We start from the raw sequence: 57,671 nt of genomic DNA on the forward strand, positions 1-57,671 counted from the left end.
TCGTAGCGGAGGGTATCAAAGTTCCAGCGCCCGCGATTGACGGGCAGGTTTGCCGCCCAATAATCTTTAACGCGCGAATAAACAATGTACTGTCCCATTTTCCATTGACTGATGCGATAAGGGCCGCTGGCAAGTGGTGGAGACGACAAGGGGTCGCTGAGCTTGTGATCTTTCCAGTACTTTTCGGGCATAACGGGTAAGGAAAACAGGCTGAGCATATCCTCTTTACCCGGTTTGGCGAGTTCAATTCGCACTGTTAACGGGGCAATTGCCTTTACCGTTGTTCCTTTGTAGACCAGACGAAACTGCGGTACGCCTTCGGTCATAAATTTATGGAAGGTGAATTCGACATCGCGTGCGGTAATGGGTGAACCATCGTGAAAACGGGCCCGCGGATTAATCGCGATTTCTACCCACGAGTAATCATCGGCGTAACGCGCTCTGTCAGCGATGAGCGGGTAGTAGCTGCCGGGTTCGTCATCCGAGGTGGTAAACAGCGTATCGTAGAGCGTTTCGGTGCGTGCTCCAGGGTTGCCGCGCATCGAGTAGCGGTTGAAGTTGTCGAAGGTACCAAGGGCAGAGAGGGTGAGCTGCCCGCCTTTAGGGGCTGCGGGGTTAACATAATCAAAGTGATTAAAATTAAACGCGTACTTGGGGTCGCCCAACACGGCAAAGGCGTAGCTTTCTTTGATGGATTGGGCATGAACGTTAAACCCGATAAGGGCGATAAACAGAAGCAGTACGCGAGGAATCATATCACAGAGGTTTCCTTGTCCTGTCACAACCCGACAGGCTTCTTGCCTGAGAAATAGCGGTTGGGATGGCGAATGAAAATATATAAATCGCCTGGTGCGATCACCACGTTGGCTTATCGGATTGCGCCATCCAACGTACAAAATCATCAAGCAATAATGGGCGGCTGATCCAGTATCCCTGGAAGAAATGAACCCCGCGATCGCGCAGCCATCGGGCTTGCTCAGGCGTTTCTACCCCTTCGGCAACCGTCAGCATATTAAGACGCTTAGACAGTGTCAACACCGCATCCAGTACCGGAGACGTTAGCGTTTCTGTCCCAATAGCGTTGATAAATCCTCGGTCGATTTTCAGATAGTCAACGGTAAAGCGTTCCAGATAAATGAGTGCGCTATGGCCGGTGCCGAAATCATCAATGGCAATTTCGAATCCGGCAGCGTGTAGCCATTCAAATAACTTTGATGCTTCATGCTGATTGAGCATATCGCGTTCGGTGATTTCGAGTACAACCTGGAAATGGTGTGGTGGCAGGGAGGCGTTCAGGCGCTGAATATCGTCTTTAAAGCTCTCACCATGCAGGTGCGTTGGGGCGATGTTGAGCCCGAGCTTTGCGCCTTGCGGTAACACTTTTTTTAATGCGGGGGCATCACGGGCCACCAGTTTGAACAGATGCTGCGTCAGCGGTACGATCATTTGCTGTGATTCAGCGTAGTGAATAAACGCATCTGGCGGGATCTCACCTGTTGTCGGGTGGCGCCAGCGTAACAATACTTCTACGCCTTTTACTTCCAGCGTCTGCATTTCAACGACCGGTTGGTAGACCACATAAAACTGATCGTGCTTGATAGCGTTGAGAATATCCTTTCCCGGGCGTAAACGAACGGCGTAGTTGTAGTACCACAAAAGCAACCCGGTCATGATCCCGGCCATACATCCCAACATGACGGCATACCAGACGTCAGTGTACGTCCACTCTTGCGCATATAGCCGGATCTTCATCGGGATCCCTTTCAGCGTTGTCTGGCGCCAGGTGGTTTCCGGAAGCGCGGAAACGTCCATCAGTTGGGATGAAAATGTCGTGATAGCGGTATCACCAACAATAATTGCAAGACCGTCAAAATCATCTTCTCGGGCGGTATAGAGCAGGTAAGGCGCCAGATTGATATTCAGTGAGGAAAACACGCCACTATTCTTAAATGAAGGATTCCGCTGCCAAATCATGATCGCTGGATTGTCCGGCATCATCGGGGTACCGGACAGTAATTCCACATCGATATTTTGCTTGAGATCCAGCTTCGGAACCAGCGACAGAATAGGCGAGTCCATCGCGCCAGTTGCGGAGGAGCAGAAAGCAATACCATCTTTTACCAATAAAAAAGCGCGTACATTGAGGTTAAACGCTGCGCTGGCGGTCAGCCTGGCGGCAACTTGTTGGCAATTGTATGAGACCAGCGGCTGCAGGGAATCTGTTGTGCTTTTGAGGTCTGAGAGGTAACTGCTGATGTAAGAATCGATATCGGAAAGAAGCGTTTCGTACTTAACATCTCGTTTGTGCCAGGTGGCAACAAACTGCAGGGTGCTGACAAGTACCGCGACGACTACCCCCGTAAAAATACAGGTAAAAAGGACATTTCGACTGGAAGATGAGGGACGTCTGAACATAGTTCCTTATGTTTACCTGGGGTATTTGCTTATTATTAAACTGCTTGATCTGTAAAACTATAACCTGGATTGATTCGTATGGTGAGATTTTTCTTAAACATAGCGCAACGCAAAAAGCACTGCCGAAGCAGTGCTTTTGATAAGTCTCATCAGGATAGCCAAGGGATAGCTGCCAAACGAAATTAACTGCGGCTCAGAACCCGGCGAGCTTCGTTGTAACGTTTTTTCCAGTAAGGCTCGTTCATGCTGGAAATGATAACGCCACTGCTGGTCGAGGCATGTACAAACTGGTTATTGCCGATATAGATACCGACGTGACGGCCGGTGGAACCCGCACGGAACAGAACCAGATCGCCTGTGCGCAGATTAGTGCGCGAAACGGATTTGCCCGTTTCCTGTTGCTCGTAGGTTGAGCGCGGAAGCTCTAAACCAAATTGCTCGCGGAATGTACGCTGTACGAAGCTTGAGCAATCAATGCCTTTTTTAGTGCTGCCGCCAAGGCGGTAACGCACGCCTTTCCAGTCAGCGTATTGATCCATAATACGTGATTTAACATCGATATTACGTACCATACTTTCAAATTCATCCTGAGAGGCTTGCAGTGAAGAGTTATCTCCATTACCCACAGCATGCGTCTCAGAATGCATATTCTTCGCGGTGTTCGATGTGCTACATGCAGAAAGCAGAACCGCAACTGCTATCGCGGGTATCCCCCGCAAGATATATCTCAAAATCGGTTGAGATTTGACCATTTTGTTTGTTTTCCCTTGAAGTCCTTAACGATAAATATCGTTATAAAAAATGCCAAACGTGACGAGACTAATTACCAACGCATGATGAGACAATTCTTTAAGGTCAAATCTGTGGCAGAACGCACAAATTTATTCTTATAGTGAACAATTATCCTGCGAGGCAAAACGAGTCTGAGATTACCCGATCGCTCCGGTCATTGCGAGTGATTTTATGTGATTTCTTATAAGAAAAAGTGATACAGAAAGTGAATAAACTGCATTGGCTAAATTAAGAACAGATAGAGTGAAAAACACGCAATTCATTCATTTTAAACAGGAATAATATGACAGGAGAATGACAGTCAGAAGGATAATTTCCTGGCAGATATCATCAGGAAATCAGAAGCATTCCTGATGATGTTAATTACTTTGCGTTATTTGTTTAAAAATTGTTTATTTTTGCCGGGAAGATAATGAATAAACAGCGTAACCAGGCGGTCGCTTAATGGCGTCATTAACCACCAGGGCAAGCCAATCAATACGACGGTCATTGAACCTACCACGATATCTGTGAGCCAATGTGCGCCGATCATTACGCGTGGAAAGGCAAAAACCACAGTGATAATAAGGCCGATTATTCCTGCGACTTTTCCGAAATAACGTAGCATAAATGCGGAAAAAATAAGCAGCATCATACCGTGATCGCCAGGAAAACTGTCTCTGGATGCATCTTTTGTTGAAATATGCAGCAGCTCGCTGACGCGATTAATATTATCGAACGTGAGGGTGGGGCTGGCGCGCTTAACCGGAATAAGCGCCTGGCCCAGTTGGTTTAATATCACCGCTGTAAGCAGCATCACCAGCCCAATCGCCACAATACGACGACGACCTTCCTGCGTTTCTTTTAACCAAAAACTCAGCATTAATGCGCCCATCGCCAATAATGAACAGCCGTCAAATGCCCGGTTATTGGTGACCGCGACAATCCACAGGAACAGCGGGCTCTCAACCAGCTTATGATTGAAGAAGTGGAAGATGCCCGAATCAAGAGAAAACCAGAGCCCATGCCCGTGTGGAAGGTACCAGGACAAAAATAGCGCCAGACCAGCAATATTAAGCAGGAGTATTAGTGGGTATCGGGTTTTCATCGTCGTTTACCATTGCCATAAAACGGAGGCAACCTTACGCGCCAGCGTCTAAACGAAGCCTCAACAATGCACTCTGTAATGCATTCCAGTCGGTCTCGGTATCGGAGATGAGTTCAATGCGGCTATCTGGAGGGGCGACGTTTTGGGTCTCAATATGCCAGTCCTCACCCTGACGATTGATACGCACCAGCCCCTCTTTAATACGCATCACTCCCTTCACGCGGCCGACAGGGGCGAGACGTGACCATTCCAGCAGGCCGATGGTATCGAACACCGTGTCAGCGTCAAAAATCCAGCCGCAGGCCTGATGCCCCTGACCGCTGTTCAGACTGCGACGCCAGCGTTGCTGCGCAGGCAGGCTTAGTGCTGCCAGCCCTTTTTTATCAGCATGCTGGTGAGTATGTGCCGCACTGGAGGGAAGCTCCGTCAGATTCAGTCGGGGCAAATCCAGTAAGTGTCCGTCGATCTGTCCATGATCGGCATAAACTAACTGGCGGTTACCGCCGTAGTGCTGCCACCAGGTTTGCAGAGCAGTTTCGCTTTCTGTCGTGGCACGATCGGATTTATTGGCAACGATAATATCGGCAGAGGCCAACTGATCGCGGAAATTCTCATTCGCGACGCTTTTTTCATTCAGCAACAGGCGCGGATCAAGGATACAGATCGTTGCGCGCAAGTCGATCCACGGTTCGTAAACCGGCGCGGTGAGTAAATCCAGAATTTGTTTGGGATGCCCGAGACCGGTGGGCTCAATCAGCAGTCGATCCGGTTTTCCCTGACGTAACAGCGTATTGAGACCAACCTGCATGGGCAAACCATTAACGCAGCACATACAGCCGCCGGGGATCTCTTTGAGCATTGCGCCGCTGTCGGCGAGCAGCGCGCCGTCGATACCCACTTCGCCAAACTCATTGACCAGAACGGCCCACTTCTCTGCGGGATCTTTGTTGGCCAATAGATGAAGAATAGATGTGGTTTTGCCACTGCCAAGAAAACCCGTGATGAGATTGGTTTTAGTCACGTTTACTCCAGATTCATAAATTACCGTGATGGCTTTTAACAATCCTGGCGAAAAACGGGGGAAAAGAGAAGCGCAGAGAGGACGAAGACGAACTTCGTCCTGTTTAATGGCAGAAATCGTTAACTTTTTAACGTCTCGATGACCGCCTGATGTGCACCGTATTGGGCGATACGTTGCCAGGCTCTTTCTACGGTATCGACGAAGCGTGGGTTCTGTGCGAGGTCAGTGGCAAAGATTTCGTGCAGTGAAAGCAGCGCGCTGACGCGTTCTGATTCCGTACTCTGTTCGACGATAGTGCGGATTTTGTCACTCATCGGGTCACGAATATCGATAATTTCACCTGAATCATCAATCCCGCTTACGTAGCGCATCCAGCCCGCAATGCCGAGCGCCAGCAGCGGCCACTCGCTTTGGCGTGCTAAATGAACGCGAATCCCGTCCAGCATACGTTGGGGTAATTTTTGGCTGCCATCCATCGCGATTTGCCAGGTTTTATGTTTCAGCGCCGGATTGGCAAAGCGTTCCAGCAGGCTGTCGGCATACTGGTCTAAATCAACGTTGGTGATGCGTAGCGTCGGGGCTTGTTCGCTGAGCATCAGGCGATGAGCCGCTTCGCGAAATGCGCTGTCCTGCATACAGTCGCTGATATGCTGGAATCCCGCCAGATAACCGAGGTAAGCGAGAAACGAATGGCTACCGTTCAGCATCCGCAGTTTCATTTGCTCCCACGGCAAAACGTCATCAACCATCTGTACACCGGCCATTTCCCATTGCGGACGGCCGCTGACAAAATGGTCTTCAATGACCCACTGAATAAACGGCTCGCAGCTGATTGCGCAAGGGTCTGCCACGCCTAATTCGCGGGCAATTTCATCCAGTGATTCTTCAGTCGCTGCCGGGACAATCCGGTCTACCATGGTTCCCGGGAAACTGACGTGCTCTCGAATCCAGTTAGCCAGTTCAGGTGAGCGTTTCTCCGCCATTCCCAGTACGGCGTTTTTTACCACATGACCGTTGTCCGGGATGTTATCACAGGAGAGGACGGTAAACGGTTGCAGCCCACGTTGACGTCGGCGGTGTAGTGCCTCAACAATAATACCCGGTGCAGAATGGGGTTCATGCGGTACTTGCAGATCGTGAATAATGCGCGGGTTAGCGATATCGAGTGACCCCGTGGCAGGATCAATACAGTAGCCTTTTTCCGTAATGGTTAACGAGACAATCGCGACCTGAGGCTCGCAAAATTTTTCGATAATAGCCGCCAGTGAATCCAGCTTTGCATTCAGGCACTCGTTGACGGCCCCGACGATAATCGGCTGGTTGCCGGCCGCACCTTTTTCCAGCACGGTAAATAAATGATCCTGTTCGCGTAGCTGGCTCATCAACCGGTCGCCGCTGAACAGGCTGATCTCACAAATTCCCCAGTCTCCGCCCTGCGAATTTAGCACCCGGTCGGTCAATAACGCCTGATGGGCACGATGAAATGCACCGAAACCAAAATGTACGATCCGCGTTTTTAGCTGTTGGCGATCGTACTGAGGCATCACGACATTTTCCGCAAGAGACGCTGAGGCAATAGTCTTCATTAAATACACCTGATTAACCATTAATTAACAATGGCAGTATAAAGTTATATGACAACAAATTGAATTGGTGTGCCTCATTTATCCGGGTAATGTGAGCTGGATCAATCAATGATGGGTGATGTGTTGATCGTATAGCGGATGCCTGTATGGTAGTCGTCATAAAAGTCGGTTAATTTGGTATAACAACTTGTGAGGTGAAGCAATGGAACAAACCTGGCGTTGGTACGGACCAAACGATCCAGTATCGCTTGATGATGTGCGGCAGGCTGGCGCAACGGGTGTTGTGACCGCCTTGCACCACATTCCAAACGGTGAAGTGTGGCCCGTAGAAGAAATTCAAAAGCGCCAGGCGATTCTGGCCGAAAAAGGGCTGACCTGGTCGGTGGTGGAAAGCATCCCCGTCCACGAAGATATCAAAACACAATCCGGCCAATATCAGACGTGGATTGCAAACTACCAGCAAAGTATTCGTAACCTGGCGACCTGCGGTATTGATACTGTGTGCTACAACTTCATGCCGATCCTCGACTGGACGCGTACCGACCTTGAATATCAGTTACCGGATGGATCCAAAGCACTGCGTTTTGACCAGATTGCGTTCGCGGCTTTTGAATTGCACATTCTGCAACGTCCGGGTGCAGAAGCCGATTACACCGCTGAAGAGCAGCGTCAGGCGTTGGATTACTTCAATGCAATGACCGCTGCCGACATTGAAAAGCTGACCCGCAACATTATCGCTGGCCTGCCTGGTGCCGAAGAGGGATATACGCTGGATCAGTTCCGCGCGCGTCTTGCTGAATATGACGGCATCAGCAAAGACGATCTGCGCAATAATATGGCGGTATTCCTGCGGGCGATTGTGCCTGTTGCTGAGGAAGTTGGCGTACGTCTGGCAGTGCATCCTGACGATCCGCCACGGCCAATCCTCGGTCTGCCACGTATCGTGTCGACCATTGAAGATATGCAATGGCTGAAAGAAACAGTTGATAGTATCAATAACGGTTTCACTATGTGTACCGGTTCGTACGGCGTGCGCGCCGATAACGATCTGGTAAAAATGATTGAGACCTTTGGCGATCGTATTCACTTCACACACTTGCGTTCAACCTGCCGTGAAGAAAACCCGAAAACCTTCCACGAAGGCGCACACTTGCAGGGCGATGTGGATATGGTATCGGTGGTGGCAGCCATTTTGAGTGAAGAGCAACGCCGTAAGAAAGTGGGTGATTTGCGTCCGATCCCAATGCGCCCGGATCATGGGCATCAGATGCTTGATGATCTGCACAAGAAAACGAATCCGGGCTACTCCGCGATTGGTCGCCTGAAAGGGCTGGCAGAAGTTCGCGGCGTGGAGCTGGCGCTGAAAAAAACGCAGTTCCGCGATCTGCTGTAATTCGCTCAACACCAGGCGATAAATTGCCGGATGGCGCTTGTCCCGTCCTCTGGCAATACTCAGGTGCGTTGTTATTGCTGTAATAACGCACACCTTTCCTGTTCCAGTACGTTTAATACCTTTCTGAGGTGCGGCACCTGCAGCCCGCCAAAACCAAAGAACATCACCGCATCGGAATTTTTTTGCCGCCAGGCTGTTTCTGAGCCGTTTTCAATTTCCTGTAATGTATCAAAGCGTACCCCTGCCCGCAGACAGCGCTGACGTAGTTTTGCGATGACGTCAGGCGACCAGTTAAGGCGCAATGAGAGATGTAACCCTGCCGTGGCACCATCGATCTTTCCTTCAGGGAACAGGGTTGATAAGCCATCACGCAGTAATGCGAGGCGTGCTGCGTAGTTGCAGGCTAGCTTGCCGAGATGGGTATAAAACACCTGGTTTTGCATTAACTCGGCTAAAAACTGCTGCAATAACCACTGGCTACCATTGTTGTTCAGCGCTTTCATATTTTGAATGGCGGGCAGCAGTTCATCAGGGCAAACGAGGTAACCGAGACGTGCCCCCGGTCCCAGCGTTTTTGAGAAGGTCCCCATGTAGATAACCCGGTTGTGGTAATCCATGGCTTTCAGTGCCGGAAGGGGATTCTCGCCATACGTAAATACGGCGTCGTAATCGTCTTCAATAATCCAGGCACCCACTCGCTGTGCCCACGTGAGTAATGACTTACGTCGTTCAAGTGACAGAACACTGCCCATGGGATACTGATGAGCGGGTGTCACATAACAAAGCTGGGTTTCAACTTCGGGTAAATTATCGGTGCACAGCCCGTGATTATCCACGGCAATAGACGTAATATCGGCACCATAATAATTAAACAGATGCCATGCGCCAGAATAACAAGGTGATTCGGCGACCACGTGACATTTTTTATTCTGGCTTAGTGCATGATGAATAATGAATATTTGACTGAGCAGTGATAATCCTTCCTGAATTCCATCAGTAATGATGATATTTTGTGCGCTGGTATTAATGCCACGGGATAAATTAAGGTATCTGACAATTTGCTCACGCAATGAAAATAATCCATTTGGTGAATGGTACCGGGTCAGTAACTGCTCTTTAAGTACGCTGGGGGCATTATTCCATTTACGCCAGCTTGACCAGGGAAACGCATTGGGGTCAGGGACGCCCACCCGGCAATAGCACTCACGCCCCATTTCAGCGTAAACATCGGTAGAAACACCGGCGGGCTTAGGCTTTATCGGTGGTGAGCCTTCCACAGATGGCACGTGTGCCGGGGGACTACGCATAGGTGCCGTAAATGTGACCTCATAGCCGATACCCTGCCTGCTCTTAATAAAACCGGCCGCCATCAGTTTTTCATACGCCATCACCACCGTGATTTTGGCCACGTTTAACGTCTGCGCCTGCTCGCGGATAGAGGGCAGTTTATCCCCGCAAAGCAAATCGCCTTGCTGAATTGCCTGAAAGTAGAATTGAAAGATCTGCAATTGTAGCGGGGTGCGACTTTCCCTGTTGAGAGACAGCGTCAGCATGAGGAATTTCCTTGTTTAAACAATAACGGCATATTACACGTTTCAACATATTGCTATTTTGACACTCCTCATAGAGTTAAGGCTGTTCCTATAATCTGAAATCGCTGTCTCTATTTTTGCTTTTTAATATCCCTTAGCGTGACGCTATTAAAAAAATGGAGGCAGGTATGTCGTGGATAAAAAAGAACGCGCTTTGGTGGGCGTTAGGTGGCGCAGTCGTAATGGCCATTGTTATTTGGGGAACATGGCAAGGAGTCCATTACACCAGCACTACGGAGTTTTGTTTATCGTGCCACTCGATGCGCACATCAGGAGATGAGTATAAAACCAGCGTGCATTTTCGTAATGCCTCTGGCGTGCGAGCGGAGTGTAAGGATTGCCACATTCCCCCGGGAGTCGTCCCGACGTTGATGCGTAAAACCGAAGCCCTTAACGATCTCTACCACACCTTTATCTCACCTTCTATTGATACCCCGGAAAAGTTCAATGCTAAACGGGCTGAGCTCGCCCAGCGAGAGTGGGCGCGGATGAGCGCCAACAACTCGGCAGCCTGTAAATCGTGTCACAGCTATGAAGCGATGGATCATGGAAAACAATCCGCCAATGCCGCGGCGCAGATGACGGCGGCAGCGGCGAAGGACAGCAACTGCATTGATTGCCACAAAGGGATCGCGCACCACAAACCGGATATGAGCAGTGGTTTTCGCGATCGCTACAAGCAGCTACAACAGCAGGCAGAGAAACTATCAACTGCGACGACGCTGTTTTCGTTAAGCGAAAAAACACTGACAGCCACGGCAGGGGCACCAGCAGGGAAAGCGCTGTTATTTCCGGCGACCCAGGTCAAGGTGCTGCAAAAAGAGGGGAGCAACGTCCAGTTGGAAGTAACAGGCTGGCGTGAAAGCAAGGGGCGTGGGCGGGTGCTCACCCAGTATATGGGCAAACGCATATTCTCCGCGGTTCTGGATGCTTCACTGCTGGAAAACGTCAAAGTCCTGCAAACCCAGACTGACCCAGGTTCGCATCAGGAATGGCAGCAGGTGAGCGTCACCGCATGGACCTCCGCGCAGGGACTCATCGATAGCATTACTCCGGTGTGGGAGTACTCAGATCAGATGCTGCAATCGACGTGTAGCGCCTGTCACAGCACGCCGCCGGCTACCCGATACACCGCCAATGGTTGGATTGCCGGACTGAAAGCGATGTCGACGTATTATCGACTCAATCCGGTGGAAGAACGTACGTTGTTGAAATACCTCCAGACCCACGCCAGCGATGTGTCTGAACCCAACAAATAATAAGGATAAGATATGGATATTCATGATTTTAATCCGTCCCGTCGTCGTTTTCTGACCGGAATGCTGGCGGTTGGCGCTGCCAGTGCGCTGGCGCCTAATCCACTGATATCAAAAGTATGGGCGGCGGGGGAAAACCCCGAACAATGGATCCAGTCCGGCTCACACTATGGTGCTTTTGAAGCCAAAGTGGTTAACGGCGAGTGGACGGAAACGCGCCCGTTCAAATATGACAAATACCCGTGCGATATGCTCAATGCGGTACGTGAAATCGTCTACAACCCTTCACGGGTTCGCTATCCGATGGTTCGACTGGACTGGTTGCGCAAGCGTGAGAAGTCGGATCGTAGCCAGCGGGGAGATAATCGTTTTGTGCGGGTTAGCTGGGATCAGGCGCTGGACCTGTTTTATGAAGAGCTGGAGCGGGTGCAAAAAACCTACGGTTCATCCGGCGTCTTTACCGGGCTAGCGGATTGGCAAATGGTGGGCAAATACCACAAGGCTGGCGGTGCAATGGACAGAGGGCTCGGCCTGCATGGTAGCTATGTGACGACCGTAGGCGACTATTCAGCGGCTGCAGCGCAGGTGATTTTGCCGCATGTTATTGGCTCGCTTGAAGTCTATGAACAGCAAACCTCGCTGCCGTTAGTTATCGAGAACAGCAATACCATCGTACTGTGGGGCTGCGATCCGATCAAGAATCTACAGATCGAGTTTCTGGTTCCCGATCACGACGCGTTTGGCTACTGGCAGCAGATCAAAGAGGCCGTCGCCCAGGGCAAAATGCGCGTCATCAGCGTTGATCCGGTGCGGAGCAAATCGCAAAATTTTCTGGGGTGTGAACAGCTGGCGTTACGACCACAGACCGATGTTGCGTTACTGCTGGCGCTCGCACATACCCTGTATGAAGAAAAACTGTACGACACGGCATTTATTAACGACTACACCGTCGGCTTCGAGCAGTTTTTACCCTACCTGATGGGAGATACAGACAAGCAGCCGAAAAACGCCGAGTGGGCTGCTGAAATCTGTGGGCTGACCGCGGATCAGATCCGTGATTTTGCCCGGCTGCTGGTGAAAGGCCGGACGCAGTTTATGGGCGGTTGGTGCGTACAGCGTATGCACCACGGCGAACAGTATCCCTGGATGCTGGTGGTGCTGGCCAGTATGGTCGGTCAAATCGGGTTACCGGGCGGCGGTGTGGGGTTTGGCTGGCACTACAACGGCGGAGGGACGGTGACGTCAGCCGGGCCGGTACTTTCTGGTCTGGGGAGCATTAACAATCCGCCAGAGGCGAAGTATAAACCAGATTTTCGCGGCGTATCCGAGCATATTCCTACCTCACGTATTGTTGATTGCCTGCTGGAGCCGGGCAAAAAGATTGCGTTTAACGGTGAGACGTTAATCTACCCTGACATCAAAATGGCGATCTTCAGCGCGGCTAACCCGTTCCACGCCCAGCAGGATCGCAACCGCATGATCGAGGCGTGGAAGAAACTGGAGACCGTGGTGGTGTTAGATCACCAATGGACCGCATCCTGTCGTTTTGCCGATATCGTCCTGCCTGTTACCACACGCTTTGAACGCAACGATATTGAGCAGTTTGGCACCCATTCAAATAAGGGACTGATGGCGCTGCATCAGGTCGTCAAACCGCAATATGAAGCGCGGCATGATTTCGACGTGTTTGCCGGACTCTGTAAACGTTTTAACAAGGAGTCGGTATACCGGGAAAACCGCGATGAAATGCAGTGGGTACAAGCGCTCTATGACGAAGGGGTCAAAACGGGTGCCTCGCTCGGTGTTACGTTGCCAGACTTTGACACGTTCTGGAAAGGTGAAGGGTATGTTGAATATCCCGCGGGACAACCGTGGGTGCGTCATGGCGAATTTCGCGATCAGCCCGATCTTAATCCCCTGGGCACACCATCAGGTCTGATTGAAATTTACAGCAAAACGATTGCCGGTTTTCAGTATGACGATTGCCCCGGGCATCCGGTGTGGATGGAGCCGTTTGAACGTAGCCATCAGGGCAGGAAAGATAAATATCCACTACACCTGCAATCCTGTCACCCGGATAAACGCCTGCACTCCCAGTTGTGCTCAAGTGATGCGTTTCGCAGCACGTATGCGGTAGCGGGAAGAGAACCGCTTTACATCAGCGAGCAAGATGCTGCCGCGCGGGGGTTAAAAGCCGGGGATATTGCGCGGGTCTTTAACGCGCGCGGTCAGGTGCTGGCGGGAGTGGTGATTAGCCCTGATTTTACCCCTGGCGTGATCCGCATTCATGAAGGGGCATGGTATTCCCCACTGGAAGGTGGGAAAGTCGGGACGCTATGTACCTATGGCGATCCTAATGTTCTGAGCGCGGATATTGGTACGTCTCAACTGGCGCAAGGGCCTTCAGCGCATACCGTGCTGGTGGATGTCGAACGCTATCAGCAACATGTTCCACCGGTCACGGGATTTGGTGGGCCGGAGACAGTGAAAGAGGAGGGGGACAATGCTGCATAACCTTATTTTCCAGCAACGCGCCGCGGTCTACCAGTGGTTTTCACAATTGCTGTTTCGTGAGCTGGAGCAGAAACAACTCGCCCGTCTTGAAAGCGAGGATACCCGACAGTGGCTTGCGTCGCTGGCGGGTATCCCCGGGCTTTCGCTGGATGTCAAAAAACTGGAGCGTAGCCTGACGCAGGTTCTGCGTCGTGAAAGCCGACAACTGGAGCTGGCCGCAGATTTTGCAACGTTATTTCTGCTGGCGCCGCCTGGCGGTGTTTCTCCGTATGCGGGACATTATCCGCACACAACAGCGGCCGAAGAACGTCGACAAATGAATGTACTGTTGGTTGAACACGGGCTGGCTGCGCAGGAAAATGAGCCTTCCGATCATATCGCTATACAGCTGGCTTTGATGGCGAGAATGGTGGCCAAAGAGGAAACGCTATCTGCACAATATTACTTTTTGCATCATCACATTATGTGTTGGGCACCCTTGTTCCGTGATAGCTGCCTGCAGCGTGATGAGAAGGGATTTTATGCGCGGGCGGTTAGCGTAATTGTGGGTTTTATACGGGAAGATGAGCAGTATCTGGAATCACTGTTGATAGATGATTTTTATCTCAGTAGTCAACGCTGAAAATGACAAAGGGACAGCTCGTGCTGTCCCTGATCGTCAATGTGTGGCAGCGGTATTAGTCTGCGCGTCCCATATAGCGGCGTTCTTCGATATGAATGCGGATTTTCTCACCCGCACTCAGATACTCAGGAACCTGGATCACCAGACCGGTGCTCAGGGTTGCTGGTTTGTTACGCGCACTCGCTGAAGCACCTTTAATGCCCGGTGAGGTTTCAACGATTTCCAGGTCTACGGTCTGAGGCAGTTCAAGCGCCAGCAGTTGGCCGTCCCAGGTCAGTACCTGCATGTCCGGCATCCCGCCTTCCGGGATGAACAGCAGTTCTTCTTCAATCTGGTCTTTGGTGAAGGTATACGGGGTATAGTCTTCTTTATCCATAAAGACATATTCGTTGCCATCAACGTAGGAGAAATCAACCCCGCGGCGGCTCAGAGTAACGGTATCCACGATATCGTCGCCTTTGAAGCGCTCTTCAACTTTCAGACCGGTACGGACATCAGAGAAACGCATTTTGTACAGCGTAGCTGCACCACGTGCGGACGGTGATTGAATATCGATATCTTTTACAATCAGCAGCTTGCCGTTGTAGTTCAGTACCATACCTTTTTTAATTTCGTTCGCTCTTGGCATCGAAAAAATCCTGTAGTGAGGAGTGTCTAAAATATCGCGTCAAACTACTCGCGCCGGGGCATTCAGGCAAGCGGAATTCACACTTTTGCTGGTGCAAAAAAGGTGGTATACACTTCGCCCTTCTGGTTACCTCGTTGTTGGCTGTGTGTATGTCATCTTGAGGCGCGCCGAATGAATTTGTGTATACTGTTCGCTACCTGAACAATCCGATGGTTATGCTAAAGAGAATACTGTATGGAATGCCGTCCGGATTGTGGCGCATGTTGCACCGCACCTTCTATCTCCAGCCCGATCCCGGGCATGCCTGATGGCAAGCCCGCCAATACGCCGTGCGTTCAGTTAGATGAATCCCTGCGCTGTAAAATTTTTGCGTCTCCGTTGCGCCCAAAAGTGTGTGCCGGTTTGCAACCCAGTGCGGAAATGTGCGGTAAAACGACACACCAGGCTATGCTGTATCTTATTGAGCTGGAAGCGTTGACTGCGCCTTAAACGTCTTTGATGCGCACCAGGCACACAACCGTCGCGACGATCATTACCAGCGCAAACCAGAATACGGCGTGGTAATTCCAGATTTCTGCGGCAATACCCGCCAACGACCCGGCAATAATCCAGCCGACGCGAATGGTATTGGTGTACAACGTTGTGGCCGATCCCGCCTGTCCCGGCATTAAATCCTGAAAATAAAGCATGCCAATCCCGCCGAGGATGCCGATGTAAATCGCGTTCAGCAACTGTAAGCCGAGCAAAACCGCCGGTGAATGTGCCAACAGCATGCCTGCATAAAAAAAGAACCCGGCGATGGCGGCGATTCTCATCAACAGACGTTTGCCCAGACGTTTGGCAAAATATCCCGCAATCAGCATGGTTGGAATTTCCAGTCCTGCTGCGGTGCCCATCATGATACCGGCGAGTTTTTCAGGCAGATGCAGTTCGTTGATGATAAACAGAGGCATATTAATGATATAGAGGCTGTTGGTGCCCCACATTAATGTGCAGATAGCAAAAAGCAGCAGCGTATCACGACGATTACGGCGTGGAGCTTCAACCGCCCCTGTTGCGAGAGGTACGCTTTTGTTCATTGACGGTAAGAAAAACCAGACCATCACGCCGCAGACAATAAATGCCACCGCGGCGCTGAGATACATCACCGTAAAGCTGAACCCCATGGCCAGCGCGTAGGCCAATGGTGGGCCAATCACCCAGGCCAGTGAAACCTGAGCACGTAAAATCGAGCTGAACATGACGGCTTCCCGGCCCGTGCGATCGGCATGTTCACGAGCAAGCGCGAACATTTGCGGGTTGGCGGTGGAGCCAAAGCTACTGAGAAATACGCCGACAAACAGCAAAATAAAATAGTTACGGTTCCAGGCAAACAACACGCAGGCCAGCATACCCAGCACACAGCAAAAAACGATCAGGTTTTTACGATCGCCTTTTTTGTCAGAGCGTCCGGCCAGAAACTGGCTTACCAAAATGCCGATGACGGCGCTACCGGTAAAAAAGAAACCCACCATTCCCGGACGAGCATGGACCTCATCGGTCAGAAAAAGGCTGAGCGTGGGTGTCTGTAATGCCCCGGCGATACCCGTGAGAAAAGCGACAAGCAGGAACGCCGAAGACGTTAAATCAAACGCCTTGGGTGTGGCGGCTACGGGGGTGTTATGCATGTTTAGCTATCAGTGGAGTGAAGAGAGGCGGAGTTTACGCTGCTCGCCAGAAAATAAACAGGGCACTAAATCAAAATCGGTATGGAAAATCAAAATGTCATTTCAGTCTGAGAAGTCCACATGCTGACGATGCTGAAGTTGAGTAGCTGAACACGTTTTTGTGTCAGCTTGTTTCAAAGAAACGCCGAGAAAATGTGCGGTACATCTAAATTCAGCAAGTTAATTGTTAACTTTACTTGCGTGCTGAAGCAGAAAGATCCAGACTCCTTGAAACGTTTCAGCGTCATCTTGCCTTAACTAATGGAGTCGGGTGACGCCTTTTTTCTCATGTTAGCTGAATCGTTTCAATTCAGCAGGAGAGGAGAATCATGTTCCAGTTATCTGTTCAGGATATTCACCCGGGCGAACAGGCCGGGAACAAAGAAGAGGCTATTCGCCAGGTTGCCGCAGCCCTGGTGCAAGCGGGCAACGTTGCGGACGGCTATGTCAATGGCATGCTGGCGCGCGAACAACAAACATCGACGTTTCTCGGCAATGGTATTGCCATTCCTCACGGTACGACAGACACACGCGATCAGGTGCTGAAAACCGGGGTGCAGGTGTTTCAGTTTCCGCAGGGTGTGACGTGGGGCGAAGGTCAGGTTGCGTATGTGGCAATCGGCATTGCAGCCAGCTCAGATGAGCACCTTGGGTTGTTGCGTCAGCTGACCCATGTATTGAGTGATGACTCGGTTGCAGAACAGCTGAAATCTGCCACCACGGCAGAAGAATTACGTGCATTGCTGATGGGCGAAAAGCAGAGCGAACAGCTGAAGCTTGATAACGAAACGCTGTCATTGGACGTCGTCGCCACTTCGCTGGTGACGCTGCAGGCGCTGAACGCCGCGCGTCTGAAAGAAGCCGGTGCAGTAGATGCCACCTTTGTGGCCAGAGCGATTAACGAGCAACCAATGAATCTTGGTCAGGGCATCTGGCTGAATGATTGTGCTGAAGGCAATGTGCGCAGCGCCGTCGCGGTCAGTCGTGCGGCAAGCGCATTTGACGTTCAGGGCGAAGCCGCTGCGCTGCTGGTGACTGTCGCGATGAATGATGACCAGCCCGTTGCAGTGCTGAAGCGTCTTGGCGATCTGTTGCTGAGCAATAAAGCTGACCGTTTGCTGAAGGCAGATGCTGCAACGGTGTTGGCGCTGCTGACCAGCGATGATGCATTAACTGATGATGTACTGAGTGCCGAGTTTGTAGTGCGTAATGAGCATGGTTTACACGCCCGTCCGGGCACCATGCTGGTGAATACGATTAAACAATTTAATAGTGAAATAACCGTGACAAATCTTGATGGAACCGGAAAACCGGCAAATGGACGCAGTTTGATGAAAGTTGTGGCATTGGGCGTGAAAAAAGGACACCACCTGCGCTTTACCGCACAGGGTGAAGATGCTGAACAGGCGCTGAAAGCCATTGGCGATGCCATCGCGGCAGGTCTTGGGGAGGGCGCATAATGAGCAGACGTGTTGCAACTATCACCCTGAACCCGGCTTACGATCTGGTCGGTTTTTGCCCGGAAATTGAACGCGGTGAAGTCAATCTGGTGAAAACGACCGGTCTGCATGCGGCGGGAAAAGGGATTAACGTCGCAAAAGTGCTTAAAGACCTGGGGATTGACGTGACGGTTGGCGGCTTTCTGGGTAAGGACAACCAGGATGGTTTTCAGCAGTTGTTCAGTGAGCTGGGCATCGCTAACCGTTTTCAGGTGGTGCAGGGGCGTACCCGAATTAACGTCAAGCTGACTGAAAAAGATGGTGAAGTTTCTGACTTCAATTTTTCTGGTTTTGAAGTCACACCGGCTGACTGGGAACGCTTTGTGAATGACTCACTGAGCTGGCTGGGTCAGTTCGATATGGTGTGTGTCAGCGGCAGCTTGCCGACCGGCGTGAGCCCTGAAGCATTCACTGACTGGATGACGCGCCTGCGCAGTCAGTGCCCATGCATTATCTTTGATAGTAGTCGTGAAGCGCTGGTCGCTGGCCTGAAGGCAGCTCCGTGGCTGGTGAAACCAAACCGTCGTGAACTGGAAATCTGGGCTGGCCGTAAGCTGCCAGAAATGAAAGATGTTATTGATGCGGCACATGCTCTGCGTGAGCAAGGCATTGCGCACGTGGTGATTTCACTCGGTGCGGAAGGCGCGTTGTGGGTCAACGCTTCGGGTGAATGGATTGCTAAGCCACCGTCAGTTGAGGTGGTCAGCACTGTAGGTGCGGGGGATTCGATGGTTGGCGGTCTGATTTATGGCTTGCTGATGCGTGAATCCAGCGAACATACACTGCGTCTGGCGACGGCAGTTGCCGCCCTGGCGGTAAGCCAAAGCAATGTGGGTATTACCGATCGTCCTCAGTTGGCCGCAATGATGGCGCGTGTCGACTTAAAACCGTTTAACTGACAGCAGGAGAGGCATAATGAAAACGCTGCTGATTATTGACGCTAATCTCGGCCAGGCTCGCGCCTATATGGCGAAAACCCTGCTTGGAGCGGCGGCACAGAAAGCGCATCTGGAGATCATCGACAATCCAAATGATGCAGAACTGGCGATTGTCCTGGGCGATACGCTACCTGTCGACAATTCGCTGAACGGCAAAAAGGTCTGGCTGGGTGACATCGGTCGTGCGGTTGCGCATCCCGAGCTTTTTCTCAGTGAAGCAAAAGGTCATGCGCAGCCATATAGTGCGCCGGTTGTGGCAACGCCAGCAGCAAGCAATGGTCCAAAACGTGTGGTGGCAGTGACAGCCTGTCCGACAGGCGTCGCACATACGTTTATGGCTGCTGAAGCTATTGAAACCGAAGCGAAAAAACGCGGCTGGTGGGTGAAAGTGGAAACCCGTGGCTCAGTAGGAGCAGGTAATGCCATTACGCCGGAAGAGGTTGCCGAGGCTGATCTGGTGATTGTGGCGGCTGATATTGAGGTTGATCTGGCGAAATTTGCTGGAAAACCGATGTATCGCACGTCTACGGGTCTGGCGCTGAAGAAAACGAAGCAGGAACTGGATAAAGCGCTGGATGAAGCGACCCCGTATCAGCCTGCCGGGAAGAATCAGACTGCTGCTACAGAAGGAAAAAAAGAGGGTGCGGGCGCGTATCGTCACCTGTTGACCGGTGTGTCTTACATGCTGCCGATGGTGGTGGCGGGTGGTCTGTGTATTGCGCTGTCATTCGCCTTTGGTATTGAAGCATTCAAAGAGCAGGGTACGCTGGCGGCAGCACTGATGCAGATTGGTGGGGGCTCAGCCTTTGCTCTGATGGTGCCCGTTCTGGCAGGTTATATCGCGTTTTCTATCGCTGACCGTCCTGGTCTGACGCCGGGTCTTATCGGCGGTATGCTGGCAGTGAGTACCGGTTCTGGCTTTATCGGTGGGATTATCGCCGGTTTCCTTGCCGGTTATGTGGCGAAGCTCATCAGCACGAAGCTGAAACTCCCACAGAGTATGGAAGCGCTGAAACCGATTCTGATTATTCCGCTCCTTTCGAGCCTGGTCGTTGGTCTGGCAATGATTTACCTGATTGGTAAACCGGTTGCGGGTATTCTGGAAGGCCTGACTCACTGGCTGCAAACCATGGGGACGGCGAATGCGGTTCTGCTTGGCGCTATTCTTGGCGGCATGATGTGTACCGACATGGGCGGTCCAGTGAACAAAGCGGCCTACGCTTTCGGGGTGGGTCTGCTGAGTACGCAAACTTATGCACCGATGGCAGCCATTATGGCGGCAGGTATGGTGCCACCGTTGGCGCTGGGTCTGGCAACGCTGGTTGCGCGTCGCAAGTTCGACAAAGCACAACAAGAAGGTGGCAAAGCGGCGCTGGTTCTGGGTTTATGCTTTATCACCGAAGGTGCAATTCCGTTCGCGGCACGCGATCCGATGCGTGTTCTGCCATGCTGTATCGTCGGTGGCGCGGTGACGGGAGCAATCTCAATGGCTGTGGGTGCGAAGTTGATGGCGCCACACGGCGGACTGTTTGTACTGTTGATCCCTGGCGCCATTACCCCTGTACTTGGTTACCTGCTGGCGATTGTTGCTGGCACGCTGGTAGCCGGTCTCTCCTATGCGGTGCTGAAGCGCCCGGAAGCAGATGTTGTGGCAAAAGCGGCATGATTTAATGCTGACATCGGGGGCAGAGATTTCTCTGCCCCTTTTTTTATCCATTAACCGCCGCCTGGAGATGTGAAAAACGGTTCAGGCAATCATTGGCGCGATGATAAAACCAAAGGCAACGCCAGCGATGATCCCACCAAGTCCTGGCAACATAAACGGATGGTTTAATACATACTTGCCCACGCGCGTTGTCCCGGTAGTGTCGAACTCCATTGCCGCCAGTGAAGTGGGGTATGTGGGTAGAACAAACACCCCCGTCACTGCCACATAGGACGCCAGAATGGCCCAGGTGGGTACACCAAGCGCGACGGCAAGCGGGATAATCAGCGGCGTGGTGGCTCCCTGCGAATAGAGCAGTGCGCAGGTCCCAAACAGCACCAGTGCCAACAGCATCGGATAAGCCCGTAGAATGTCACCCGCGATATCCTTTATCCCTGTTAAATGGGCGTCAATGAAGGTTGTGCCCAACGTAACAATCCCCAGAATCACCGCCAACGAACTCATCCCTGCCCGAAAAGTGGATGTCAGAACAATCGCATCTGTTGATGTTTTGCATAACACCACCATCAGGCAAGCGGCAGATAACATGCAGATAATAATAATATCCCGCGTATTCATCGGACTACCGACGTCGAATCCCGGACGTAGCTGAGGGCAGGCGGCAAGGATGACGATGACGACCGTTGCCAGCATAAACAAGGCAACGGAAAGCACAGCACCCGGCGTCGTACTACTCTGGCTTTCATATTTACGCACCAGACCTTTTTGCAGGCGTTGCAGATACACTTCATCATCCTGTAGCTCGCATCCCTGGCGTGAAGCGATTAATGCGGCCACCATTGCGGCAACGAATGAGGCGGGCAGGCATACCGCCATGACCTGGATAAAGCTGACGCCGTTTCCTTCCATGATGGTCAACATTGCGGCCATCGCAGCGCTGATCGGCGAGCCGGATATTGCCACCTGCGAGGCGACGACGGATCCTGCTAGCGTGCGTGAGGGGCGGATACCGGACTCTTTTGCTACCTCGGCAATGACCGGTAGGGTAGAAAAAACAATAAATCCGGTCCCCGCCATAATGGTCATCGCCCAGGTAATAATGGGCGCAATGATATTGATATATTTAGGGTTACGCCGCATAAAATTCCCGGCAACGCGTACCAGATAATCCATACCACCTGCGGCCTGTAGTGCTGAGGCAGCCACGACCACCGTCATAATAATGAGAATCACGTCAACGGGCGGCGAACCAATTTGCAACCCAAATCCCAGCGTTAAAATAGCCAGCCCCAGCCCGCCACATAAACCAATACCAATACCGCCGAGGCGGATACCAAAAAATATTGCGCCCAACACTACGATAATTTCCAGCCAAATCATAATGGCCTCCACCTGAGAGTGATTCGTTATTAATATGGGGATTTGCTTGATGCGATAATTAACCTGAATTTCATTTTTGCTGTGCTAAAAGATGATTTTTACCAACGCGTTTCTCGTACCATTTAATACCGGCGCGAACCAACGAACCGGTTGAATCAATATATTTTTCGGGTGACATTTTGACTGCCTCAGCAAGAATGACGGGAACTTCAGTGCATCCCAACACGATGACCTGTGCACCGCGTGAGAAGAGTGCTTCTGCCTGTTCATTCATCAGCGTTTGCGCCCGCTTAACATCACCGGCTTTTAAGCAATAGATACTTTCCATCACCTTTTCCTGACCGGCCGGGTCAGGGCTGACGCAGGTTAAACCAAGAGATTCTATGCCCTTTTGATAGAGACCCATGTACAACGTGGCGTTGGTGGCAAGTAAACCGATACGCGATTTTCCGCAGTTCCTGACCTCGCTGATGGTTGTTTCAACAATGCTGAGCAGCTCTGTGTGACAGCACTCTTTTAATTCTTTAAACCAAAAATGGGCGGTATTACAGGGGATCACAATACACTCCGCGCCAGCATCTTCGAGTTTATGCATATAATCGCGCATTGCCGGGAGTGGGGAATTTCCATGATGCATTAACGCGTCGGTTCGGTCAGGAATGTCAGGAATAGAGGATATAATTAATGGGATATGTTCCTGGTCACGTTGTACTGCGGTAAATGTGACGAATTTATTAAAGAGATCGACGGTTGCAGCTGGTCCCATACCACCCAGTACGCCAATTAAACCTTTCACGATATATACCTCGACTTACCGATAATTGATATTCAGATCTGGATTGTGTCTGCTGATCATGTTTAACAGCAGTGAGACGCGAGGAGAAATGCAATAATGTTGGGTTCAATGCAAAAACTGCATGATTGTGGTTTCTTCTACAATCCCGGTAGTCCTGTATTTAGCCAGAGACCCGACAATCCGGCGTGGGTAAGCGATCGTAACCAGTGGGCAGAGGATCCTGTTAATGTTTAAAACGAAGGCTTTATGCAAAAAACGAATCACCAGGTGTTGATGAGGATTATCATATGCGGAAATATTCAGGCATGATGCTACAGGTTAATTGGCATATTTAAACATCCGTGTGATACGCATGAAAAATATTGAGACAAAATGGTTATATGACTTTCTGACGCTGGAAGCGTGCCGTCATTTTTCCCAGGCGGCTGAGGAACGTAACATCTCCCAACCGGCATTTAGCCGGCGGATCAAAGCGCTCGAATCCGCCGTGGGGGTACAGCTTTTTGATCGCACGACGAGTCCACTGCAACTCACGGAGGAGGGCAAGCTATTCCATTCGCAAACCCGTAGTCTGCTGCAACAGCTGGAATGCAATCTGGATGAGCTAAGTGGGCACAACCTGCTTGGGGTACCCAATATCAAAATAGCGGCGGCACATTCTCTGTCGCTGACGATGTTGCCCAGATTAGTGCACTCAATGGCAGCCTGGGGTGAAGAATTTGTCTGGCACGTCGAAGCTATCGATGTTGTTCAGGCGGTGAATACTCTGCGCGAGGGGAAAAGTGATTTTATTATCTCTTTTCGGGATGAAGACTTAATGCAGTCGCCATTCTGCGGTTTGAAGGTTTTTGAGTCTGAGCTGTATCCCGTCTGTGCAGCTGACGCGCAGGGGGAGGCGTTATTTGATATCTATCAGCCGCAGGTGCCGATTCTGAACTATACCAGTACATCCTACATGGGAAGATTGGTAAACCGTCATCTGGCGGAAGTGGGCGGTATTTCTGCTCGTACACTGTTTATGTCTTCGATGAGTGAGTTATTGAAAAATATGGCACTAGATGGGCATGGTATCGCCTGGCTGCCGGTGTGGACTATCGTAAACGAACTGCGTGACAAGCGGCTGGTTTGTCTGCAGACGCCGGAACTGATGGTGCCTATTCAGGCCTATATTTACCGGATGGATACCCGCTTGAATAAAACGGCTGAGCACTTCTGGCGGATTTTGTACAACCACATGCCGGAGGATCTGGTTTCGCTCAGTTAATACACGCCAGTCTGCCTGGCGCATCTGTAAAGTCTCCGGTTATTCGGAGGTTATTTTTTTAGTTTGCTCAATTTGTGTTCTGCCTCTCATTTTTTCTCTTCCTTGCAAACTGTATCTATAAAAAATTGTGACTCTGTTCATATCTATTTGCTTTAGATCTTGCTGATGGATTTACTTTACAAAAAACCTGGCTAACATGAACATATGTTTGATAGTGAACATGTGCTCTAATAATCTTTGCTGTGGTAAAGATTATTTTTGACGAACTCATTAGTGGTAATTATATTGCCAGGGGACGTGCTATGCGTGAAAAGGAATACATAGTAACCATTGGCTCGGCCAATATGGATGTGGCCGGGTATTCGCATGCTTCTCTAAATTATGCGGACTCGAATCCGGGGAAAATAAAATTTACGCCAGGCGGCGTGGGACGCAATATCGCTCATAATTTGGCGCTGCTGGGGAAAGATTCATGGTTACTGACTGCCGTTGGTAGCGATTTCTATGGACAATCACTGCTGGCGCAAACTAATCAATCTGGTGTTCATGTCGAAAAATGCCTGATTGTTGCTGGAGAAAATACATCAAGTTATTTGTCGCTGCTTGATAATACCGGTGAGATGCTGGTTGCCATTAATGATATGAGTATTACTGACCACATTTCAGCGGCTTTTTTGTCGCAACATCGTGATTTTATTCGTGCAGCAAAAGTCATTGTCGCTGACTGTAATATCAGTGAAGACGCGCTGACATGGGTGTTGGAAAACGCGGGTGAGGTACCGGTGTTTGTTGACCCGGTATCGGCATGGAAGTGCGTTAAAATTCGCGAGCAGCTCGGCAAAATCCACACCTTAAAGCCTAATCGACTTGAAGCTGAAACCCTGAGTGGGATTGCACTTTCCGGGCGAGAAGATGTTGGCAAAGTTGCCACGTGGTTTCATGAGCGCGGCCTAAACCGGCTGGTGCTCAGCATGGGCGGCGACGGCGTTTATTACAGTGATATCTCGGGGAGTAGCGGTTGGTCGCTGCCCATTAAAACTCACGTCATTAATGTCACGGGGGCTGGTGATGCCATGATGGCGGGACTGGCTTCCTGCTGGGTCGACGGTCTGCCCTTTATTGATTCGGTTCGATTTGCGCAGGGGTGCTCATCTATGGCACTGGCCTGTGAATATACCAATAACCCTGATTTGTCTGTTGCGAATGTTAGCTCAATAGTGGAGAACACAGAATGTCTGAATTAACTCTTTCCTCTGAATTATTACAAATATCTCCAGAAGTTCAGGAAGCATTAAACAGTAAAAAACCCATTGTTGCACTTGAGTCAACCATTATTTCCCATGGCATGCCATTTCCACAAAATGCGCAGACAGCGATTGAAGTAGAAGAAACTATTCGCAAACATGGTGCTGTGCCTGCGACTATTGCCATTATCGGCGGAATAATGAAAGTAGGTTTAAGTAAAGATGAAATTGAACTTTTAGGACGTGAAGGGCATAACGTGGCTAAAGTTAGCCGCCGAGATTTACCATTTGTTGTAGCCGCCGGGAAAAATGGCGCGACTACCGTTGCCTCTACCATGATTATTGCCGCTATGGCGGGAATTAAAGTATTTGCAACCGGGGGTATCGGCGGAGTTCACCGTGGGGCTGAGCATACATTTGATATTTCTGCGGATCTACAAGAACTGGCACATACCAATGTCACGGTTATTTGCGCAGGGGCAAAATCTATTCTCGATCTCGGATTAACAACCGAATATTTAGAAACCTTCGGTGTGCCGCTCATTGGTTATCAGACAACATCGCTGCCAGCATTTTTCTGCCGCACCAGTCCGTTTGACGTCAGTATTCGTCTGGACAGCGCAAAAGAGATTGCCCGCGCGATGGCGGTGAAATGGCAAACCGGCCTGAACGGCGGCCTGGTTGTCGCAAATCCCATCCCTGAACAGTTTGCCATGGCAGAGGAAAAAATTAACGCGGCAATCGATCGGGCAGTGAAGGAAGCTGAAGAGCAGGGCGTTGTGGGCAAAGATAGCACGCCGTTCCTTCTGGCACGGGTTGCGGAACTTACCGGAGGCGACAGTCTGAAATCTAACATTCAGTTGGTGTTCAACAACGCCGTACTGGCTTGCGAGATTGCGAAGGAATACCAACGCCTCGCCTGACCAAATTTTCCGGGCAGAAAGCGGTCGCCCGTGAATATCAAACCTACCAAAACCTGGCGTTAGCGCCGGGTTTCCTGGCATGAAGGGATTTCATTATGGATATAATGAGAAGTGTTGTGGGTATGGTGGTATTACTGGCCATCGCGTTTCTGCTGTCAGTAAATAAAAAACGGATTAGCCTGCGTACCGTTGGCGCAGCGTTGGTTTTGCAAATCGCCATTGGCGGTATCATGTTGTATTTCCCGCCGGGGAAATGGCTGGTTGAACAGGCCGCGCTCGGCGTCCACAAGGTGATGTCATATAGTGACGCGGGTAGCGCATTTATCTTTGGCTCCCTCGTTGGGCCAAAAATGGATGTGCTGTTTGACGGGGCCGGGTTTATCTTCGCCTTCCGGGTGCTCCCGGCCATCATTTTTGTGACCGCACTCATCAGTCTGCTCTACTACATTGGCGTGATGGGGTTGTTGATCCGCATCCTCGGCGGTATTTTCCAGAAAGCGTTGAACATCAGTAAGATCGAGTCATTTGTCGCAGTAACCACGATTTTCCTCGGGCAAAACGAGATCCCGGCAATCGTGAAACCGTTTATTGACCGCCTGAATCGCAATGAGCTGTTTACCGCTATTTGTAGCGGAATGGCCTCGATTGCTGGCTCCATGATGATTGGTTACGCCGGAATGGGCGTCCCGATCGACTATTTGCTGGCGGCATCGCTGATGGCAATTCCTGGCGGTATTTTGTTCGCGCGTATGCTGAGTCCGGCAACGGAAGAATCTCGCGTCACCTTTGAAAACCTGTCATTTACTGAAACGCCACCGAAAAGCATCATCGAAGCGGCGGCCAGTGGGGCGATGACCGGGCTGAAGATCGCCGCTGGTGTGGCGACAGTAGTCATGGCATTTGTCGCCATTATCGCGCTGATTAACGGCATTATTGGTGGCGTTGGCGGTTGGTTTGGCTTCGGTCACGCGACCCTGGAAGGCATTTTTGGCTACATTCTGGCTCCGCTGGCGTGGATTATGGGCGTGGACTGGAGCGATGCGACGCTGGCAGGTAGCCTGATCGGGCAGAAGCTGGCGATTAATGAGTTTGTCGCTTATCTCAATTTCTCTCCGTACCTGCAAACGGGTGGGACGTTGGATGTGAAGACTATTGCGATTATTTCGTTTGCGCTGTGTGGTTTTGCAAACTTTGGTTCGATTGGTGTTGTCGTCGGTGCGTTTTCAGCCATTGCGCCACAGCGTGCGCCGGAAATCGCACAGCTTGGGATGAGAGCACTGGCTGCGGCAACGCTGTCAAACCTGATGAGTGCTACAATAGCCGGTTTCTTTATCGGACTGGCATAAAATAAAGTGTGTAGGCCGGATAAGCGTAGCGCTATCCGGCAGACATTCAAGCTGTTTGCAGTAAATACAGTGCGTTATCAGCGGAGAGCGTTGGGTTGTTAATACTGACGCTGGCGCGTGATAATGCTGCACAGGCCATTGCAAACTGCGCGCTTTCGCGGAACTCACTGCCTTCCAGAAAGCTGTATAACAATCCCGCCATAAATGCGTCATCGGCGCCGAAACTGTCTATCACCGTATGCTTCGGCGATGTCAGTAAAAATTGCTCTCCGTCCTTTTCGCTGCAAAAAACGGATTCGTCTTCCAGACACACAAAGATGCGTTTTACTCCCTGCTGATGGAGGTCGTTGACGGCCTGCACGCGATCCGCATCCGACTGGACAGGCTTACCCCATAAAATGCCCAGCTCTTTCTGCGTGGGTTTTAGCGTATGAATACGTGTAAACCAGGTCTTCATTTTTGCCGCTTTGAACTCTGAAACGGTATCAATAAATACCGGAATGTCATCAGCAATAGTAAATACCCACTCGATGGCTTCAGCTGTCAGATTGCAATCCGCCAGCACGACGCCGGAATGGCGGATAAGATCCCGTGAACCGTTCAGCAACTGCGGCGTTAGCTGTTGCAGAATGTGGGTATCATTAATCGCCAGTACGGTCTCTTCCTGCTGATTCGCGATCGACAAATAGGTGGAGGTGTTATGTCCATGCAGACGAATGCAACTGGAAACGTTAACACCAGCCTGACGGGTCTGTTCCAGCAGCGTTTCGCCATAGAAATCGCTGCCAACAGCGGAGATTAAATGTACGTCGCGACCCAGCAGCGCCAGGTTGTGGGCGATGTTACGCCCTACACCGCCTGCTGAGCAATGAATGCTGCCAGGGTTCGAGGCGGCCTGAGGATAATGGATGTCTGCAACACCCCGGATATCCATGTTGATAGCTCCGACAACCACGCAATAATCCTGTTCGGTAAGGATATAACCTTTACCTTTGATCATGCCTTTACGCATTAAATCCATAATATGCGCAGCGACGCGTGAACGGCTGATCTGCAAAATATCGGCGATTTCATTCTGCTGAATCAACGGATTGCGGCGCAGGATCTTAAGGATCTGCTTTTCCCTGTCGTTCATGATTAGGCCACCGCTTTTTCTGTTTGCTGGGCTTTCAGCCAGGCAATCTCTTCTGCCCAGATATCTGGATTAATGGTTTCCAGCACCAGCGGAATGCCGTCAAAACGATTGTCCTGCATAATCCATCGGAATGCGTCGTGGCCAATATTGCCTTCACCTAAGCTGTGGTGACGGTCAACGCGGCTGCCAAACGTGCTCTTGGCGTCGTTCAGGTGCATACCGCGCAGATATTTGAAACCGACAATACGTTCAAATTCCGCAAACGTCTTTTCGCATTCCTCAACGGAACGCAAATCGTAACCGGCCGCGAAGGCGTGGCAGGTATCAATACAGACGCCGACACGGGATTTATCTTCTACGCCGTCGATAATGGCGGCCAGGTGCTCAAACTTAAAGCCAAGGTTGCTGCCCTGTCCGGCGGTATTTTCAATTACCGCCGTAACGCCCTGGGTCTGGGCGAGGGCGATATTGATCGATTCGGCAATGCGCGCCAGACATTCATCTTCCGGGATCTGCATCAAATGGCTGCCCGGGTGAAAGTTCAGCAGGGATAAGCCAAGCTGTTCGCAGCGCTGCATTTCATCGATAAATGCATCACGTGATTTTTCCAGCGCATCGCTGACCGGATGACCGAGGTTTATCAGATAGCTGTCGTGAGGCAGGATTTGCGCGGAAGTATAGTGATACTTCTCGCAGGCGGATTTGAAATCATCAATGATTTCGGTGGTCAGCGGCGCGGCACGCCACTGACGCTGATTCTTGGTGAACAGGGCGAATGCGGTCGCTTCGATTTCTGCGGCTCGAATAGCGGCGTTAGCCAGACCGCCAGCGGCGCTTACGTGCGCTCCAATATATTTCATAAATTAAACCCGCCATACTCAAATGCAAAAGGAGGAAGTATAGCGGGTTAATGGAGGTGAGTCGTGCTCGTTTATGCCATCAGCGCGTGGATGGCAACGTTAATCGCGCCACCGCCCACAATCAGCCAGACAAACAGCACCAGTGCCATCAGCAGAGGTTTTGCACCGGCTTTTTTCAGCGCACTCACGTGAGTGGTTAACCCCAGTGCGGCCATCGCCATTGCCAGCAGCACGGTGTCCAGCGTAACCAGCATGTTCACCACTGACTGCGGCAGCAGGTGGAACGAGTTAAAAATCGCGACCACAATAAACAGGATGGCAAACCACGGAATAGTGATTTTACTTTTCTCTCCACTGGTCGCCGGAGAAAGTTGTTTAACACGTGCTGCCAGGATGATGAGGAACGGAGCCAGCATCATGACGCGCAGCATTTTCGCAATGACGGCTGCGTTTTCAGCTTCCGGGGTGATTGCATGCCCGGCAGCAACAACCTGTGCGACTTCATGCATCGTGGAGCCAATATAAATCCCGTAGGTTTCCGGGCTAAACCAGTGCGCCAGTAGCGGGTACATTGCCGGGTACAGGAAGATAGCAATGGTTCCGAAGATAACCACGGTAGCAACGGCGACCGTGACCTTACTGGCTTCTGCTTTCACCACCGGCTCGGTGGCTAATACCGCGGCGGCACCACAAATGCTGCTCCCCGCGCCAATCAGCCAACTGGTGTGGCGGTCCAGACCAAATACTTTCTGTCCGAGGAAGCAGGCCAGCATAAAGGTGCTGCTGAGCGTCAGGACATCAATGACGATACCGCTGACACCAACGTCGGCTATTTGGGCGAAGGTGAGGCGGAAACCATAGAGGATAATCCCCAGACGCAATAGATGTTGTTTAGCAAACAGCACACCACCGTCACAGCTTTTCCAGATTTGTGGATACACGGTGTTGCCGATAACCATCCCGAATAAGATGGCTAAGGTGAGCGCGCTGAACCCGGCACCTGCAACGGCGGGAATGGATCCACCCCATAAGGCGACCCCAGTGATAACTGCGCTCAGGGCAAGCCCCGGAATAAAATGCCACACTGTACGACGATGATTCTGTAGGGCGAGTTCAGTCATAACCCCTCCTGAACAATTTGAATGATTTCTTGGCAAAAATTGTAAGGTGAAGTGGCTTAAAAATAAAATTGATTATATATTTATAATTAATCTTTATAAGTGGTAAGCACGGGCTACCCGGTGGAAAACGACTATGCATATCACCCTGCGACAACTTGAAGTGTTTGCTGAGGTACTGAAAAGCGGCTCGACGACTCAGGCATCTGTCATGTTGTCATTGTCGCAGTCAGCGGTGAGTGCTGCGCTTACCGATTTAGAGGGGCAACTTGGCGTGCAATTGTTTGACCGCGTCGGCAAGCGGCTGGTCGTCAATGAGCACGGGCGCTTACTCTATCCGCGTGCGTTGGCCTTGCTTGAGCAAACGACAGAAATCGAACAGCTTTTTCGTGAGGATAATGGCGCGATTCGCGTCTATGCCAGTAGCACCATCGGCAACTATATTTTACCTGCCATGATTGCCGGTTACCGGCGGGATTTTCCCGATTTGCCGCTGGAACTCAGCGTGGGCAACAGCCAGGATGTTATCAATGCCGTGCTAGATTTTCGGGTCGACATCGGGCTGATTGAAGGGCCCTGTCACAGTACGGAGATCATCTCTGAACCGTGGCTGGAAGATGAACTGGTGGTATTTGCTGCGCCGTCATCGCCGCTAACCACTGGCTCCGTGACGCTGGAGCAACTTGCGGCTTCGCCCTGGATCCTGCGCGAACGTGGGTCCGGTACTCGCGAGCTGGTGGATTACCTGTTGTTGTCTCATCTACCGAGATTTCAGATGGCAATGGAGTTGGGTAACTCTGAGGCTATTAAACATGCTGTCCGCCATGGTCTCGGGATCAGTTGCTTGTCGCGTCGGGTTATTGCAGAACAACTGCAGGCAGGAACGTTAAGCGAAGTTCCGGTGCCGTTGCCACGTCTGGTTCGCACGCTTTGGCGCGTCCATCATCGGCAAAAACATCTTTCAAACTCGCTGCTACGTTTTTTACGTTATAGCGACCAGGTAGAGCAGGTTGAATAAGACGCTGATGCGTCGCACCTGCAATGAACACCCCATCGTCAACTGAGGGCAATCGTCATACGTTGCCCATTTTCTGCTTTACTTATAATCCGCGGCCAGTCATGAAGGTCTCTTATAACAGCGCATTTGTGCCGGAAGAATGCCATTTCGTCTGCTACAATCGCGCCTCATTTTTTGGATGGATAGCATTTTCACATGGTTTCCGAAACTAAAACCACAGAAGCGCCCACGCTACGCCGTGAACTGAAGGCGCGTCACCTGACGATGATCGCTATTGGTGGTTCCATCGGTACGGGTCTTTTCGTTGCATCTGGTGCAACCATTTCTGCGGCGGGTCCTGGCGGCGCGCTGTTTTCCTATATTCTGATTGGCCTGATGGTGTACTTCCTGATGACCAGTCTTGGTGAGCTGGCTGCCTACATGCCGGTTTCCGGTTCGTTCTCTACCTACGGTCAGAACTATGTAGAAGAAGGCTTTGGCTTCGCGCTCGGCTGGAACTACTGGTACAACTGGGCGGTGACTATCGCCGTGGACCTGGTGGCCGCACAATTGGTAATGAGCTGGTGGTTCCCGGATACGCCTGGTTGGATCTGGAGCGCGCTGTTCCTTGGCGTTATCTTCCTGCTGAACTACATCTCGGTACGTGGATTTGGCGAAGCGGAATATTGGTTCTCACTGATCAAAGTTACCACCGTCATTATCTTCATCGTAGTTGGCGTAATGATGATTTTCGGTATCTTCAAAGGCGCTCAGCCGGTGGGCTGGAGCAACTGGACGACCGGTGATGCACCGTTTGCTGGCGGTTTTGCCGCCATGATTGGTGTGGCGATGATCGTCGGCTTCTCCTTCCAGGGGACCGAGTTGATTGGTATCGCCGCGGGCGAATCTGAAGATCCAGAGAAGAACATTCCACGCGCGGTGCGCCAGGTATTCTGGCGAATCCTGCTGTTCTATGTGTTCGCGATTTTGATTATCAGCCTGATTATCCCGTATACCGATCCGAGCCTGCTGCGCAATGATGTAAAAGACATCAGCGTCAGCCCGTTCACGCTGGTATTCCAGCACGCGGGTCTGCTGTCTGCGGCGGCGGTGATGAACGCCGTTATCCTGACGGCGGTGCTGTCGGCGGGTAACTCCGGGATGTATGCATCAACACGTATGCTCTACACCCTGGCATGTGACGGTAAAGCGCCGCGTATCTTCTCTAAGTTGTCTCGTGGCGGCGTACCGCGTAACGCGCTGTATGCGACGACTGTCGTGGCAGGTCTGTGCTTCCTGACATCCATGTTTGGTAACCAGACTGTGTACCTGTGGCTGTTGAACACCTCCGGGATGACGGGTTTTATCGCCTGGCTGGGAATTGCAATTAGCCACTATCGTTTCCGCCGTGGTTACGTGTTGCAGGGCCATGATATTAAGGATCTGCCGTATCGTTCAGGCTTCTTCCCTCTGGGGCCGATCTTTGCCTTTGTCCTGTGCTTGATAATCACCCTGGGGCAAAACTACGAAGCGTTCCTGAAAGATACCATTGACTGGGGCGGCGTAATGGCAACCTACATTGGTATCCCGCTGTTCCTGATCATCTGGTTTGGCTATAAGCTGACCAAAGGAACCCGTTTCGTTCGTTACAGCGAAATGAAATTCCCGGGTCGCGTGAAGAAATAACAGTATAAAAAAGCAATAAAAAACCCCGGCATGATGAGTGCCGGGGTTTTTTATTGCGTCAGACTTAGAAGTTGTAAGTCAGGCCAACAGTGTAGCGACGACCATCAAGCACGGTGTCATAGGTATCGTAATCAATCTGTTTATCCAGCACGTTATACACGCCAGCAGTAAGCAGTACATCTTTGGTCGCATAGTAACGCATACCGATATCGACCTGCGTATAGGACGGCGTGCCTTGCGCCATGGAAGTACGGCTCAGGTATTCTGATGTTTTGCCACGCAGATTCAGGCGGCTCCAGAAACCGAGATCCTGGGTCGCCTGCCAGTCCAGCGTGGTGTTGAACATATGCTTCGGCATTTTGTTTAACGGCTGACCCGAGAACTGGCCGCTTTTCTGCTCAGATTCAGTGTAGGTATAGTTCGCTGTCCAGTTGATGTCGGAGGTCATCTTCCAACCGAAGGTGGATTCGACGCCGCGCATATTGGCTTTATCAACGTTAACCCGATCGCTGACAAAGTCGTAATGAGTGTTACCAATAGTACAAGCTGGATCGGCGCTGCTGTTACAGCGACGAACTTCGGTGATTTTGTTTTTGAAGTCAGTATTGAACAGCGTGACACCCGCATTGAGGTCGTTGCCGTTATCCCACAGTAAACCGATCTCTTCGCTCAGGCTTTTTTCTGGTTTCAGATCCGGGTTGCCGACAATGATTCCGTTCAGACGACCGCCACCGGTCACTTGTCCCCAACTGGCAGAAGACTGGCGCAGATCCGGTGCACGATAGCCCGCAGAAACACCCCCTTTTAAGGTCCACTGATCGCTCAGGTGCCATACGCCATAGCCGCGCGGCGTCCAGTTGTCACCGTAGTTTTCATCTTTATCCATACGCAGACCGCCGGTCAGCGTGAAAGTATCGGTAACCGCCCATTCATCTTCGGCAAACAATGCCCAACTCCAGCGAGTCAGCTTGTTCAGACCGTCAGCTGCTTGCAGTTGGTTGCCGTTATCGCGCAGTTTTTCATAACGGTATTGCCCGCCAACTGTCAGGGTGTGCGCCCCGAGGAAGACCTGGTTCTGGTTATTGAAGATCGTATTGTAGGATTTCATCTGACGACCAGGGTTTTTGGTCTCTTCCTGCTGAACATAGCTGGTGCTGTTGAAATCGTCGTAATAACCGCTGTGGGTTAATGAATACGTCGTGTGTTCATAACGGTTGTAGCTTTTGCTGTTTGGCTTACAAACACCGTTACGGCAGTTTTCTGCCGCCATCGATTCGCCCGGAGTGCTGTTGCGATCCTGTAGTTCATGCGCGACATCGAAGTCGATGTCATTTTTATCATCCGGGGTGAAGTTGAGGGTGAGTCCGCCGTTGCGCAGGCGTTGTTCATTGTAACCATTGACTATCTTATCTTCTCCGCGATGGGAGAACAGCCCGGTCACTTTTGCGCCGAGTAGCCCGTCGATCAGGGGGCCGGACGCGTATGCATTGGTCTGGTAAAGGTCACCGGAGTCCCGATCTTCCTGGAGGGTGGCATCACCATGCAGGGAGCCGGTCCAGGCTTTAGTATTCGAGACTTTTTTGGTGATCACGTTAATCACGCCGCCCATAGCGTCAGAGCCGTACAGAGACGACATCGGGCCGCGGATCACCTCGATACGCTCGATCGATTCCAGCGGCGGCAGCCAGCCTTGCTCAATACCCGCGTTGTCGCTGTTCGGGCGTGTGCCGCGCGTACTGATGCGTTTACCGTTGACCAGGAACAGCGTGTATTGTGAGGCCATACCGCGGATGCTGATATCACTGCTGCTACCGCCGCCGGTCACAACAACACCTGGGACGTCTTTCAGTGCATCGGTCACATCGCGATAGGCTTTATCTTCGATCTGCTGCTTGGTAATAACCGAAATGGAGGCGGGGGCATCCTGAATTTTTTGCTCAAACCCGGTGGCGGTGACGACCACGGTATCCTGGTCGGCGGCATAGACGAGTGATGGGAGACTCGCGACGCATACTGCGGCGGCTACAGCCTTAACGTGAGGTATAGTCATTTGTATCATTCCATTTAAATGAATCTAACTGCGTGTCATGTGAAAGGCCATGACAATTGTATGTATTTGTCTTTTAAGGACTCTTTTCAGTAAAGAAGCGGGGGGATTGTACAAAAGTATGAATATTTGTAAACACAAATGATAATAGAAATCATTTGTGTTTGATATAAAGAACAAGAAAAAGCTTTTAGGGTCAATGAGATAGCGATGAAATAAAAAAGGAGAAAAAGTGAAGAAAAGATGGAGAAATGAAGAGGGCGGGACCTACCGCATCTTTATGGTAGCGGCGAAACCACCGCTACCATGTCATAACTGGCTTATAGCCGATGGAATTTAGCCAGCAAGGCCAGTGAAAGGGTGGTTAACAGGATTGCGAGCACGGCATACAAATAGACACCAGACCACTCCCAGTTGTTCTTCACTAAGATCACCGGTACACCCGCTAACGCGGCGCCGACATAGCTGAATAATCCCCGGAAACCGGTTATCGATCCCGCCGCATCTTTGTGAGTGACATCCAGACAACCTACGGCAAAAAGCATATGCGGGCCGTACAGGGCGAAACCCATAATGGTGAAGAGAATGGCCGTAATGGTATATGAGGTATCCTGAACCAGTGGGATTAAGGTAATACACACGCACAGCATTAATGCGAATATTAAACCTGTCATCCAGCGGTTACTTTTAAACATAAAGTCAGATAAGTAACCCGCCAGTAACCCACCGGCGAGGCCACCGGCTTCAAACCACGAGATAATGGAATTGGCTTTAATCAGACTCCAGCCATGCATCTGAGAATAGTAAATTTGCGGCCAGTCGTTGAGGATCGTACGGGCAATATAAACGGACATATCACCAACGATAATAATCCACACTAGCGGGTTAATCAGGATATATTTAACGAAAATCTGCCAAAAGGAGAGATTTACCGGGCTGGCTTTCACTTGGGCAAGCTCTGTTGGATCCTTACGCCATTCGCCAACGTTAGGCAAACCTAAGGTCCCGGGACGGTCTTTAATCGTACAGAGCGCAATGATTCCCATCAGCAAGGAGATCGCGCCCGGTACATAAAAACCCATTTTCCAGCTACCGCTCCAGACAATCGCGAAACTTGTCAGCAGTGGGGCGAGACTGCCGCCAATATTATGCGCCGCTTCAACGACCGCCCACCAACGTCCGCGTTCATTCTTGGAAAACCAGGATGCCATGATCTTTGCCATTGGCGGAAAACTGGTGCCCTGGAGGATAGCATTCAGGCTGTACAACACATAAAACGCGGCAACGCTGTCGGAAAAACCAAACAGAATATTAACGATCCCAACGCCAATAAGCACCGGGCCGGTCATGGCTTTCGGATTGATTTTGTCAACCAGCATGCCGCCAACAAACTTCATTGAGCCATACAGGATGTAAAACAGTGAAGACATGATGGCAAAATCTTCTGCGGTCAGAGCGGTATCTGACAACATGGCTGGCATGGCTGCTGAGAAGTTTTTACGTGTTAAATAAAAGACGGCGTAAGAGATAAAGACGGAGGTAATAATCTCTATACGGAATTTTTTGTAAGTATGATCAATCTCTTTTTTTTCTTTTACAACCGGCTTGTCAGCCTGGCTGAAAATAAATGATTTCAAGCTCATATGAGTTTCCCTTCAGGCAGTGCTCGTGAGGTTATAATTCATTTTCGATATAGAACAGAAGCGACTCGAATCCATGAAAATTAATCTGATTAGCGATTAAATCTCTGACCGCTGGTTTTGCTTTCCAGGCAATACCCGTGCCTGCATACATAAGCATGGGGATATCGTTAGCGCCATCACCGCAGGCAATAATGTTCTGCTGAGGGATCTGCAGCGTGTCGGCAAATGTAGCTAGCGTTTTTTGTTTATTTTCTGCGTTCATGATCGGCATGGAAATATTATCCGTCAGCACGTGATTTCTGACTTCTACGGTATTCGAAAATACATAGTCCAGCTGATATTTTTGCTGTAATCGTTGAGTGAAAATATCTAATCCGCCAGAAATGATGGCTGTTTTAAACCCTTTCTGTTTGAGTAATGGCAAAATGGTGGTGATACCTGGCGAGGCAGTCATCCGATCGCATACGCCATTAATTACATCGATATGCGTCCCTTTTAACATACCGATACGACGGGTAAAGCTGCTATTGAAATCCAGTTTTCCTTCCATCGCCTGCTGTGTCAGTTCCCTGATCTGTTCAGTGATGCCCAGCGCCCGAGCGATCTCATCGACACCTTCTTCCTCAATAAAGGTCGAATCCATGTCAAAGGCAATTATACCGTTCGTTGGAGTGATTTGCGGTTTTAGGAAGAAATCAAATTGCTGAATGAGTGATGTCGTCCTCAGCTTCCTATATATGTCATCCGTGAATATCTTATCGGGTAGAGATAATTTCAGATACGGTTTATTAATAGTGGTGGTATATAAGTTTTCCAGTGTGTACTGAAATTGATTAGTGTTTAGAACCGTATCGTACAGCCACGCCTGAAGTTTTTCAGGCTCTTTTGAACTGATAAAATAAATAATTGCCATAATGTCACTCCTGTAAACTGAGGTTATTGTATTAATGAAGAGTGACGATTGAATCCAGCTTTATCACAGATGTGAAGGTTAAAAAAAAGATAAAATAGTATTGTTTTTTATACCAACAAATAAACATAGTCTGAAAGGTATCGTTTTTGATATACAAGTCACGGTCTGTTGCCACTGGCGGTATATTCTGTTGTGACTGACAGGGATGGGTATAAAAATGGAAAGTTGTGTTGATATTTTTAAAGTCGTCATTGGACCTTCCAGTTCAAGAACCGTAGGGCCAATGCGTGCCGCGTTTAACTTCATTTCACAATTAAAGCAGCAGGAGATCTTGCCACTGACGCGAAAAATTGAGGTCGAGTTGTATGGCGCGCTCTCATTAAGCCGCAAGTGCCATAACGTTGATATTGCACTTTATCTGGGGTTGCTAGGCAATCAGCCGGATGAAGTTGATTTACGCCAGCAGATGGAAGCCATTAAACGAGCTGAACAGGACGGCACTTTGGCGCTTTCACCTTCAGTTGCCGTGACGGTCGCTATTAAGTCGAATCAACAACCACATTCCGGCCATCCCTATGCGATGACGTTTCGCGCCAGGGATGATTATTTTACGTTGTATGAAGAAACATGGTTTTCAACTGGCTCAGGACAGGTTTGTAAACCGGGTGAGCCTGCGCTCGCGAAGTCAGCGCGAGTAAACGTATTTCCTTTTGCTTTTCAAAATGCGACTCAGTTGCAGGAACTGTGCCAGCGCAATGGATTATCCGTTGCGGCATTAATGATGAAAAATGAGTTACAGATGCATTCACAGGCGGCTTTGCATGATTATTTTGCGCGGATTTGGGCGGTGATGCAGCAGGCAGTCCAACGTGGTCTGCATACTGAAGGGCTGCTGCCTGGCGCGTATCAAGTACCGCGCCGGGCCTGCTCTTTGCATAAATCACTGGCAACCAGACCCTCTGCTAACGATTTTCTCACCAACATCAACTGGGTGAATGCGTTTGCGATTGCCGTCAGCGAGGAAAACGCCGCCGGGGGACGGGTGGTGACCGCGCCGACCAATGGAGCAAGCGGTATCATTCCAGCGGTTCTCAGTTGGTACGATAAGTTTGTCTGCAAACTGGATAACGCGTCGGTTATCCGCTTTTTCCTCACCGCGGGTGCCATCGCGCTACTGTTCAAGCAAAACGCATCCATTTTAGGTTCTGAGGTCGGGTGTCAGGGAGAGATCGGCGTGGCAAGTTCGATGGCTGCAGCCGGATTAGCAGAGCTGATGGGCGCTTCCGTCGGCCAGGTGTTAAGTGCCGCAGAAATTGCCATGGAGCACCATCTCGGACTGACCTGCGATCCGGTTGGCGGTCAGGTGCAAATTCCTTGTGTCGAACGAAATGCGATTTCGTCAGTAAAAGCGATTAACGCCGCAACGATGGCGATGAGTCGCATCAGTGAACCATGTGTTTCGCTCGATGAGGTGATTGCAGCGATGTATGAAACGGGTAAAGACATGAGTGCGAAGTACCGTGAAACGTATCACGGCTGCCTGGGGAAAATTCAGCCCAAAAAACCGGGAGGGCGGCATGAAATATCACACCATGAATAATGATGAAATCATCTTGTCATTATGCGCTCGCATCAGGGAAACGCGAATTTCTCTGGCGCTCACGCAGCAGCAGCTTGCCGACCGTGCACAGGTGGGGATTGCGACCATTAAACGCATCGAAAAAGGCGGCGGCCTGAATCTGGATACACTTATTTCCCTGTTGCGGGCACTGAGTAAACTGCACCATCTGGATGCGATTCTGTTTGAGTCTGAGATGCGCAATTTTAACGAAGGCTACGAGGGAGGTGACAATTCGGGACGATTACAGGTCCGCCAACAGGCGGCCGATTTAAATCGTAAAGCGGCCGCGCCGCAATCCGAAGAGGTGAGTTACAGCGCGGCAATAGAAAAGACGCTTTGCTGGTGATCACTTCAGCAAATACTGGGCGTGAAAACGCAGGTGATCCTCAATAAACGACGCAATAAAGTAATAGCTGTGATCGTAACCAGGCTGAATGCGTAACGTCATTGGCCATGCGGTTTGACGGGCTGTTTCCGCCAGCACTGCAGGCTGCAGCTGATCGGCGAGAAACTGATCGCTATCCCCCTGATCAATCAGCGTTGGGATCGCATCTTCGGGTTTGCTGGCCAGCATCAGCGCACAGCTGTCCCATTCCGCCCATCGTGATTTATCCTCACCCAAGTAGGCGCTAAAGGCTTTCTCACCCCACGGTACGCGACAGGGATTGACGATGGGGGCGAAGGCAGAAACGCTGGTGTATTTGCCTGGGTTTTTCAGTGCCATGATCAGTGCACCATGCCCCCCCATAGAGTGTCCGCTGATGGCGCAGCGATCGCTGACGTTAAACTGTGACTGAATGAGTGCCGGCAGTTCGTCACGCAGATAGTCATACATGTGAAAATGCGTTGCCCACGGTTGTTGCGTGGCATTGAGATAAAATCCGGCACCCTGGCCTAAATCGTAGCCTTCATCATTAGCGACCTGTTCCCCACGCGGGCTGGTATCAGGCATCACCAAAACGATGCCCAGTTCAGCCGCGATGCGTTGTGCTCCGGCTTTAGTGGTGAAGTTTTCATCATTGCAGGTCAAACCCGACAGCCAGTACAGCACCGGAGGCGGGGTGTTATCCCGGGGGGGTGGAAGAAAAATACTGAAGGTCATGGTGCAATTTAGCGTGGTGGAGTCATGACGCCAGCGTTGCTGCCAGCCTTCAAAACAGCGGTGCTCTTCAAGCATTTCCATGCGTGGCTCCTTGTTGTGTTGAACCTGTATGTGTTTGCGAACTCACCATAATACAGATTATTCATTGCACTGTGAGTAACTTTCACTTCCGCATTGAGCAAACATACTTCATCATCTATATAACTTTACATTAACACTCGAATTCACCCGGTTGAACGACGTATGAAATCTGTGTGCTAAAAGGCTGCACCAATTTCAATAATTATCGCGGTGAATACTGGATTATGTGCGCCGCCTCACGCACAATGTTCTGGCTGTGACACAGCCTAAAAACTTTGCCCCACGCAGGGCAGAGGCGCCCCACCTGCAGGAGAAAAAGAAATGTCATCACTCAGTAAAGAAGCGGCCCTGGTTCATGAAGCGCTGGTCGCGCGTGGTCTTGAAACACCACTACGCCCGCCCGTGCAAGAGATGGATAACGAAACGCGCAAACGTCTGATCTCCGGTCATATGACCGAGATTATGCAATTGCTCAATCTTGATTTGAGCGATGACAGTCTGATGGAAACGCCACATCGCATCGCTAAAATGTATGTCGATGAGATTTTCTCCGGCCTGGATTACGCCAACTTCCCGAAAATCACCGTCATTGAAAATAAGATGAAGGTTGATGAGATGGTCACGGTTCGCGATATCACGCTGACCAGCACCTGCGAGCACCACTTTGTCACTATCGATGGCAAGGCGACGGTGGCGTACATTCCGAAAGATTCGGTCATCGGTCTGTCGAAGATTAACCGCATTGTACAGTTCTTCGCTCAGCGCCCGCAGGTCCAGGAACGACTGACCCAGCAAATTCTTACCGCGCTGCAAACGCTGCTCGGGACGAACAATGTGGCAGTGTCGATTGATGCGGTGCATTACTGCGTGAAAGCGCGTGGTATCCGTGATGCGACCAGCGCCACCACCACTACCTCGCTTGGCGGATTGTTTAAGTCCAGCCAGAATACGCGTCAGGAATTCCTGCGCGCCGTGCGTCACCACAACTGATCAGGGCAGGGGTCATGGAGCGTAATGTCACGCTGGATTTTATTCGTGGCGTCGCCATCCTCGGCATCCTGCTTCTCAATATTAGCGCCTTTGGCCTGCCAAAGGCGGCATACCTCAATCCCGCGTGGTATGGCAACATCACCTTATCCGACGCCTGGACCTGGGCGCTGCTCGATCTCTTTGCGCAGGTAAAATTCCTCACGCTGTTTGCGCTGCTATTTGGCGCGGGTCTGCAGATGCTGCTACCGAGAGGCAAACGTTGGATCCAGTCACGACTCACTTTGCTGGTTCTGCTGGGGTTTATTCACGGTTTACTGTTCTGGGATGGCGATATCCTGCTGGCGTATGGCCTGATTGGGCTGATTTGCTGGCGGCTGGTTCGCGATGCCCCTTCGGTCAAAAGTCTGTTTAATACCGGCGTGTTGCTCTATCTGGTGGGAGTTGGCGTACTGCTGCTGCTGGGATTTATCTCCGGAAGTGAGACCAGTCGCGCCTGGACACCAGATGCTTCTGCGTTGCTGTATGAAAAATACTGGAAGGTGAACGGCGGAATGGAAGCGGTCAGCAATCGCGTGGATATGATGTCCAATAGCTTGCTGGCGTTGGGTGCGCAGTACGGCTGGCAGCTGGCAGGGATGATGCTGCTCGGCGCAGCATTAATGCGCAGCGGTTGGCTGAAAGGGCAGTACAGTTTGCAACACTATCGACGTACCGGCGCGTTATTGGTCATTATTGGGATGGCGATTAACCTGCCTGCTGTCATCGCTCAGTGGCATCTGGACTGGGCCTACCGCTGGTGTGCTTTCCTGTTACAAGCTCCGCGAGAGCTGGGCGCGCCGTTGCAGACCATTGGTTACGCTGCGCTGATGTTCGGTTTCTGGCCGCAGCTTAGCCGTTTAAAATGGGTCATTGCCATCGCCTGCGTGGGGCGCATGGCGCTAACCAACTATTTGTTACAAACCTTAATTTGCACCACGCTGTTTTACCAGGCAGGCTTATTTATGAAATTCGACCGGCTGGAGTTGCTGTATTTCGTCATTCCGGTCTGGGCTGTAAACCTGCTTTTCTCCGTCATTTGGTTGCATTTTTACCGGCAAGGCCCGGTAGAATGGCTATGGCGTCAATTAACCCTGCGTGCGTCAGGGACATCATTACCGCGAACATCCAGATAACGATCTGGATCACATTCATTAACAAAATGGATGTAAGCGCTTTCATTCCTGTGACATCACTCACGCAGTCCGTGTCGTTGTGCTGACAAAATACACAGCCTGGGGTGTCTGCGGGTAACCGCATCTTAAACAGGGTAGTGAATATGGTAACCATCCGTGATGTGGCACGACAGTCTGGCGTTTCTGTCGCGACTGTTTCCCGCGTACTGAACAACAGCGCGCTGGTGAGTCCCGATACGCGTGAAGCGGTAATGAAGGCAGTCACTCTGTTGGGCTATCGACCGAATGCCAACGCGCAAGCGCTGGCGACGCAGGTGAGCGAGACGATTGGCGTTGTGGTGATGGATGTTTCAGATGCATTTTTTGGCGCGCTGGTCAAAGCCGTGGACCTGGTTGCCCAGCAGCATCAGAAGTACGTCCTGATTGGCAACAGCTACCACGAAGCTGAAAAAGAGCGTCATGCCATTGAGGTGCTGATTCGTCAGCGTTGTAACGCACTGATTGTTCACTCGAAAGCGTTGAGCGATCGCGAGCTGGCCGAGTTTATGGATCAGATCCCCGGTATGGTGCTGATCAACCGCCTGGTCCCGGGTTACGCCCACCGTTGCGTCTGTCTGGATAACATCAGCGGGGCTAAAATGGCGACCCGCATGTTGCTGAATAATGGGCATCAACGTATCGGTTATCTGGCGTCAAGCCACCGCATCGAGGACGATGCCATGCGTAAAGAGGGGTGGCTAAGTGCCATGAAAGAACAGGGAGTTACCCCGGCCGACAGTTGGATAGGTACCGGTTCACCGGATATGCAGGGCGGAGAGTCCGCAATGGTGGAACTGCTGGGACGTAACCTGCAACTTACGGCAGTCTTCGCGTACAACGACAATATGGCCGCTGGCGCGCTAACGGCGCTAAAAGACAACGGCATCGCCATTCCATTACATCTGTCTATCATTGGTTTCGACGATATTCCTATCGCACGTTACACCGACCCACAACTGACAACGGTGCGCTATCCTATTGCTTCTATGGCAAAAATGGCCACTGAGCTTGCGCTACAAGGCGCGGCGGGAACGCTGGATCCTGACGCAACACATTGCTTTATGCCGACGCTGGTACGGCGCCATTCTGTGGCTTTGCGGCAGAATGCGGCACCGATCACTAACTGATAATGTCGGGCTATGTAACCGCTTTCAATATGTGAGTAAATTCACAGTATCTTAACAATGCGATAGCTATGATGACACTGTTTGCTGCGCTGTAACTACTATGTAACGGTGAATAATCACTTTCATCGAGGTATAGGCGTCTTAAACAAAAATTAAAGCCTGTTTTTGGAGCGTTGCCAGACACGGAAGAAATATTTTTAAAAGTGAGCTTCGGCGTTCAGTAACACTTCAGTAACGTTCTGCCTGCCGAGCATTTATCTCAAGCACTACCCTGCATAATAAAACCGGAGATACCATGAATAAGAAGGTGTTGACCCTGTCTGCTGTAATGGCAAGCATGTTATTCGGCGCGGCTGCGCACGCTGCTGATACCCGCATTGGTGTGACTATCTATAAATATGACGATAACTTTATGTCAGTAGTACGTAAGGCTATTGAAAAAGATGCCAAAGCGGCGCCGGATGTACAGCTGCTGATGAATGACTCGCAAAACGATCAGTCCAAACAGAACGATCAGATTGATGTGCTGCTGGCAAAAGGCGTTAAAGCACTGGCGATTAACCTGGTTGACCCGGCAGCAGCAGGCACGGTCATTGAAAAAGCACGCGGGCAGAACGTACCGATTGTGTTCTTCAACAAAGAGCCTTCCCGTAAAGCGCTGGACAGCTATGACAAAGCCTATTATGTCGGCACTGACTCTAAAGAGTCCGGGATTATTCAGGGTGATTTGATTGCCAAGCACTGGGCCGCTAACCCGAACTGGGATCTGAACAAAGACGGCAAAATTCAGTTTGTTCTGCTGAAAGGCGAACCGGGACACCCGGATGCCGAAGCACGTACGACCTACGTGATCAAAGAGCTGAACGACAAAGGCATTAAAACTGAGCAACTGCAGTTAGATACTGCAATGTGGGATACCGCCCAGGCGAAAGATAAGATGGATGCGTGGATGTCCGGTCCGAACGCGAACAAAATCGAAGTCGTTATCGCCAACAACGATGCGATGGCAATGGGCGCAGTTGAAGCGCTGAAGGCACACAATAAAACCAGCGTACCGGTATTTGGCGTGGATGCCCTGCCTGAAGCACTGGCGCTGGTGAAATCTGGCGCTATGGCTGGTACCGTGCTGAACGATGCGAATAACCAGGCGAAAGCCACTTTTGATCTGGCGAAAAACCTGGCTGATGGCAAAGGTGCGGCAGATGGCACCAACTGGAAAATTGAGAACAAGATTGTTCGCGTTCCGTACGTAGGTGTCGATAAAGATAATCTGGCCGAGTTTACCAATAAGTAAATACTCCGTCTGTGGGCGCAATTTCATTGCGCCCTTAATAACGCACTCTGCAAGGCCAACAAGGTATAATTATGGTCAGCACACATACTCAGTCGTCAGGCGAATACTTGTTGGAAATGACCGGCATCAACAAGTCCTTCCCCGGCGTTAAGGCTCTTGATAATGTTAATTTAAAAGTCCGCCCACATTCGATTCATGCCTTAATGGGGGAGAATGGCGCGGGGAAATCCACATTATTAAAATGTCTTTTTGGGATCTATCAAAAAGATTCCGGCAGTATTCTATTTCAGGGTAAAGAAATCGATTTTCATTCTGCTAAAGAAGCGCTTGAGAATGGTATTTCGATGGTACACCAGGAATTAAACCTGGTATTACAACGTTCAGTGATGGACAACATGTGGTTGGGACGCTATCCCACCAAAGGTATGTTTGTCGATCAGGAAAAAATGTACCGCGATACCAAAGCGATATTTGATGAGCTGGATATTGATATCGATCCACGCGCGCGCGTCGGCACATTATCCGTTTCACAAATGCAGATGATTGAAATTGCGAAAGCGTTCTCCTATGACGCCAAAATCGTCATCATGGATGAACCAACGTCATCATTAACCGAGAAAGAAGTTAATCATCTGTTTACCATCATCCGTAAGCTGAAAGAGCGTGGATGCGGTATTGTGTATATTTCTCACAAAATGGAAGAAATCTTTCAACTGTGTGATGAAATTACCGTGCTGCGCGATGGCCAGTGGATTGCGACCCAGCCGCTGGAAGGGCTGGATATGGATAAGATTATCGCCATGATGGTAGGGCGTTCACTGAACCAACGTTTTCCGGATAAAGAAAACAAACCCGGTGAAGTGATTCTGCAAGTGCGTAACCTGACCTCGCTGCGTCAGCCGTCAATTCGTGATGTCTCGTTTGATTTGCACAAAGGGGAAATTCTCGGGATTGCTGGTCTGGTCGGCGCTAAACGTACTGATATCGTTGAAACGCTGTTTGGTATTCGTGAGAAATCATCGGGTACGATTACGCTACACGGCAAAAAAATTAATAACCACAGCGCAAATGAGGCCATCAATCATGGTTTTGCGCTGGTCACCGAAGAGCGTCGCTCAACCGGTATTTATGCCTATCTGGATATTGGTTTTAACTCGTTAATCTCCAATATCCAAAACTATAAAAATAAAGTCGGTCTGCTGGATAATTCCCGTATGAAGAGTGATACCCAGTGGGTAATTGACTCGATGAGGGTGAAAACACCAGGCCATCGTACACAAATCGGTTCACTGTCCGGTGGTAATCAGCAAAAGGTGGTTATCGGCCGCTGGTTATTAACGCAGCCAGAAATTCTGATGCTGGATGAACCTACACGTGGTATCGATGTTGGCGCGAAATTTGAAATTTATCAGTTGATTGCTGAACTCGCGAAAAAGGATAAGGGGATTATTATTATTTCCTCTGAAATGCCGGAACTATTGGGTATTACCGATCGTATTCTGGTGATGAGTAATGGTCTCGTTGCCGGAATTGTTGACACTAAAACGACAACGCAAAACGAAATCCTCCGTCTTGCGTCTTTGCACCTTTAAGATTAGGGGCTCCTCATGAGTGCGTTAAATAAGAAAAGTTTTCTTACTTACCTGAAAGAAGGCGGAATTTACGTTGTTCTTTTGGTTTTGCTGGCGATTATTATTTTCCAGGATCCCACTTTCTTAAGTTTACTGAACCTGAGTAATATTCTGACGCAATCCTCGGTGCGTATTATTATCGCACTGGGTGTTGCCGGGCTGATTGTTACCCAAGGGACCGACCTGTCAGCAGGGCGCCAGGTTGGTTTGGCGGCGGTCGTGGCGGCAACCTTGCTGCAGTCGATGGAGAATGCCAACAAGGTGTTCCCAGAAATGGCGACGATGCCAATTATTGTGGTCGTGTTGATTGTCTGCGTTATCGGTGCTGTCATCGGTCTGGTAAACGGTATCATCATTGCTTACCTGAATGTGACGCCATTTATTACCACCCTCGGTACGATGATTATCGTTTACGGGATCAACTCCCTGTACTACGACTTCGTTGGCGCATCGCCGATATCAGGCTTTGACAGCGGATTCTCAACCTTTGCGCAGGGCTTTATTGCGCTGGGCAGTTTCCGGCTCTCCTACATTACCTTCTACGCGCTGATTGCCGTGGCCTTTGTATGGGTTCTGTGGAACAAAACCCGCTTCGGTAAAAACATTTTCGCTATCGGTGGAAACCCGGAGGCGGCGAAAGTGTCCGGGGTAAACGTTGCGCTGAACCTGCTGATTATCTATGCGTTGTCTGGCGTGTTCTATGCTTTTGGTGGTTTGCTCGAAGCCGGGCGTATCGGTTCGGCGACCAACAACCTCGGCTTTATGTATGAGCTGGATGCGATTGCGGCGTGCGTGGTGGGCGGCGTGTCGTTCAGCGGCGGGGTAGGTACCGTGTTTGGCGTGGTGACCGGTGTTATTATCTTCACCGTCATCAACTACGGTCTGACCTATATCGGTGTGAACCCTTACTGGCAGTATATTATCAAGGGCGGCATCATCATCTTCGCGGTCGCGCTGGACTCCCTGAAGTACGCGCGTAAGAAGTGATCGTATAACGCAAAAAGCCCGGCACAGCGCAATCTGCACCGGGCTTTTTTGTCAGCGTTACAACGTTAACGCATGTTCTTTCTCACCGGGTTTAAATTTCACCTCACCCAGATCGATACAGGCTACCGGGCAAACGTGGCCGCACAACAAGCATCCCACACATTTTTCCGTGTCGCAGTGTGGTGTACGGGTCTCCTCATTCCACTCCATCGCCTGATGCCCACCGTCATAGCAGGAGATGTAGCAGCGACCACAGCCCACACATTTTTCGAGATTGATATGCGGATAGACGATGTAGCTACGATCAAGTTCTTCTGCAGGGATGATATTGGCGTTGGCGAGACCGACCATCTCCTCCAGCGAGTCAAATCCTTGATCGGCGAGGTAATGCGACAGCCCGCTTGCCATGTCCTCCACAATCCGATAGCCATACTGCATGATCCCGGTGGTCACCTGCAGCGTGGCAGCGCCTAACAGTAAAAATTCGGCGGCATCTTCCCAGGTTTCAATTCCCCCGATGCCGCTAATTGGGAAATCGTGCAGTTCGGAGTGCGTGCGCAATTGTTGGATAAAACGCAGGGCAATAGGTTTAACGGCCTTGCCGGAGTAGCCGGAGATACTGGATTTACCGTTGACGACCGGCATCCCGATTTTCCGGTTCAGGTCGATATTAGTGATGGATTTAACCGTATTGATGGTCGCGATACCGTCCGCACCTCCGCGTTTTGCCGCCAGCGCCACCTCACACATATCACCAATATTCGGTGTCATTTTAGCCAGCATTGGCAGGGAAGAGCCGCGTTTGACTGCCCGACAATATTTTTCAACCAGCTCAGGGCTTTGCCCGACATCGCTGCCCATAGCATGCGAGGTCATTTGCGGGCACGAGAAGTTACACTCGATCATGTCGGCACCCGCTTCTTCAACCAGGCGAGCCAGTTCCTGCCATTGTTGTTCATTTTCCCCCATGATCGACGCAATCAGAACCTTGTCCGGGTAGTCCTGTTTCAGGCGGCGTATTGCGGCCAGATTCTCCTCCAGCGGATGCTCGGCAATTTGCTCCATGTTTTTGAAGCCAATAAAGCCGGTATCTTCTTTGGTCAGATGGTCAAAGCGGGGGGAGACTTCATTGGCAATAAAGAACCCGATCGTTTTAAAAACAATGCCGCCCCAGCCGCTATCATAGGCTTTGGCGCACATTTCATAACAGTTGCCTACCGGAGAAGAAGAGAGGCAGAACGGGTTGGGAAATTTGACGCCGCAAAAGGTAATAGAAAGATCTTTCGTTAACATGAGCAAGCTCCCTCTAAATAGTGATGAATGGCCTGAGCCGCGTCTTTTCCGGTTTTCACGGCGTAAACAACCGTTTTGTCGCCCTCAACAATATCGCCCGCAGCAAACAGGACAGGATCGGCGGTTTGGTAGTTTTGCGTATCGATAAGATTGCGCTGGGGCTTTAACGCGGCGAAATTATCAAGCTGAGCATGTTGGCCGACGGCGAGAATAATGTGTTCGGCTTCAAGCGAGAGTTCTCCCGGCAGGCGTACGTGCTTAAAGGTTACGCGGTTTCCGCTAACCGCCACAGGCGTGAAACCGTCAATAATCGATACCCCTAATGTCTGGGTGCTGTTGAACTCTTTGTCGCTGGCCGGGAAATCAGCCAGTTCTTCACGCGCAACACAGGTGACTGACGGGCAGCCCAACAGCTTCAATGTACTGGCGACATCCATCGCCACGTCGCCGCCGCCGATGATCAATGCACTTTTTGCGACGGTAATATCGCCGCTGGCTTGTCGGGCACGTTGCAGGAAATCGACGGCAATTTCAACGTGATTCGCTCTCTCAAACAGAGGTAACGTTGAACCGTAAGACATCCCTACGGTAATCAGTACCGCGCGATATTCCGCTTTGAGTTGCTCAATGGAAAGAGTATGGCCAACTTCGCAATTGCATGTGATGGTCACGCCCATTTCCACAATACGGGCAATCTCATGATCCAAAACCGTCTGCGGCAGACGAAACTCTGGAATACCATAGCGTAACCAGCCACCAGGCTGAGCCTGCTTTTCGAAGAGGGTGACGTCATAGCCAAGATTACTCAGCGTTACACTGGCCTGTAATCCGGCCGGGCCTGCACCGATGATGGCGACCTTGCCCTGCGTTTTTGTTGCGGGCTGATAGATTTTCATTGCCGTCTGCTGTTCAAAATCGGTAATAAAGCGCTGCAGACGCGCAATATCGATTGGTTTATCAATTCCTGAACGCGTACATCCGCGCTGGCATAATTTTTCGGTTGGGCATACCCGGGCGCACACCGCACCGAGCGCATTATTTTCCCGGATAGTTTCGGCCGCGCCTTTAAAATTGCGGAAATAAATGGAACGAATAAATTTCCCGGGGTCGGTTTGCGCCGGGCAATCCTGACTACAAGGGGCATCGTGACATAATAAACAGCGGGAAGCCTCTTTTATTGCTAATAAAGGGGTAAAAGCCGACGTGAGCTCATCCAGATAATTTTGTTGTGGCATATTTTCTTCCTTAATGCTTGAGTAAATTAAGGCAAACCGTTAATAACAAAATATAAAAAGTGAAAGGCTATTCTTAAGGCTAAGCACTGCAGGAAGAGTATTCTGTGAAAGGATTCACAAATAGAAGATAGTTTGAAGGAAATGCTGACAGGCAGCATTAATCCCTTATGCTGGAATAGTAACCATTATCATAATATTAGCTATTCTCAAATGCTAATATAACGGTAATCTCTTTAGCGATAAAAGACTAAATAAATAACCATACCAAAAGATAAACATCCGCATCCGGCATAAACCAATACATAAGACCAGAACTGTAATGGGGCTTCATTCCGGTAGGCATAAACCGGCTCACGCGCATTCTTCTTAATTTTATCTACCGCGCCAGTACGCCAACCTTTCCAGGCTTCACGGAAACAAAACACGGGAATGAGCAAAAAGGCCAACACGACGAAAAGGGTTTGTACATCCATGCTTATTTTCCTTGTTTCTTTTGTAATTCGAGTAATTGTTCAGGCGTGACTGCCGGATATCCCTGCGCATCGTCCGGTACCTGATGCATGCCAGGAATTGGCACCAGGGGGCCTAAAAAGCGCGGTTCGCGTTTGAAAAGGTAGAGATCGGCGAGTGCGCCAAAACGGGCACCAAATTCACGTACCCGCACGGTGAGCATATCTTTTGGCGAAGGTACCGCATAGCACTGGGCCTGAATCCCCATATGCAGCGCAATAAATAAGGCGCGTTCACAGTGGAATCGCTGAGTAATGATGATGAAATCGTTGGTATCAAATACCTTGCGGGTACGCACGATGGAGTCGAGCGTACGAAACCCGGCGTAATCAAGCACAATGTCAGCCGGATCGACGCCTGCGGCAATCAAGTCTTTACGCATCGTCATCGGTTCGTTGTAGCTTTGCTGCGCGTTGTCGCCGCTCAGCAGCAGATAGTTTACTTTTCCGCTGTTATAGGCGTTCAATGCACCCTGAATGCGGTAGCGGTAATACTGGTTGATGACGCCGGTGCGGTAATACTTCGCTGTACCGAGAACCACACCCACCTGGCGGTAGGGCAAATCCTGCAGTTCGTCGTAGATGTAGGGAGCCGTCTTCCAGCTCATCCACCTGTCGAGTCCAAGCACAGTCAACAGCAGCAAGCCAAACAAGACTAACAGGCTGTAAAACACGCGCTTTAACATGCAGAAAACTCGTTATTTGGATGGAATTTCAATCAGGCTACTGTACCCAACGACGGAGCGCAAGAAACAGCAGTCTGATTGAGGGGATTTTAGGCATTCTGTGTATTGCCGGATGGCGGTGTAAACACCTTATCCGGCCTACAAACTGGCGTTATTGAGACCATTAACCGAGTAGTACGCGCTCGATATTATCGCAGCCCAGCGCGTTCAGGGTGGCAGACGTCGCGTCCCACTGGATAAGCGCCGCATCCGCTTTTTCTGCCAGCACCGCACGTTGAATGTCCGGATAGTCGTAACCGTTCAGACTCAACAGGTTTAATGCACCCTGCAACGGTGGCAACGTTGGATTGAAGGCGGCGTTTTCAGCATAACTGCCGCTGAAAATCTGACCATCTTTACACTCCAGCGCCACGCCGCTTGGGGATTTGCTGTACGGCATATGGCATCTGTTGGCGGCGGCAATCGCCGCCTGGGTCAGCGCATCGCCTTGCAGCGCGAAGCCGTGATCCTGGTCATCCATCAACAGCGTTTTGATGTCGAGATCTTTTGGCCCAAAAGCGTCCGGCAGATAGTCGCGTAGTGCGTGTGGTTCACGCCCAGGCAGATGAATACGTAAATCCAGCCCGCTGTTCAGCTCATTCATAAACTGACGGCAGTGCCCGCAAGGGGTGTAGTTGACGGTAATCGCGGCGAGTCCTTTTTCGCCACGTAACCAGGCATGGCTAATAGCGCTCTGCTCGGCGTGAACGGTTTGCTGCATTGTGGCACCAAGAAACTCCATATTCCCACCGAAATACCAGGTTCCGCTGATACCTCGTGAGATTGCGCCAACGTTGAAGTTGGACAGCGGAGTACGCGCGCAGGCCGCAGCTAAAGGCAGCAGAGCGAATGCCAGCGCGTCTTCGTCCAGTCCCGATTCGCGTTTCAGCAAAGATACCTGCTCAGCCGTCAGCATAGCGGGGAAATGTACATCCGCCAGAATAGGGGCCAGGGCTGATTGCAAGTTATCCGCGAGTTGGGCAAAAGCAGTTTGAAAACGTGGATGCATGGCGTTGCCTCATAACAATGTAATGGAACCGTAGTTTACGGGCCTGATAGGGCTTTATATGTGATCCAAATCTCATTGTGTATGCAACTGATGAAACTTAAATGAAAAATGTGCAACGCATCGCAAATAAACAGCTTAAAAATGCTGATTAGCCAACCACTGCCAGGATAACCGGGAACAGGAAGGGGGCAACCAATGAGGTAATAATCCCGCAAATAACCAGCGCCAGAGAGCTAAACGCGCCTTCCTGGTAGTCCAGCTCTGCACAGCGTGCCGTGCCCAGGGCGTGCGAAGCGGTGCCCATGGCCAGCCCACGAGCCGCCTTAGTACGGATACGCATTGCATTGAGCAGGGTATGGCCAAATACGGCACCGAGGATACCGACAAAAATGACGCACACTGCGCTGATTGCCGGAATACCACCAATACTGCCACCCACAGCCATAGCGATAGGCGTGGTTACGGATTTAGGCATAATAGAGGCGGCAATCTCTGGTGAAGCCCCCATCAGCAGGGCAATGGATGTGCCCGTGACCATGGCCACGACACTGCCGGCAAAACAGATGGCGATAATGGATTTCCAGCGGGCACGGATTTGGTGCAGCTGTTCATATAACGGATAGGCCAGAGCGACGACAGCAGGTTGCAGTAAATCGTTCAGCACCTCGCTGCCTTTGAAGTAGTGATCGTAGGGGATACCGGTCAGCATCAGAAAGGGAATAATCACCACCATGGCGACCAGCAACGGGTTCAATAGCGGCATTTTAAATCGCGCTGCCAGCTTACGTGCAGCAAAAAATACCGCCAGGGTGAGGGGTAACGACCACCAGATATACGACATCATTGTTTAGACCCTTTTTGGCCAACGATTTTGCGTTCGCCGTGAACAATGTGCGAGCTCCAACTCACTACCAGGAATACGACCAGTGTACTGATGGTGCAGGACACCACGACCGGACCAAATTGTGCACGTAGCAAGTCAAAGTACTGCATGATCCCCACGCCAATCGGGACAAACAGCAGGGCCATATAACGAATCAGTACGTAGCAACCTGGGTTTACCCATTTTGCCGGTAAGATCTGTAATGCCAGCAATACAAACAGAATCAGCATGCCGATAATGCTGCCCGGAATCGTTATAGGCAGCAGTGATGCAAGAAAAATACCTGCATAGAGGCAGGCATAAATGAGGACGAATGCGCGTAAATATTGCCAGATAATGTTCAGTGACTTGCTCATAATTGAAACCCTTGACGAGACTGATTCATCATACAATTAAACTTTAAAACGTGCTACCGATCACATCATGAATTCTAAGCATAGTGGAAATAGATATCAGGAACATCAGGCAATGCCCCTAATCAGCATAACCAAATCTGTGCCCGGCGCTGAGACGCTTTAATCTCCTGCATAGAGACGTTACCATAGCGCCTCTCTTTTTTGCGGGTAACAATATGCGTGTTTTACTGGCGCCGATGGAAGGCGTGCTCGACTCACTGGTGCGCGAGCTGCTGACTGAAGTGAATGATTATGATCTCTGTATCACCGAATTTGTTCGCGTGGTAGATCAACTACTACCGGTAAAAGTCTTTCACCGCATTTGCCCTGAACTGCTTAACGCCAGCCGCACAACATCTGGTACCCCTGTGCGTATACAACTGCTGGGGCAGTATCCGCAGTGGCTGGCAGAAAATGCAGCCCGCGCGGTTGAGCTGGGTTCGTATGGTGTCGATCTAAACTGTGGCTGTCCGTCGAAGCTGGTGAACGGCAGCGGCGGCGGCGCAACGTTACTGAAGGACCCTGAGCTGATTTACCGTGGCGCGAAGGCCATGCGTGATGCGGTTCCGGCTCATTTACCGGTGACGGTAAAAGTGCGTCTGGGCTGGGACAGCAGTGACAGGCAGTTCGAAATCGCTGATGCCGTCCAGCAGGCTGGTGCCAGCGAGTTGGTGGTGCACGGTCGAACCAAAGAGCAGGGCTATAAGGCCGAGCACATTAACTGGCAGGCTATTGGTGAGATTCGCCAGCGTCTCAATATCCCGATTATCGCGAATGGTGAGATCTGGGACTGGCAAAGCGCACAGGACTGTATGGCCATCAGCGGCTGCGATGCCGTGATGATCGGGCGTGGTGCGCTTAATATTCCGAATTTGAGTCGCGTGGTGAAATATAACGAACCACGTATGCCATGGCCTGAAGTCGTGACGTTACTGCAAAAATATACCCGACTGGAAAAACAGGGTGATACCGGGCTGTATCATGTGGCGCGTATCAAACAGTGGCTGGGCTATCTTCGTAAAGAATATGTTGAAGCGACAGAACTGTTTCAGGAAATTCGGGCTTTGAATAATTCACCAGATATTGCACGCGCGATTCAGTCCATCACAATTGCTGCCTGATTTATTGCCGGATGGCGGCGTACCCGCCTTATCCGGCCTACGGAACGGACGCGTAATTCGTAGGCCTGATCAGCGCAGCGCCATCAGGCATCAGGATTACACAGGCTTACGTACGCTGAGCAGAAATATCATCGGGCGTTCTTTTTCTTCGTCCAGCGCCGGGTTGGCGGCAATTTGTTCAGCCGATAGACCCCATTAATCCAAACAAACAATCTCAAATCCGGTGGTAACCAGGGCGTTAATCCAGGTTGCCAGCTTACGATGTTGTTTTTTGACGCCTTCAGCAAACCAGTTACTGATGCGCTCGCCTTCCTGCTGATAGTGATTAAGCGGCCAGGAAAACTGCGCGGTATTTTATAACTCAGTTGAATTATTTTTACAGAACAATTTGTTATGTATATGATTTTTAATCATGTGATTTTATTTCAAAAGATGTATGTTAACACCAAGCTGTAATGTCCCCTTTGAACCATTCTAAAATGTCCCCAGACAATTCTCTGGGGGATTTTTCATGATCAAAGAGACTGTTACGATGAGTCATAAGGAACTCCACCGACTTCAGATTATTCAGGAGTCAATTAATCGACATATTACTCAGGAACAAGCTGCGGCACGCATTGGCATTTCTATTCGGCAGGTTAAACGTCTGGTGCAAAGGTATAGAAATGAAGGGCCTTCTGGTCTGGTTTCCCACCGACGTGGAAAGCGTCCTAATAATTCCTTTTCTACTGAATTCAGAGCAACAGTAATTTCACTCCTCAAAGGCCGTTACGCTGATTTTGGACCTACGTTTGCGTGCGAAAAATTGCGCGAGATACACGGTTTATCTTTATCCGTTGAAACTCTCAGAAAGTGGATGATAGAAGAGGGGTTATGGCGTGAACGCCGTCGTAAAATTGCCCGTATATATCAACGCCGCATGCGACGACCATCTTACGGTGAACTGATCCAGATTGATGGCTCACCTCATGACTGGTTTGAAAATCGAGGCCCCAGATGTACACTGATCGTTTTCATTGATGATGCCACCAGTGCGTTGATGGCGTTGCGTTTTGTGCCTGCTGAAACAACCCGGGCTTACATGGAAACCCTCCGGGGTTACCTTGATGATCATGGCGTACCGCTCGCTCTCTACTCTGATAGACACAGTATATTCAGGGTAAATAACCCAGAGCGGGAAGGTGAGCTGACCCAGTTCACTCGTGCAATAAAGACACTGGGCATCGAGCCAATCCATGCCAACAGCCCGCAGGCAAAAGGGCGGGTAGAGCGCGCCAATCAGACACTACAGGACAGGCTGGTTAAAGAAATGCGGCTTCAGAATATCAGTGATATTGAAACAGCAAATGCATGGTTGCCGACCTTTATTGAAGCCTATAACAACCGGTTCGCTACGTCGCCTCGTACTACTGATAATGCTCATCTTGATGTGCACCATTCTGAAGAGGAACTGGGTTATATCTTCAGCCTACAGGCGAAGCGCGTTCTGTCTAAAAATCTCACTTTCCAGTACAAAAGCAGTGCGTTTCAGGTACGCAGTGAGGGCCGGGGATATCGACTTAGGCATTCGGTTGTTACTGTATGCGAGAACTTTGACGGTGAAATTAACGTTCTGTATGACGGGAAAGCGCTGGGCTGGGAAAAGTATGTTGATGGCCCGGAGCCTATACCACTGGATGATGAAAAGAGTGTCCATGAACGAGTGGATAATGCCCGTATTGATTTACGTTCAAAATACTATGTTAAACCTAAAGCTGACCATCCCTGGCTTACGCGCCGAACGCAAAGTCATCAGCAAGTTAAGCCCCCGAAGTTACCTAAAAAGAAGCCTGACCCCGATAAAATAGATTGAAACCAAGATCGATTCGGTTGAGTGCATATCCATTCATAGGGTAGATTCTTAAGTCGCGTTTCTGGTGTTCATTTTCGGGGGGGGTTGTTACTTGTTTTACCGGGGATATGCCAGAAACGCGCTGAGTCAGTCTGGGCTGTCAAGGCTAAGTTCAGATGTCCGGGGTAGGGCAAAGTTCAAATGTCCTCCAATACTCAGTAGTTTGCAGGAGTAAATTCATGTGGAGACAGCCTATAACCTAATGGTAAAATTAGCCTTTAGCTGCTAGAAGAGGGATGCTATGGCTCTTACGGTGACTGCTGCGTTTAACGAGTTTCAGCGAAATATAGTAAATCTAGATAGCTCTCAGACTGATCGAGCCAGAGCCAGTAGAGATTGGTTGTTGGGCAGAATGAACACTTTTCCAAATAATGATATTTATTTCCCCATAATATACCCTGATATACATACAGGTTTTGGTTCTTTTGCTAGACGCACAAAAATCCGCCCTTTAGATGATATAGATCTTATGTTTGGTCTCGATGGTGATGATTGTGTA

General features: G+C 50.5%; 50 protein-coding genes and 1 pseudogene (2 of these 51 only partly in view). 25 read left to right on the top strand and 26 right to left on the bottom strand.

Annotated elements, in window-relative coordinates; genetic code table 11:
* The 6 genes from OGX91_RS20400 to OGX91_RS20425 all read right to left on the bottom strand — a co-directional run.
* Window positions 1-755 carry the start of an extracellular solute-binding protein gene (locus OGX91_RS20400; protein WP_155021340.1) on the bottom strand. Its footprint begins 1,060 nt before the window's first position, so 755 of the gene's 1,815 nt are visible here — the first part of the coding sequence; the start codon lies at window positions 753-755; its stop codon lies off the left edge, out of view.
* A 100-nt stretch (window positions 756-855) separates the two neighbouring features.
* Window positions 856-2,415, bottom strand: coding sequence for a cyclic di-GMP phosphodiesterase (locus OGX91_RS20405; RefSeq protein ID WP_286627239.1), 1,560 nt, complete (start codon window positions 2,413-2,415; stop codon window positions 856-858).
* Window positions 2,416-2,597: 182 nt separating this feature from the next.
* Window positions 2,598-3,167 (bottom strand): bifunctional murein DD-endopeptidase/murein LD-carboxypeptidase, encoded by a 570-nt coding sequence (gene mepS, locus OGX91_RS20410; RefSeq protein WP_040230600.1) that lies wholly within the window; start codon window positions 3,165-3,167, stop codon window positions 2,598-2,600.
* 413 nt (window positions 3,168-3,580) lie between these two features.
* Window positions 3,581-4,294 carry a phosphatase PAP2 family protein gene (locus OGX91_RS20415; protein ID WP_005129267.1) on the bottom strand — a complete coding sequence of 238 codons (714 nt, stop codon included), beginning with the start codon at window positions 4,292-4,294 and terminating at the stop codon, window positions 3,581-3,583.
* 34 nt (window positions 4,295-4,328) lie between these two features.
* Window positions 4,329-5,315: a CobW family GTP-binding protein gene (locus OGX91_RS20420; protein WP_005129264.1), complete on the bottom strand. Its 987-nt coding sequence runs from the start codon at window positions 5,313-5,315 to the stop codon at window positions 4,329-4,331.
* Between the two features lie 119 nt (window positions 5,316-5,434).
* A complete protein-coding gene (locus OGX91_RS20425) occupies window positions 5,435-6,901 on the bottom strand; it encodes a mannitol dehydrogenase family protein (protein ID WP_040230601.1) in 1,467 nt (488 codons plus the stop codon).
* A 202-nt stretch (window positions 6,902-7,103) separates the two neighbouring features.
* Between OGX91_RS20425 and uxuA the strand changes: the two genes are divergently transcribed.
* Window positions 7,104-8,294 carry a mannonate dehydratase gene (uxuA, locus tag OGX91_RS20430; RefSeq protein ID WP_005129262.1) on the top strand — a complete coding sequence of 397 codons (1,191 nt, stop codon included), beginning with the start codon at window positions 7,104-7,106 and terminating at the stop codon, window positions 8,292-8,294.
* A gap of 71 nt (window positions 8,295-8,365) precedes the next feature.
* Here uxuA and pdxR read toward each other — a convergent pair whose 3' ends face one another.
* On the bottom strand, window positions 8,366-9,847 hold the full coding sequence (pdxR, locus tag OGX91_RS20435; RefSeq protein WP_005129261.1) for a MocR-like pyridoxine biosynthesis transcription factor PdxR: 1,482 nt from the start codon (window positions 9,845-9,847) through the stop codon (window positions 8,366-8,368).
* Between the two features lie 167 nt (window positions 9,848-10,014).
* Here pdxR and torC point away from each other — a divergent pair, with 167 nt between their 5' ends.
* The 3 genes from torC to torD are packed head-to-tail and all read left to right on the top strand — an operon-like array spanning window position 10,015 to window position 14,278.
* Entirely contained in the window at window positions 10,015-11,145 is a 1,131-nt protein-coding gene (gene torC, locus OGX91_RS20440) for a pentaheme c-type cytochrome TorC (protein WP_005129259.1), read from the top strand.
* Between the two features lie 12 nt (window positions 11,146-11,157).
* Window positions 11,158-13,656: a trimethylamine-N-oxide reductase TorA gene (torA, locus tag OGX91_RS20445; RefSeq protein ID WP_005129258.1), complete on the top strand. Its 2,499-nt coding sequence runs from the start codon at window positions 11,158-11,160 to the stop codon at window positions 13,654-13,656.
* Window positions 13,646-14,278 carry a molecular chaperone TorD gene (gene torD / locus OGX91_RS20450; RefSeq protein ID WP_005129256.1) on the top strand — a complete coding sequence of 211 codons (633 nt, stop codon included), beginning with the start codon at window positions 13,646-13,648 and terminating at the stop codon, window positions 14,276-14,278. Before torA ends, torD begins: the two co-directional genes overlap by 11 nt.
* 55 nt (window positions 14,279-14,333) lie before the next feature.
* On the opposite strand, the gene yeiP is transcribed toward torD, so the two are convergent.
* On the bottom strand, window positions 14,334-14,906 hold the full coding sequence (gene yeiP / locus OGX91_RS20455) for an elongation factor P-like protein YeiP (protein ID WP_005129255.1): 573 nt from the start codon (window positions 14,904-14,906) through the stop codon (window positions 14,334-14,336).
* 234 nt (window positions 14,907-15,140) lie between these two features.
* On the opposite strand from yeiP, the gene OGX91_RS20460 reads away from it, so the two are divergent.
* Window positions 15,141-15,395: a YkgJ family cysteine cluster protein gene (locus OGX91_RS20460; protein ID WP_005129254.1), complete on the top strand. Its 255-nt coding sequence runs from the start codon at window positions 15,141-15,143 to the stop codon at window positions 15,393-15,395.
* Here OGX91_RS20460 and setB read toward each other — a convergent pair.
* The gene (gene setB, locus OGX91_RS20465; RefSeq protein WP_199946871.1) at window positions 15,392-16,573 is read right to left on the bottom strand and encodes a sugar efflux transporter SetB; all 1,182 of its coding nucleotides are present in this window, start codon (window positions 16,571-16,573) and stop codon (window positions 15,392-15,394) included. The two genes, OGX91_RS20460 and setB, sit on opposite strands and share 4 nt — an antisense overlap.
* A gap of 368 nt (window positions 16,574-16,941) precedes the next feature.
* Here setB and fruB point away from each other — a divergent pair, with 368 nt between their 5' ends.
* From fruB to fruA, 3 genes are read left to right on the top strand one after another with little or no spacing between them, the layout of a single operon-like run.
* Window positions 16,942-18,072, top strand: coding sequence for a fused PTS fructose transporter subunit IIA/HPr protein (gene fruB, locus OGX91_RS20470; protein WP_005129247.1), 1,131 nt, complete (start codon window positions 16,942-16,944; stop codon window positions 18,070-18,072).
* Window positions 18,072-19,010 (top strand): 1-phosphofructokinase, encoded by a 939-nt coding sequence (gene fruK / locus OGX91_RS20475; protein ID WP_003027446.1) that lies wholly within the window; start codon window positions 18,072-18,074, stop codon window positions 19,008-19,010. The genes fruB and fruK overlap by 1 nt, the downstream gene beginning before the upstream one ends.
* A gap of 16 nt (window positions 19,011-19,026) precedes the next feature.
* Window positions 19,027-20,715, top strand: coding sequence for a PTS fructose transporter subunit IIBC (gene fruA, locus OGX91_RS20480; RefSeq protein WP_149691482.1), 1,689 nt, complete (start codon window positions 19,027-19,029; stop codon window positions 20,713-20,715).
* An 81-nt stretch (window positions 20,716-20,796) separates the two neighbouring features.
* On the opposite strand, the gene OGX91_RS20485 is transcribed toward fruA, so the two are convergent.
* Window positions 20,797-22,095 (bottom strand): anaerobic C4-dicarboxylate transporter, encoded by a 1,299-nt coding sequence (locus OGX91_RS20485; protein ID WP_040230609.1) that lies wholly within the window; start codon window positions 22,093-22,095, stop codon window positions 20,797-20,799.
* 70 nt (window positions 22,096-22,165) lie between these two features.
* Window positions 22,166-22,891, bottom strand: a complete 726-nt coding sequence (cuyB, locus tag OGX91_RS20490) for a cysteate racemase (RefSeq protein ID WP_005129244.1) — start codon at window positions 22,889-22,891, stop codon at window positions 22,166-22,168.
* 352 nt (window positions 22,892-23,243) lie between these two features.
* Between cuyB and hypT the strand changes: the two genes are divergently transcribed.
* From hypT to OGX91_RS20510, 4 genes are all read left to right on the top strand, one after another.
* The gene (gene hypT / locus OGX91_RS20495) at window positions 23,244-24,155 is read left to right on the top strand and encodes a hypochlorite stress DNA-binding transcriptional regulator HypT (RefSeq protein ID WP_149691483.1); all 912 of its coding nucleotides are present in this window, start codon (window positions 23,244-23,246) and stop codon (window positions 24,153-24,155) included.
* 302 nt (window positions 24,156-24,457) lie between these two features.
* Entirely contained in the window at window positions 24,458-25,399 is a 942-nt protein-coding gene (locus OGX91_RS20500) for a pseudouridine kinase (protein WP_286627304.1), read from the top strand.
* Window positions 25,387-26,322: a pseudouridine-5'-phosphate glycosidase gene (locus tag OGX91_RS20505; RefSeq protein ID WP_040230611.1), complete on the top strand. Its 936-nt coding sequence runs from the start codon at window positions 25,387-25,389 to the stop codon at window positions 26,320-26,322. The genes OGX91_RS20500 and OGX91_RS20505 overlap by 13 nt, the downstream gene beginning before the upstream one ends.
* A 95-nt stretch (window positions 26,323-26,417) precedes the next feature.
* Window positions 26,418-27,668, top strand: coding sequence for a NupC/NupG family nucleoside CNT transporter (locus tag OGX91_RS20510; protein ID WP_040230612.1), 1,251 nt, complete (start codon window positions 26,418-26,420; stop codon window positions 27,666-27,668).
* A 46-nt stretch (window positions 27,669-27,714) separates the two neighbouring features.
* Here the strand turns inward: OGX91_RS20510 and OGX91_RS20515 are convergent, their stop codons facing one another.
* The 3 genes from OGX91_RS20515 to OGX91_RS20525 all read right to left on the bottom strand — a co-directional run bounded on the left by OGX91_RS20515 (window position 27,715) and on the right by OGX91_RS20525 (window position 30,784).
* Window positions 27,715-28,803: a sugar kinase gene (locus tag OGX91_RS20515; RefSeq protein WP_005129227.1), complete on the bottom strand. Its 1,089-nt coding sequence runs from the start codon at window positions 28,801-28,803 to the stop codon at window positions 27,715-27,717.
* Window positions 28,804-28,805: 2 nt separating this feature from the next.
* Window positions 28,806-29,663: a deoxyribonuclease IV gene (gene nfo, locus OGX91_RS20520; protein WP_005129226.1), complete on the bottom strand. Its 858-nt coding sequence runs from the start codon at window positions 29,661-29,663 to the stop codon at window positions 28,806-28,808.
* A 71-nt stretch (window positions 29,664-29,734) separates the two neighbouring features.
* Entirely contained in the window at window positions 29,735-30,784 is a 1,050-nt protein-coding gene (locus OGX91_RS20525) for a YeiH family protein (protein ID WP_286627240.1), read from the bottom strand.
* 133 nt (window positions 30,785-30,917) lie between these two features.
* Between OGX91_RS20525 and yieE the strand changes: the two genes are divergently transcribed.
* Window positions 30,918-31,799, top strand: coding sequence for a DNA-binding transcriptional regulator YeiE (yieE, locus tag OGX91_RS20530; RefSeq protein WP_040230613.1), 882 nt, complete (start codon window positions 30,918-30,920; stop codon window positions 31,797-31,799).
* A 195-nt stretch (window positions 31,800-31,994) separates the two neighbouring features.
* Window positions 31,995-33,464, top strand: a complete 1,470-nt coding sequence (gene lysP, locus OGX91_RS20535; protein WP_286627241.1) for a lysine-specific permease — start codon at window positions 31,995-31,997, stop codon at window positions 33,462-33,464.
* A gap of 64 nt (window positions 33,465-33,528) precedes the next feature.
* Here lysP and OGX91_RS20540 read toward each other — a convergent pair whose 3' ends face one another.
* From OGX91_RS20540 to serB, 3 genes are all read right to left on the bottom strand, one after another.
* Window positions 33,529-35,514 (bottom strand): ligand-gated channel protein, encoded by a 1,986-nt coding sequence (locus OGX91_RS20540; RefSeq protein ID WP_040230614.1) that lies wholly within the window; start codon window positions 35,512-35,514, stop codon window positions 33,529-33,531.
* A gap of 317 nt (window positions 35,515-35,831) precedes the next feature.
* Window positions 35,832-37,154, bottom strand: a complete 1,323-nt coding sequence (locus OGX91_RS20545; protein ID WP_040230615.1) for an MFS transporter — start codon at window positions 37,152-37,154, stop codon at window positions 35,832-35,834.
* A 31-nt stretch (window positions 37,155-37,185) separates the two neighbouring features.
* Window positions 37,186-38,067 carry a phosphoserine phosphatase SerB gene (serB, locus tag OGX91_RS20550; protein ID WP_188232060.1) on the bottom strand — a complete coding sequence of 294 codons (882 nt, stop codon included), beginning with the start codon at window positions 38,065-38,067 and terminating at the stop codon, window positions 37,186-37,188.
* 217 nt (window positions 38,068-38,284) lie between these two features.
* Between serB and OGX91_RS20555 the strand changes: the two genes are divergently transcribed.
* A complete protein-coding gene (locus OGX91_RS20555) occupies window positions 38,285-39,667 on the top strand; it encodes an L-serine ammonia-lyase (RefSeq protein ID WP_072041422.1) in 1,383 nt (460 codons plus the stop codon).
* On the top strand, window positions 39,645-40,034 hold the full coding sequence (locus tag OGX91_RS20560; RefSeq protein WP_199946875.1) for a helix-turn-helix domain-containing protein: 390 nt from the start codon (window positions 39,645-39,647) through the stop codon (window positions 40,032-40,034). The genes OGX91_RS20555 and OGX91_RS20560 overlap by 23 nt, the downstream gene beginning before the upstream one ends.
* On the opposite strand, the gene fghA is transcribed toward OGX91_RS20560, so the two are convergent.
* Window positions 40,035-40,871 carry an S-formylglutathione hydrolase gene (gene fghA, locus OGX91_RS20565; RefSeq protein ID WP_040230618.1) on the bottom strand — a complete coding sequence of 279 codons (837 nt, stop codon included), beginning with the start codon at window positions 40,869-40,871 and terminating at the stop codon, window positions 40,035-40,037.
* Window positions 40,872-41,192: 321 nt separating this feature from the next.
* Here fghA and folE point away from each other — a divergent pair, with 321 nt between their 5' ends.
* From folE to mglC, 6 genes are all read left to right on the top strand, one after another.
* Window positions 41,193-41,861, top strand: coding sequence for a GTP cyclohydrolase I FolE (gene folE, locus OGX91_RS20570; RefSeq protein ID WP_003027410.1), 669 nt, complete (start codon window positions 41,193-41,195; stop codon window positions 41,859-41,861).
* Between the two features lie 14 nt (window positions 41,862-41,875).
* On the top strand, window positions 41,876-43,033 hold the full coding sequence (gene yeiB / locus OGX91_RS20575) for a DUF418 domain-containing protein YeiB (protein WP_005129209.1): 1,158 nt from the start codon (window positions 41,876-41,878) through the stop codon (window positions 43,031-43,033).
* Between the two features lie 143 nt (window positions 43,034-43,176).
* A complete protein-coding gene (galS, locus tag OGX91_RS20580; protein WP_005129208.1) occupies window positions 43,177-44,199 on the top strand; it encodes an HTH-type transcriptional regulator GalS in 1,023 nt (340 codons plus the stop codon).
* A 295-nt stretch (window positions 44,200-44,494) separates the two neighbouring features.
* Entirely contained in the window at window positions 44,495-45,493 is a 999-nt protein-coding gene (gene mglB, locus OGX91_RS20585; protein WP_003027399.1) for a galactose/glucose ABC transporter substrate-binding protein MglB, read from the top strand.
* Window positions 45,494-45,564: 71 nt separating this feature from the next.
* Window positions 45,565-47,085, top strand: a complete 1,521-nt coding sequence (gene mglA / locus OGX91_RS20590) for a galactose/methyl galactoside ABC transporter ATP-binding protein MglA (protein ID WP_005129207.1) — start codon at window positions 45,565-45,567, stop codon at window positions 47,083-47,085.
* Between the two features lie 15 nt (window positions 47,086-47,100).
* The gene (gene mglC / locus OGX91_RS20595) at window positions 47,101-48,111 is read left to right on the top strand and encodes a galactose/methyl galactoside ABC transporter permease MglC (RefSeq protein ID WP_005129205.1); all 1,011 of its coding nucleotides are present in this window, start codon (window positions 47,101-47,103) and stop codon (window positions 48,109-48,111) included.
* A 57-nt stretch (window positions 48,112-48,168) separates the two neighbouring features.
* Here mglC and preA read toward each other — a convergent pair whose 3' ends face one another.
* The 7 genes from preA to OGX91_RS20630 form a co-directional block, all read right to left on the bottom strand.
* On the bottom strand, window positions 48,169-49,404 hold the full coding sequence (gene preA, locus OGX91_RS20600; protein ID WP_040230622.1) for an NAD-dependent dihydropyrimidine dehydrogenase subunit PreA: 1,236 nt from the start codon (window positions 49,402-49,404) through the stop codon (window positions 48,169-48,171).
* A complete protein-coding gene (locus OGX91_RS20605) occupies window positions 49,398-50,639 on the bottom strand; it encodes an NAD(P)-dependent oxidoreductase (RefSeq protein ID WP_286627242.1) in 1,242 nt (413 codons plus the stop codon). Before OGX91_RS20605 ends, preA begins: the two co-directional genes overlap by 7 nt.
* A gap of 233 nt (window positions 50,640-50,872) precedes the next feature.
* Complete coding sequence (locus OGX91_RS20610) at window positions 50,873-51,112, bottom strand: DUF2542 family protein (protein ID WP_005129200.1); 240 nt, start codon at window positions 51,110-51,112, stop codon at window positions 50,873-50,875.
* Window positions 51,113-51,114: 2 nt separating this feature from the next.
* Complete coding sequence (sanA, locus tag OGX91_RS20615) at window positions 51,115-51,834, bottom strand: outer membrane permeability protein SanA (protein ID WP_005129198.1); 720 nt, start codon at window positions 51,832-51,834, stop codon at window positions 51,115-51,117.
* A 163-nt stretch (window positions 51,835-51,997) separates the two neighbouring features.
* Window positions 51,998-52,882 carry a cytidine deaminase gene (gene cdd / locus OGX91_RS20620; RefSeq protein WP_005129196.1) on the bottom strand — a complete coding sequence of 295 codons (885 nt, stop codon included), beginning with the start codon at window positions 52,880-52,882 and terminating at the stop codon, window positions 51,998-52,000.
* Window positions 52,883-53,030: 148 nt separating this feature from the next.
* A complete protein-coding gene (locus tag OGX91_RS20625; RefSeq protein ID WP_005129195.1) occupies window positions 53,031-53,726 on the bottom strand; it encodes a CidB/LrgB family autolysis modulator in 696 nt (231 codons plus the stop codon).
* A complete protein-coding gene (locus OGX91_RS20630) occupies window positions 53,723-54,121 on the bottom strand; it encodes a CidA/LrgA family protein (RefSeq protein ID WP_005129194.1) in 399 nt (132 codons plus the stop codon). The genes OGX91_RS20625 and OGX91_RS20630 overlap by 4 nt, the downstream gene beginning before the upstream one ends.
* 215 nt (window positions 54,122-54,336) lie before the next feature.
* Between OGX91_RS20630 and dusC the strand changes: the two genes are divergently transcribed.
* The gene (gene dusC, locus OGX91_RS20635; protein ID WP_199946878.1) at window positions 54,337-55,281 is read left to right on the top strand and encodes a tRNA dihydrouridine(16) synthase DusC; all 945 of its coding nucleotides are present in this window, start codon (window positions 54,337-54,339) and stop codon (window positions 55,279-55,281) included.
* A gap of 96 nt (window positions 55,282-55,377) precedes the next feature.
* Here dusC and OGX91_RS20640 read toward each other — a convergent pair.
* Window positions 55,378-55,626, bottom strand: a pseudogene (locus OGX91_RS20640) (SAM-dependent methyltransferase); the annotation flags it as partial.
* Between the two features lie 166 nt (window positions 55,627-55,792).
* On the opposite strand from OGX91_RS20640, the gene OGX91_RS20645 reads away from it, so the two are divergent.
* A complete protein-coding gene (locus tag OGX91_RS20645) occupies window positions 55,793-57,133 on the top strand; it encodes an IS1202-like element ISEsa1 family transposase (protein WP_044373794.1) in 1,341 nt (446 codons plus the stop codon).
* Between the two features lie 280 nt (window positions 57,134-57,413).
* A protein-coding gene (locus tag OGX91_RS20650) for a nucleotidyltransferase family protein (RefSeq protein WP_137473365.1) crosses the window boundary here: on the top strand, window positions 57,414-57,671 show its 5' end (the start). The gene runs 741 nt beyond the window's last position; 258 of the gene's 999 nt are visible here — the first part of the coding sequence; the start codon lies at window positions 57,414-57,416; its stop codon lies off the right edge, out of view.

This window comes from Citrobacter sp. Cpa228 (genome assembly GCF_030333085.1).
Taxonomy (GTDB): Bacteria; Pseudomonadota; Gammaproteobacteria; order Enterobacterales; family Enterobacteriaceae; genus Citrobacter; species Citrobacter pasteurii.

Coding starts and splice junctions, on each gene's coding strand:
- OGX91_RS20405 (WP_286627239.1), bottom strand. CDS start 2,415: ATGTTCAGACGTCCCTCATCTTCCAGTCGAAATGTCCTTTTTACCTGT.
- mepS (WP_040230600.1), bottom strand. CDS start 3,167: ATGGTCAAATCTCAACCGATTTTGAGATATATCTTGCGGGGGATACCC.
- OGX91_RS20415 (WP_005129267.1), bottom strand. CDS start 4,294: ATGAAAACCCGATACCCACTAATACTCCTGCTTAATATTGCTGGTCTG.
- OGX91_RS20425 (WP_040230601.1), bottom strand. CDS start 6,901: ATGAAGACTATTGCCTCAGCGTCTCTTGCGGAAAATGTCGTGATGCCT.
- uxuA (WP_005129262.1), top strand. CDS start 7,104: ATGGAACAAACCTGGCGTTGGTACGGACCAAACGATCCAGTATCGCTT.
- pdxR (WP_005129261.1), bottom strand. CDS start 9,847: ATGCTGACGCTGTCTCTCAACAGGGAAAGTCGCACCCCGCTACAATTG.
- torC (WP_005129259.1), top strand. CDS start 10,015: ATGTCGTGGATAAAAAAGAACGCGCTTTGGTGGGCGTTAGGTGGCGCA.
- torA (WP_005129258.1), top strand. CDS start 11,158: ATGGATATTCATGATTTTAATCCGTCCCGTCGTCGTTTTCTGACCGGA.
- torD (WP_005129256.1), top strand. CDS start 13,646: ATGCTGCATAACCTTATTTTCCAGCAACGCGCCGCGGTCTACCAGTGG.
- yeiP (WP_005129255.1), bottom strand. CDS start 14,906: ATGCCAAGAGCGAACGAAATTAAAAAAGGTATGGTACTGAACTACAAC.
- OGX91_RS20460 (WP_005129254.1), top strand. CDS start 15,141: ATGGAATGCCGTCCGGATTGTGGCGCATGTTGCACCGCACCTTCTATC.
- setB (WP_199946871.1), bottom strand. CDS start 16,573: ATGCATAACACCCCCGTAGCCGCCACACCCAAGGCGTTTGATTTAACG.
- fruB (WP_005129247.1), top strand. CDS start 16,942: ATGTTCCAGTTATCTGTTCAGGATATTCACCCGGGCGAACAGGCCGGG.
- fruK (WP_003027446.1), top strand. CDS start 18,072: ATGAGCAGACGTGTTGCAACTATCACCCTGAACCCGGCTTACGATCTG.
- fruA (WP_149691482.1), top strand. CDS start 19,027: ATGAAAACGCTGCTGATTATTGACGCTAATCTCGGCCAGGCTCGCGCC.
- OGX91_RS20485 (WP_040230609.1), bottom strand. CDS start 22,095: ATGATTTGGCTGGAAATTATCGTAGTGTTGGGCGCAATATTTTTTGGT.
- hypT (WP_149691483.1), top strand. CDS start 23,244: ATGAAAAATATTGAGACAAAATGGTTATATGACTTTCTGACGCTGGAA.
- OGX91_RS20500 (WP_286627304.1), top strand. CDS start 24,458: ATGCGTGAAAAGGAATACATAGTAACCATTGGCTCGGCCAATATGGAT.
- OGX91_RS20505 (WP_040230611.1), top strand. CDS start 25,387: ATGTCTGAATTAACTCTTTCCTCTGAATTATTACAAATATCTCCAGAA.
- OGX91_RS20510 (WP_040230612.1), top strand. CDS start 26,418: ATGGATATAATGAGAAGTGTTGTGGGTATGGTGGTATTACTGGCCATC.
- OGX91_RS20515 (WP_005129227.1), bottom strand. CDS start 28,803: ATGAACGACAGGGAAAAGCAGATCCTTAAGATCCTGCGCCGCAATCCG.
- nfo (WP_005129226.1), bottom strand. CDS start 29,663: ATGAAATATATTGGAGCGCACGTAAGCGCCGCTGGCGGTCTGGCTAAC.
- OGX91_RS20525 (WP_286627240.1), bottom strand. CDS start 30,784: ATGACTGAACTCGCCCTACAGAATCATCGTCGTACAGTGTGGCATTTT.
- yieE (WP_040230613.1), top strand. CDS start 30,918: ATGCATATCACCCTGCGACAACTTGAAGTGTTTGCTGAGGTACTGAAA.
- lysP (WP_286627241.1), top strand. CDS start 31,995: ATGGTTTCCGAAACTAAAACCACAGAAGCGCCCACGCTACGCCGTGAA.
- OGX91_RS20540 (WP_040230614.1), bottom strand. CDS start 35,514: ATGACTATACCTCACGTTAAGGCTGTAGCCGCCGCAGTATGCGTCGCG.
- OGX91_RS20545 (WP_040230615.1), bottom strand. CDS start 37,154: ATGAGCTTGAAATCATTTATTTTCAGCCAGGCTGACAAGCCGGTTGTA.
- serB (WP_188232060.1), bottom strand. CDS start 38,067: ATGGCAATTATTTATTTTATCAGTTCAAAAGAGCCTGAAAAACTTCAG.
- OGX91_RS20555 (WP_072041422.1), top strand. CDS start 38,285: ATGGAAAGTTGTGTTGATATTTTTAAAGTCGTCATTGGACCTTCCAGT.
- OGX91_RS20560 (WP_199946875.1), top strand. CDS start 39,645: ATGAAATATCACACCATGAATAATGATGAAATCATCTTGTCATTATGC.
- fghA (WP_040230618.1), bottom strand. CDS start 40,871: ATGGAAATGCTTGAAGAGCACCGCTGTTTTGAAGGCTGGCAGCAACGC.
- folE (WP_003027410.1), top strand. CDS start 41,193: ATGTCATCACTCAGTAAAGAAGCGGCCCTGGTTCATGAAGCGCTGGTC.
- yeiB (WP_005129209.1), top strand. CDS start 41,876: ATGGAGCGTAATGTCACGCTGGATTTTATTCGTGGCGTCGCCATCCTC.
- galS (WP_005129208.1), top strand. CDS start 43,177: ATGGTAACCATCCGTGATGTGGCACGACAGTCTGGCGTTTCTGTCGCG.
- mglB (WP_003027399.1), top strand. CDS start 44,495: ATGAATAAGAAGGTGTTGACCCTGTCTGCTGTAATGGCAAGCATGTTA.
- mglA (WP_005129207.1), top strand. CDS start 45,565: ATGGTCAGCACACATACTCAGTCGTCAGGCGAATACTTGTTGGAAATG.
- mglC (WP_005129205.1), top strand. CDS start 47,101: ATGAGTGCGTTAAATAAGAAAAGTTTTCTTACTTACCTGAAAGAAGGC.
- preA (WP_040230622.1), bottom strand. CDS start 49,404: ATGTTAACGAAAGATCTTTCTATTACCTTTTGCGGCGTCAAATTTCCC.
- OGX91_RS20605 (WP_286627242.1), bottom strand. CDS start 50,639: ATGCCACAACAAAATTATCTGGATGAGCTCACGTCGGCTTTTACCCCT.
- OGX91_RS20610 (WP_005129200.1), bottom strand. CDS start 51,112: ATGGATGTACAAACCCTTTTCGTCGTGTTGGCCTTTTTGCTCATTCCC.
- sanA (WP_005129198.1), bottom strand. CDS start 51,834: ATGTTAAAGCGCGTGTTTTACAGCCTGTTAGTCTTGTTTGGCTTGCTG.
- cdd (WP_005129196.1), bottom strand. CDS start 52,882: ATGCATCCACGTTTTCAAACTGCTTTTGCCCAACTCGCGGATAACTTG.
- OGX91_RS20625 (WP_005129195.1), bottom strand. CDS start 53,726: ATGATGTCGTATATCTGGTGGTCGTTACCCCTCACCCTGGCGGTATTT.
- OGX91_RS20630 (WP_005129194.1), bottom strand. CDS start 54,121: ATGAGCAAGTCACTGAACATTATCTGGCAATATTTACGCGCATTCGTC.
- dusC (WP_199946878.1), top strand. CDS start 54,337: ATGCGTGTTTTACTGGCGCCGATGGAAGGCGTGCTCGACTCACTGGTG.
- OGX91_RS20645 (WP_044373794.1), top strand. CDS start 55,793: ATGATCAAAGAGACTGTTACGATGAGTCATAAGGAACTCCACCGACTT.